The 56,994-nt window shown below is 36.6% G+C and carries 73 protein-coding genes, 1 tRNA gene, 1 pseudogene, 1 riboswitch and 1 other annotated feature (2 of these 77 only partly in view); of the genes and pseudogenes, 69 read left to right on the forward strand and 6 right to left on the reverse strand.

Annotated features, from left to right (window positions below; all coding sequences use genetic code 11):
• The 8 genes from VZL98_03160 to VZL98_03195 all read left to right on the forward strand — a co-directional run.
• On the forward strand, positions 1-681 hold the final stretch of the coding sequence (locus VZL98_03160; protein WVH63969.1) for a hypothetical protein. The gene continues 981 nt to the left of window position 1, outside the view; only the last 681 of its 1,662 coding nucleotides appear in the window; the start codon falls outside the window, past its left edge; its stop codon occupies positions 679-681.
• A 14-nt stretch (positions 682-695) separates the two neighbouring features.
• Positions 696-2,165: a glutamate--tRNA ligase gene (gene gltX, locus VZL98_03165; GenBank protein ID WVH63970.1), complete on the forward strand. Its 1,470-nt coding sequence runs from the start codon at positions 696-698 to the stop codon at positions 2,163-2,165.
• A gap of 116 nt (positions 2,166-2,281) precedes the next feature.
• Complete coding sequence (gene cysS / locus VZL98_03170) at positions 2,282-3,676, forward strand: cysteine--tRNA ligase (protein ID WVH63971.1); 1,395 nt, start codon at positions 2,282-2,284, stop codon at positions 3,674-3,676.
• Positions 3,677-3,683: 7 nt separating this feature from the next.
• Entirely contained in the window at positions 3,684-4,415 is a 732-nt protein-coding gene (gene rlmB, locus VZL98_03175; protein WVH63972.1) for a 23S rRNA (guanosine(2251)-2'-O)-methyltransferase RlmB, read from the forward strand.
• Positions 4,408-4,941, forward strand: coding sequence for an NYN domain-containing protein (locus tag VZL98_03180; protein WVH63973.1), 534 nt, complete (start codon positions 4,408-4,410; stop codon positions 4,939-4,941). Before rlmB ends, VZL98_03180 begins: the two co-directional genes overlap by 8 nt.
• Before the next feature lie 94 nt (positions 4,942-5,035).
• Positions 5,036-5,404, forward strand: a complete 369-nt coding sequence (locus tag VZL98_03185; protein ID WVH63974.1) for a DUF1667 domain-containing protein — start codon at positions 5,036-5,038, stop codon at positions 5,402-5,404.
• 292 nt (positions 5,405-5,696) lie between these two features.
• Positions 5,697-6,092 (forward strand): hypothetical protein, encoded by a 396-nt coding sequence (locus VZL98_03190; protein WVH63975.1) that lies wholly within the window; start codon positions 5,697-5,699, stop codon positions 6,090-6,092.
• 298 nt (positions 6,093-6,390) lie between these two features.
• On the forward strand, positions 6,391-6,576 hold the full coding sequence (locus VZL98_03195; GenBank protein WVH63976.1) for a hypothetical protein: 186 nt from the start codon (positions 6,391-6,393) through the stop codon (positions 6,574-6,576).
• Between the two features lie 193 nt (positions 6,577-6,769).
• Here the strand turns inward: VZL98_03195 and thiE are convergent, their stop codons facing one another.
• The 3 genes from thiE to thiW are packed head-to-tail and all read right to left on the reverse strand — an operon-like array spanning position 6,770 to position 8,704.
• The gene (gene thiE / locus VZL98_03200) at positions 6,770-7,405 is read right to left on the reverse strand and encodes a thiamine phosphate synthase (GenBank protein ID WVH63977.1); all 636 of its coding nucleotides are present in this window, start codon (positions 7,403-7,405) and stop codon (positions 6,770-6,772) included.
• Entirely contained in the window at positions 7,384-8,181 is a 798-nt protein-coding gene (gene thiM, locus VZL98_03205; protein WVH63978.1) for a hydroxyethylthiazole kinase, read from the reverse strand. Before thiM ends, thiE begins: the two co-directional genes overlap by 22 nt.
• Before the next feature lie 10 nt (positions 8,182-8,191).
• Positions 8,192-8,704 (reverse strand): energy coupling factor transporter S component ThiW, encoded by a 513-nt coding sequence (gene thiW / locus VZL98_03210; protein WVH63979.1) that lies wholly within the window; start codon positions 8,702-8,704, stop codon positions 8,192-8,194.
• A 40-nt stretch (positions 8,705-8,744) separates the two neighbouring features.
• Positions 8,745-8,851, reverse strand: a riboswitch (TPP riboswitch).
• 234 nt (positions 8,852-9,085) lie between these two features.
• Here thiW and VZL98_03215 point away from each other — a divergent pair.
• The gene (locus VZL98_03215; protein ID WVH63980.1) at positions 9,086-9,559 is read left to right on the forward strand and encodes a hypothetical protein; all 474 of its coding nucleotides are present in this window, start codon (positions 9,086-9,088) and stop codon (positions 9,557-9,559) included.
• Between the two features lie 343 nt (positions 9,560-9,902).
• On the forward strand, positions 9,903-11,219 hold the full coding sequence (locus tag VZL98_03220) for an ISL3 family transposase (protein ID WVH63981.1): 1,317 nt from the start codon (positions 9,903-9,905) through the stop codon (positions 11,217-11,219).
• 74 nt (positions 11,220-11,293) lie between these two features.
• Here VZL98_03220 and VZL98_03225 read toward each other — a convergent pair.
• Positions 11,294-11,369 (reverse strand) — tRNA-Thr (locus VZL98_03225).
• Between the two features lie 174 nt (positions 11,370-11,543).
• Here VZL98_03225 and tuf (VZL98_03230) point away from each other — a divergent pair.
• The 3 genes from tuf (VZL98_03230) (at position 11,544) to VZL98_03240 (ending at position 14,711) form a co-directional block, all read left to right on the forward strand.
• On the forward strand, positions 11,544-12,737 hold the full coding sequence (gene tuf, locus VZL98_03230) for an elongation factor Tu (GenBank protein ID WVH63982.1): 1,194 nt from the start codon (positions 11,544-11,546) through the stop codon (positions 12,735-12,737).
• A 211-nt stretch (positions 12,738-12,948) separates the two neighbouring features.
• Positions 12,949-14,142, forward strand: a complete 1,194-nt coding sequence (locus VZL98_03235) for a pyridoxal phosphate-dependent aminotransferase (GenBank protein ID WVH63983.1) — start codon at positions 12,949-12,951, stop codon at positions 14,140-14,142.
• Between the two features lie 50 nt (positions 14,143-14,192).
• Entirely contained in the window at positions 14,193-14,711 is a 519-nt protein-coding gene (locus tag VZL98_03240; GenBank protein WVH63984.1) for a GNAT family N-acetyltransferase, read from the forward strand.
• Positions 14,712-14,763: 52 nt separating this feature from the next.
• Here the strand turns inward: VZL98_03240 and VZL98_03245 are convergent, their stop codons facing one another.
• Positions 14,764-15,180 carry a secondary thiamine-phosphate synthase enzyme YjbQ gene (locus VZL98_03245; GenBank protein WVH63985.1) on the reverse strand — a complete coding sequence of 139 codons (417 nt, stop codon included), beginning with the start codon at positions 15,178-15,180 and terminating at the stop codon, positions 14,764-14,766.
• A 120-nt stretch (positions 15,181-15,300) separates the two neighbouring features.
• On the opposite strand from VZL98_03245, the pseudogene VZL98_03250 reads away from it, so the two are divergent.
• The 56 genes and pseudogenes from VZL98_03250 (at position 15,301) to truA (ending at position 56,303) form a co-directional block, all read left to right on the forward strand.
• Positions 15,301-16,330, forward strand: a pseudogene (locus VZL98_03250) (IS6 family transposase).
• Between the two features lie 240 nt (positions 16,331-16,570).
• Complete coding sequence (locus VZL98_03255; GenBank protein ID WVH63986.1) at positions 16,571-17,206, forward strand: HAD hydrolase-like protein; 636 nt, start codon at positions 16,571-16,573, stop codon at positions 17,204-17,206.
• Positions 17,207-17,214: 8 nt separating this feature from the next.
• Complete coding sequence (locus VZL98_03260) at positions 17,215-17,484, forward strand: acylphosphatase (GenBank protein WVH63987.1); 270 nt, start codon at positions 17,215-17,217, stop codon at positions 17,482-17,484.
• Position 17,485: 1 nt separating this feature from the next.
• Entirely contained in the window at positions 17,486-18,091 is a 606-nt protein-coding gene (locus tag VZL98_03265) for a CoA pyrophosphatase (protein ID WVH63988.1), read from the forward strand.
• On the forward strand, positions 18,084-18,662 hold the full coding sequence (locus VZL98_03270; GenBank protein WVH63989.1) for a methyltransferase domain-containing protein: 579 nt from the start codon (positions 18,084-18,086) through the stop codon (positions 18,660-18,662). Before VZL98_03265 ends, VZL98_03270 begins: the two co-directional genes overlap by 8 nt.
• 18 nt (positions 18,663-18,680) lie before the next feature.
• Complete coding sequence (locus tag VZL98_03275) at positions 18,681-18,839, forward strand: hypothetical protein (protein WVH63990.1); 159 nt, start codon at positions 18,681-18,683, stop codon at positions 18,837-18,839.
• Positions 18,840-18,957: 118 nt separating this feature from the next.
• Positions 18,958-19,788, forward strand: coding sequence for a metallophosphoesterase (locus VZL98_03280; protein ID WVH63991.1), 831 nt, complete (start codon positions 18,958-18,960; stop codon positions 19,786-19,788).
• A 235-nt stretch (positions 19,789-20,023) separates the two neighbouring features.
• Positions 20,024-20,173: a 50S ribosomal protein L33 gene (gene rpmG / locus VZL98_03285; protein WVH63992.1), complete on the forward strand. Its 150-nt coding sequence runs from the start codon at positions 20,024-20,026 to the stop codon at positions 20,171-20,173.
• 16 nt (positions 20,174-20,189) lie between these two features.
• The gene (secE, locus tag VZL98_03290) at positions 20,190-20,399 is read left to right on the forward strand and encodes a preprotein translocase subunit SecE (GenBank protein WVH63993.1); all 210 of its coding nucleotides are present in this window, start codon (positions 20,190-20,192) and stop codon (positions 20,397-20,399) included.
• Positions 20,400-20,426: 27 nt separating this feature from the next.
• The gene (gene nusG / locus VZL98_03295; protein WVH63994.1) at positions 20,427-20,990 is read left to right on the forward strand and encodes a transcription termination/antitermination protein NusG; all 564 of its coding nucleotides are present in this window, start codon (positions 20,427-20,429) and stop codon (positions 20,988-20,990) included.
• A 92-nt stretch (positions 20,991-21,082) separates the two neighbouring features.
• The gene (gene rplK, locus VZL98_03300; protein WVH63995.1) at positions 21,083-21,508 is read left to right on the forward strand and encodes a 50S ribosomal protein L11; all 426 of its coding nucleotides are present in this window, start codon (positions 21,083-21,085) and stop codon (positions 21,506-21,508) included.
• A gap of 41 nt (positions 21,509-21,549) precedes the next feature.
• On the forward strand, positions 21,550-22,275 hold the full coding sequence (gene rplA, locus VZL98_03305; GenBank protein WVH63996.1) for a 50S ribosomal protein L1: 726 nt from the start codon (positions 21,550-21,552) through the stop codon (positions 22,273-22,275).
• Positions 22,276-22,320: 45 nt separating this feature from the next.
• Positions 22,321-22,444 (forward strand) — a sequence feature (ribosomal protein L10 leader region).
• A 51-nt stretch (positions 22,445-22,495) separates the two neighbouring features.
• Positions 22,496-23,032, forward strand: coding sequence for a 50S ribosomal protein L10 (gene rplJ / locus VZL98_03310; GenBank protein ID WVH63997.1), 537 nt, complete (start codon positions 22,496-22,498; stop codon positions 23,030-23,032).
• Positions 23,033-23,056: 24 nt separating this feature from the next.
• A complete protein-coding gene (rplL, locus tag VZL98_03315; GenBank protein WVH63998.1) occupies positions 23,057-23,443 on the forward strand; it encodes a 50S ribosomal protein L7/L12 in 387 nt (128 codons plus the stop codon).
• 251 nt (positions 23,444-23,694) lie between these two features.
• Positions 23,695-27,324 (forward strand): DNA-directed RNA polymerase subunit beta, encoded by a 3,630-nt coding sequence (locus VZL98_03320; GenBank protein WVH63999.1) that lies wholly within the window; start codon positions 23,695-23,697, stop codon positions 27,322-27,324.
• A 63-nt stretch (positions 27,325-27,387) separates the two neighbouring features.
• Positions 27,388-31,122 (forward strand): DNA-directed RNA polymerase subunit beta', encoded by a 3,735-nt coding sequence (gene rpoC, locus VZL98_03325; protein WVH64000.1) that lies wholly within the window; start codon positions 27,388-27,390, stop codon positions 31,120-31,122.
• Between the two features lie 297 nt (positions 31,123-31,419).
• Positions 31,420-31,830, forward strand: a complete 411-nt coding sequence (rpsL, locus tag VZL98_03330; GenBank protein ID WVH64001.1) for a 30S ribosomal protein S12 — start codon at positions 31,420-31,422, stop codon at positions 31,828-31,830.
• Between the two features lie 115 nt (positions 31,831-31,945).
• Complete coding sequence (gene rpsG, locus VZL98_03335; GenBank protein WVH64002.1) at positions 31,946-32,416, forward strand: 30S ribosomal protein S7; 471 nt, start codon at positions 31,946-31,948, stop codon at positions 32,414-32,416.
• 25 nt (positions 32,417-32,441) lie between these two features.
• Positions 32,442-34,514 (forward strand): elongation factor G, encoded by a 2,073-nt coding sequence (gene fusA, locus VZL98_03340; GenBank protein WVH64003.1) that lies wholly within the window; start codon positions 32,442-32,444, stop codon positions 34,512-34,514.
• A 77-nt stretch (positions 34,515-34,591) separates the two neighbouring features.
• Positions 34,592-35,785 (forward strand): elongation factor Tu, encoded by a 1,194-nt coding sequence (tuf, locus tag VZL98_03345; protein WVH64004.1) that lies wholly within the window; start codon positions 34,592-34,594, stop codon positions 35,783-35,785.
• Between the two features lie 473 nt (positions 35,786-36,258).
• Positions 36,259-37,614, forward strand: a complete 1,356-nt coding sequence (locus VZL98_03350) for a TrpB-like pyridoxal phosphate-dependent enzyme (protein ID WVH64005.1) — start codon at positions 36,259-36,261, stop codon at positions 37,612-37,614.
• 660 nt (positions 37,615-38,274) lie between these two features.
• The gene (rpsJ, locus tag VZL98_03355; GenBank protein WVH64006.1) at positions 38,275-38,583 is read left to right on the forward strand and encodes a 30S ribosomal protein S10; all 309 of its coding nucleotides are present in this window, start codon (positions 38,275-38,277) and stop codon (positions 38,581-38,583) included.
• 56 nt (positions 38,584-38,639) lie between these two features.
• Entirely contained in the window at positions 38,640-39,272 is a 633-nt protein-coding gene (rplC, locus tag VZL98_03360) for a 50S ribosomal protein L3 (protein WVH64007.1), read from the forward strand.
• Positions 39,273-39,288: 16 nt separating this feature from the next.
• A complete protein-coding gene (rplD, locus tag VZL98_03365; protein ID WVH64008.1) occupies positions 39,289-39,912 on the forward strand; it encodes a 50S ribosomal protein L4 in 624 nt (207 codons plus the stop codon).
• Positions 39,912-40,202 (forward strand): 50S ribosomal protein L23, encoded by a 291-nt coding sequence (rplW, locus tag VZL98_03370; protein WVH64009.1) that lies wholly within the window; start codon positions 39,912-39,914, stop codon positions 40,200-40,202. The genes rplD and rplW overlap by 1 nt, the downstream gene beginning before the upstream one ends.
• A gap of 19 nt (positions 40,203-40,221) precedes the next feature.
• Positions 40,222-41,055 carry a 50S ribosomal protein L2 gene (gene rplB, locus VZL98_03375; GenBank protein WVH64010.1) on the forward strand — a complete coding sequence of 278 codons (834 nt, stop codon included), beginning with the start codon at positions 40,222-40,224 and terminating at the stop codon, positions 41,053-41,055.
• Positions 41,056-41,070: 15 nt separating this feature from the next.
• Positions 41,071-41,355 carry a 30S ribosomal protein S19 gene (gene rpsS, locus VZL98_03380; protein ID WVH64011.1) on the forward strand — a complete coding sequence of 95 codons (285 nt, stop codon included), beginning with the start codon at positions 41,071-41,073 and terminating at the stop codon, positions 41,353-41,355.
• Positions 41,356-41,369: 14 nt separating this feature from the next.
• On the forward strand, positions 41,370-41,723 hold the full coding sequence (gene rplV, locus VZL98_03385; protein ID WVH64012.1) for a 50S ribosomal protein L22: 354 nt from the start codon (positions 41,370-41,372) through the stop codon (positions 41,721-41,723).
• Positions 41,723-42,475: a 30S ribosomal protein S3 gene (rpsC, locus tag VZL98_03390; protein WVH64013.1), complete on the forward strand. Its 753-nt coding sequence runs from the start codon at positions 41,723-41,725 to the stop codon at positions 42,473-42,475. Before rplV ends, rpsC begins: the two co-directional genes overlap by 1 nt.
• 26 nt (positions 42,476-42,501) lie before the next feature.
• On the forward strand, positions 42,502-42,936 hold the full coding sequence (gene rplP / locus VZL98_03395) for a 50S ribosomal protein L16 (GenBank protein ID WVH64014.1): 435 nt from the start codon (positions 42,502-42,504) through the stop codon (positions 42,934-42,936).
• Positions 42,936-43,142 carry a 50S ribosomal protein L29 gene (gene rpmC / locus VZL98_03400; GenBank protein WVH64015.1) on the forward strand — a complete coding sequence of 69 codons (207 nt, stop codon included), beginning with the start codon at positions 42,936-42,938 and terminating at the stop codon, positions 43,140-43,142. The genes rplP and rpmC overlap by 1 nt, the downstream gene beginning before the upstream one ends.
• 5 nt (positions 43,143-43,147) lie before the next feature.
• Positions 43,148-43,402: a 30S ribosomal protein S17 gene (rpsQ, locus tag VZL98_03405; protein WVH64016.1), complete on the forward strand. Its 255-nt coding sequence runs from the start codon at positions 43,148-43,150 to the stop codon at positions 43,400-43,402.
• A 22-nt stretch (positions 43,403-43,424) separates the two neighbouring features.
• Positions 43,425-43,793 carry a 50S ribosomal protein L14 gene (gene rplN / locus VZL98_03410; protein WVH64017.1) on the forward strand — a complete coding sequence of 123 codons (369 nt, stop codon included), beginning with the start codon at positions 43,425-43,427 and terminating at the stop codon, positions 43,791-43,793.
• 15 nt (positions 43,794-43,808) lie between these two features.
• Entirely contained in the window at positions 43,809-44,123 is a 315-nt protein-coding gene (rplX, locus tag VZL98_03415) for a 50S ribosomal protein L24 (protein ID WVH64018.1), read from the forward strand.
• 20 nt (positions 44,124-44,143) lie between these two features.
• Positions 44,144-44,686 (forward strand): 50S ribosomal protein L5, encoded by a 543-nt coding sequence (gene rplE / locus VZL98_03420; GenBank protein WVH64019.1) that lies wholly within the window; start codon positions 44,144-44,146, stop codon positions 44,684-44,686.
• Between the two features lie 12 nt (positions 44,687-44,698).
• A complete protein-coding gene (locus VZL98_03425; GenBank protein ID WVH64020.1) occupies positions 44,699-44,884 on the forward strand; it encodes a type Z 30S ribosomal protein S14 in 186 nt (61 codons plus the stop codon).
• 21 nt (positions 44,885-44,905) lie between these two features.
• Complete coding sequence (rpsH, locus tag VZL98_03430) at positions 44,906-45,301, forward strand: 30S ribosomal protein S8 (protein WVH64021.1); 396 nt, start codon at positions 44,906-44,908, stop codon at positions 45,299-45,301.
• A gap of 60 nt (positions 45,302-45,361) precedes the next feature.
• Positions 45,362-45,901, forward strand: coding sequence for a 50S ribosomal protein L6 (gene rplF / locus VZL98_03435; GenBank protein ID WVH64022.1), 540 nt, complete (start codon positions 45,362-45,364; stop codon positions 45,899-45,901).
• Between the two features lie 16 nt (positions 45,902-45,917).
• A complete protein-coding gene (gene rplR, locus VZL98_03440) occupies positions 45,918-46,286 on the forward strand; it encodes a 50S ribosomal protein L18 (GenBank protein WVH64023.1) in 369 nt (122 codons plus the stop codon).
• 17 nt (positions 46,287-46,303) lie between these two features.
• Positions 46,304-46,810, forward strand: coding sequence for a 30S ribosomal protein S5 (gene rpsE, locus VZL98_03445; protein ID WVH64024.1), 507 nt, complete (start codon positions 46,304-46,306; stop codon positions 46,808-46,810).
• A 14-nt stretch (positions 46,811-46,824) separates the two neighbouring features.
• Complete coding sequence (gene rpmD / locus VZL98_03450) at positions 46,825-46,998, forward strand: 50S ribosomal protein L30 (GenBank protein ID WVH64025.1); 174 nt, start codon at positions 46,825-46,827, stop codon at positions 46,996-46,998.
• A gap of 15 nt (positions 46,999-47,013) precedes the next feature.
• Positions 47,014-47,463: a 50S ribosomal protein L15 gene (gene rplO, locus VZL98_03455; protein WVH64026.1), complete on the forward strand. Its 450-nt coding sequence runs from the start codon at positions 47,014-47,016 to the stop codon at positions 47,461-47,463.
• Between the two features lies 1 nt (position 47,464).
• A complete protein-coding gene (gene secY / locus VZL98_03460; GenBank protein WVH64027.1) occupies positions 47,465-48,742 on the forward strand; it encodes a preprotein translocase subunit SecY in 1,278 nt (425 codons plus the stop codon).
• 17 nt (positions 48,743-48,759) lie between these two features.
• Positions 48,760-49,401, forward strand: coding sequence for an adenylate kinase (locus tag VZL98_03465; protein ID WVH64028.1), 642 nt, complete (start codon positions 48,760-48,762; stop codon positions 49,399-49,401).
• Between the two features lie 39 nt (positions 49,402-49,440).
• Positions 49,441-49,734 carry a KOW domain-containing RNA-binding protein gene (locus VZL98_03470; protein WVH64029.1) on the forward strand — a complete coding sequence of 98 codons (294 nt, stop codon included), beginning with the start codon at positions 49,441-49,443 and terminating at the stop codon, positions 49,732-49,734.
• Positions 49,735-49,953 (forward strand): translation initiation factor IF-1, encoded by a 219-nt coding sequence (gene infA / locus VZL98_03475; protein WVH64030.1) that lies wholly within the window; start codon positions 49,735-49,737, stop codon positions 49,951-49,953.
• 14 nt (positions 49,954-49,967) lie between these two features.
• Positions 49,968-50,081 carry a 50S ribosomal protein L36 gene (rpmJ, locus tag VZL98_03480; GenBank protein WVH64031.1) on the forward strand — a complete coding sequence of 38 codons (114 nt, stop codon included), beginning with the start codon at positions 49,968-49,970 and terminating at the stop codon, positions 50,079-50,081.
• A gap of 21 nt (positions 50,082-50,102) precedes the next feature.
• Positions 50,103-50,465, forward strand: a complete 363-nt coding sequence (rpsM, locus tag VZL98_03485; GenBank protein WVH64032.1) for a 30S ribosomal protein S13 — start codon at positions 50,103-50,105, stop codon at positions 50,463-50,465.
• A 14-nt stretch (positions 50,466-50,479) separates the two neighbouring features.
• A complete protein-coding gene (rpsK, locus tag VZL98_03490; GenBank protein ID WVH64033.1) occupies positions 50,480-50,881 on the forward strand; it encodes a 30S ribosomal protein S11 in 402 nt (133 codons plus the stop codon).
• 18 nt (positions 50,882-50,899) lie between these two features.
• Positions 50,900-51,520, forward strand: coding sequence for a 30S ribosomal protein S4 (gene rpsD, locus VZL98_03495; GenBank protein WVH64034.1), 621 nt, complete (start codon positions 50,900-50,902; stop codon positions 51,518-51,520).
• 60 nt (positions 51,521-51,580) lie between these two features.
• A complete protein-coding gene (locus tag VZL98_03500) occupies positions 51,581-52,525 on the forward strand; it encodes a DNA-directed RNA polymerase subunit alpha (protein ID WVH64035.1) in 945 nt (314 codons plus the stop codon).
• 51 nt (positions 52,526-52,576) lie between these two features.
• A complete protein-coding gene (gene rplQ, locus VZL98_03505; GenBank protein WVH64036.1) occupies positions 52,577-52,918 on the forward strand; it encodes a 50S ribosomal protein L17 in 342 nt (113 codons plus the stop codon).
• A 152-nt stretch (positions 52,919-53,070) separates the two neighbouring features.
• Positions 53,071-53,907 carry an energy-coupling factor transporter ATPase gene (locus VZL98_03510; protein WVH64037.1) on the forward strand — a complete coding sequence of 279 codons (837 nt, stop codon included), beginning with the start codon at positions 53,071-53,073 and terminating at the stop codon, positions 53,905-53,907.
• On the forward strand, positions 53,904-54,767 hold the full coding sequence (locus tag VZL98_03515; protein WVH64038.1) for an energy-coupling factor transporter ATPase: 864 nt from the start codon (positions 53,904-53,906) through the stop codon (positions 54,765-54,767). Before VZL98_03510 ends, VZL98_03515 begins: the two co-directional genes overlap by 4 nt.
• Positions 54,760-55,572: an energy-coupling factor transporter transmembrane component T gene (locus VZL98_03520; GenBank protein WVH64039.1), complete on the forward strand. Its 813-nt coding sequence runs from the start codon at positions 54,760-54,762 to the stop codon at positions 55,570-55,572. Before VZL98_03515 ends, VZL98_03520 begins: the two co-directional genes overlap by 8 nt.
• Positions 55,569-56,303 carry a tRNA pseudouridine(38-40) synthase TruA gene (truA, locus tag VZL98_03525; protein ID WVH64040.1) on the forward strand — a complete coding sequence of 245 codons (735 nt, stop codon included), beginning with the start codon at positions 55,569-55,571 and terminating at the stop codon, positions 56,301-56,303. Before VZL98_03520 ends, truA begins: the two co-directional genes overlap by 4 nt.
• Positions 56,304-56,368: 65 nt before the next feature.
• Here truA and VZL98_03530 read toward each other — a convergent pair whose 3' ends face one another.
• Positions 56,369-56,994: the 3' portion of an ISL3 family transposase gene (locus VZL98_03530; protein WVH64041.1), read on the reverse strand. It continues 691 nt past the right edge of the window; 626 of the gene's 1,317 nt are visible here — the last part of the coding sequence; its start codon lies off the right edge, out of view; its stop codon occupies positions 56,369-56,371.

The following is a 56,994-nucleotide window of genomic DNA, read 5'->3' on the forward strand; positions in this document are numbered from 1 at the left end:
CATGGTGATCATATCCCATCGGTATTTATTAAGGCAAATCAACTTGATATAAAATACCTGGCTGAAGAATTGTTTAGAGAAGTTGCCATTAACAAGAATTTTTATGGAAGTCGCAGTGAGTATACGAAGATATTAAAGTCCATAATTAAAGAGATAAATCCAAAAGAAGATGCCGGTAGAGATGAGATGATATCATATTATGAGTACTTTGACTGGAAAGAAAAACAGAGCAAAATGATTGCTAATGCAGTTCGAGTATATGAGTTTTTTGGCTACAGATGGCATATGATGTTATGGAACAGAACTGTATTCGAGGCATGGGAAACTGTAGTGCCTGAGCTTAGATATCATAGAAGACTACACTATAAAATTGTAACCGTGGAGCAAAAAGCTTTAAGACAAGCAATTGGAACGACGCGCACCGGTAATCCGGATGGTGGGATAAAAAACACTATCAAGGATATAATTAGAAGACTAATGCCAACGCGCTATAGAAAAATTTTCTTTAATTATAAAAATAGTAATATGATAAATGAATACAGTACACATCATTTAGACTGGTATAAAATAAAAACAAAAGAAGAATTTGATTCAATAAGTGCGGACTATTCGTCAATAAATGGTATAGTATCTGCAGATATGATTGATAGATTTAATAAGGAATATGATTGGAAAAAATAACGGAGGTGTTTGATATGTCAGATATTCGAGTTAGATTTGCACCGAGCCCAACGGGATATCTTCACATAGGCGGGTTAAGAACTGCGCTTTATAATTATTTATTTGCAAGACAAAATGGTGGTAAGTTCATTCTTAGAATTGAAGATACTGATAGAACCAGATTTGTAGAAGGCGCTCTTGAAAACTTGATTAATTCATTAAAGTGGGCAGGAGTTGAATACGATGAAGGTGTGTTTCTTGACGAATCGGGAAAAGTAGTAGAAAAAGGTGATTGTGGACCTTATATTCAGTCTGTAAGACAGAGTCAGGGAATATATGATGAATACATTGAAAAGCTATTAGAATCAGGACATGCTTACTATTGTTTCTGCACTAAAGAAAGATTAGATAATTTGAGGGAACAGCAAAAGTCCGATGGAATTATACCGAGATATGATGGACTATGTAGATCTGTCAGCCTTGAAGAGGCAAAACAAAGAATAGCAAATGGCGAAGAATATGTCATTAGACTTAAACTTCCTGTAAACACCGATATTGTTGTAGAAGACTTGGTTAAGGGAAAGATTGTTATAAACACCAATGATATGGACGATCAAGTACTTATAAAGTCTGACGGTTTTCCAACATACCATTTTGCTGTTGTAGTAGACGATCATTTGATGGGGATTACCCATATAGTTAGAGGTGATGAGTGGTTACCATCTACGCCTAAGCATGTTTACCTATATGAAGCATTTGGTTGGGATACCCCGGTATTTGTTCATCTTCCAACCGTTCTAAACAAGTTTAGAAAGAAATTATCCAAGAGGAATGACGATGTTTCTGTAGATGACTTCATCAATCAGGGATACACGGCTCAAGGGTTAGTAAATTATTTAGCGCTTGTAGGTTGGTCTCCTGAAGGCAATGATGAGATTCTAAGCATGGATGAATTGATTAAGCAGTTTAGCTTCAATAGAGTTTCGAAAACCGGCGGAATCTTTGACAGAGATAAGCTTAACTGGGTAAATGCTCACTATATAAGGGAAATGTCAGATGAAGATTTAGCTTCCAAAATCAAACCGTATCTACAGGAAGCGAAAATGATAGACGATGCTTATCCGCAGGAAAAATTAAATCTATTGGCAGCGACTTTTAAAGAGAGCTTGGATAGACTTATGGATATAACAGAACAAGCAGCTTTCCTATTTGAAGATAAGGTAGAGATAACTGAAGAAGATGCTATTGAGTATTCTTCAAAAGACCATGTTTCAGACCTGGCTTCAGCTTTCATTGAGGAACTTTCAGGTATAGAAGAGGTGGATTTGGAATTTGCCAAGACGGTTATGAAGAAGATTCAAAAACAAACCGGAATCAAAGGAAAAGATCTATTTATGCCGGTCAGAGCATTGTTAACTGGCAAGGTTCATGGACCTGAACTGGTAAATGTAATAGAACTGCTTGGTAAAGATAAGCTCATAAAAAGATTGGAAGGATTAAAATAATATGTGAATCTTAATTGATCTTATTGGCAAGGCTATTGCTAAAATAAAAAAATGGTTAAAGGATTTCAATAAATAGAATCGTCTGAAAAGGCGATTTTATTAACACGGAGGTCATTATGAAGATATATAATACACTTACAAGAAAAAAGGAGGATTTCAATACTATAGAAGAAGGCGTTGCCAGAATCTATGTATGTGGACCTACTGTATATAACTACATTCACATTGGGAATGCCAGACCTATAGTAGTCTTTGACACTTTGAGAAGATACCTCCTGTACAAGGGATATGATGTAAGATTTGTGTCAAATTTTACAGATATTGATGATAAAATAATCAATAAAGCAAAAGATGAAAATGTTCCATTTAAAGAGATTACAGAAAAGTACATCAATGCTTACTTAGAAGATACCAAAAGTTTAAATATATTTGAAGAACATACTATTCATCCTAAAGCTACAGAGTTCATACCCGAGATGGTAAAATTCGTGGCTGATTTGGAAGAAAAAAATGCTGCATATAATGTAGACGGAAATGTATATTTTGATATTTCCAAAAGCAAAAACTACGGTATGCTCTCTAAAAAGAATATAGACGAACTTAAAGCCGGAGCTAGGATTGAAGCAGGTGTTGAAAAGCGAAATCCTCTGGATTTTGCACTATGGAAGAAACGTAAGGAAGAAAGTGAACCTGCATGGGAAAGTCCATGGGGCATGGGAAGACCCGGTTGGCATATAGAATGTTCGGTAATGGCCAAATCTATTTTGGGAGATACTATCGACATCCATGCCGGAGGAGAAGACTTACAGTTTCCGCATCATGAAAATGAAATAGCTCAGTCTGAGACATTGACTGGCAAAAAATTCTCTAATTATTGGATGCATAATGGAATGATAAATGTAGACAATAGAAAGATGAGTAAATCTCTTGATAACTTCTTCCTGGTAAGAGATATTGCCAAGAAATACGATGGAGAGATTATGAGACTTTGGCTACTTTCAGCTCATTATAGAAATCCTATAAACTTTAGCGAAGAAGTAATGGAACAAACTAAAAATGCACTCGAGAGATTGTACAATGCAAAAGAAAAATTGGAGAGATTAGTCGAAGTGGCAAATGATGGCGAAGATGCTGCCATTGTTCAAGCTATAGATAAATCTAAAATCGAATTCGAAACTGCAATGGATGACGATATAAATACCGCTGATGCAGTTGCATCCTTATTTGAAATAGTAAGGATAATTAACACTGAAATCAATGAAACGACACCTAGGGCTGCACTTCAATATGCATATGATAATTTTATTTTGCTAGCTGATGTCTTGGGATTACTATATAGAGAAAGCGAAAAATCTCTTGACAGTAGAATAGAAGCATTGATAAAAGAAAGAAATGAAGCCAGAGCAAGCAAGAACTATGCTCGAGCTGATGAGATAAGAGACATGCTTAAAGCAGAAGGTATAGAGCTAAAAGATACTCCTGCGGGTGTTATCTGGAAGAAAGTGGATTAGGTGGATTATGAAGCAATACGTATGTGGCAGAAATGCCGTTATGGAACTATTAAAAAGTGGAGTTGAAGTTGATAAACTCTATATTCAAAAGGGCGAACTTAAGGGATCAATAAAGGCGATTATCGCAAAAGCTTCAGATAAGCGGATAATAATCTCAGAAGTAGACAAAAGAAAACTTGATGAATTATCGGAAGGATTACCTCATCAAGGAGTGGTCGCTTATGTATCCGACTATAAATACTACGAAGTTGATGAAATAATAGAGTATGCAAGAAGTAAAAATGAAGCTATTAGATTGATTATTTTAGATGAGATTGAAGATCCCCATAATACGGGTTCCATAATAAGGACTGCTGAAACGGCGGGATTCCATGGTGTCATCATGCCAAAAAGAAGATCCTCCGGGATTACAACCACAGTGCACAAAGCTTCTGCAGGTGCAACAACCTATATGAAAGTTGCTAAAGTAACAAATATAGCTGAAACAATAAATAGACTTAAAGAAGAAAATATTTGGGTTTACGGTGCTGACGGTGATGCAGACACGCTATATACTCAAGCTGATCTTAAAGGCAATGTATGTCTGGTTATTGGAAATGAAGGCAAAGGAATTACAAGACTCGTTAAGGAAAGATGTGATCAATTAATCAAACTACCTATGTTTGGACGAATAGAATCCCTCAACGCATCGAATGCAGCTGCGATTTTAATCTACGAGGTAGTTCGCCAAAATGCGTAGAAAAAAAGTCTACTTAATAATAGATGGTTATAATATCATTAACAATTGGTCAGAATTAAAGAGTGAATTAGAAACTGATTTGGATTCATCCAGAGGAAAGTTAATAGATATCTTGTGCGAATATGCTAAAATGACCGATGAGAAAGTTATTGTGGTTTTTGATGCACATCAAGTTAAGGGATCGATAAGAAGGGAAGAACAATATAGAGGGATTGAGCTCATCTATACTAAGGAAAATGAAACTGCCGATCAGTATATTGAGAGAAGGCTGGACTTAATAGGCAGAAGAGAGATAGTAAGAGTTGCTACTTCAGATGCCATGATTCAAAGAATCATCCTGGGGCGTGGGGGTACCAGGATTTCAGCCTCAGAACTGAAGGCGATAATCAATGGCGTGAAATCTAATGCAAAGAGAATTAAGAAAAACCTCGTCAAAGTAAAAGATAAAAATCTGGTGAGATTAGAAGATAGCAATATAAGACTGCTTGATGATTTATTAAAAGGCATGAGAAAAAACAGCAAATAGATCAATGCGGCATATAATTGATAATCACTTATATGCCTTTTTGATATTAGCTATTATTTGTACTATTTAATCTATTATCCGGAGGATTAAAATATTGAGGACTTTAATCTGTATTGCTTGTCCTATGGGATGTAAACTCACAATAGAAGAGAAAGATGGACAATATACCATAGAAGGGCATAAATGCAAAAGGGGATTGGAGTATGGAATGCAGGAAATGACCGATCCGAGAAGGTATATATCATCGACTGTAAGAGTCATAGGAGGTTTTTTACAAGTTATTCCCGTAAAGACAGATAGACCCATACCCAAGGACAAAATTTTTGATGTGATGAAAGAAATCAATAAGATAAAAGTATCAGCTCCGGCTCAAATAGGCCAGGTGCTGATTGAAAATGTTGCCGGAACCGGTTCAAATATCGTTACGACGAGAAGTCTTTTAAAAGCTGAAAATACTAAATAATAGCTTATTTATTTCCGGTTCAAGTATTATGTTTTGAATATAGTACAAATCATAACTCGTAGATATAAATAAAGTCGATTAGTTTATTATCCTTCTACCAATCCGGTAGAAGGATTTTTAAAATTATTAAGATATTATAAAAGGGGGTATATAAAAATATATACATAATATGATTAATAGAATTACAACTGAAATATAGATTGAAGAACTATTATAGACGTCGGTAGATATTGTTATAATTCGCGATTTCATAGAACTAAAAACTATTTATTATGAGGAGGTTATTAAAAAAGTGGAAAACAAGAACAGATTTACCTTTTTATTCATGTTGATAGCTTATGTCATAATCTTATACATAGGGATTTATGTCGTACCCGGCTCAAAATATGTAGAGTCTTTAAGAGCCGGATTTAAGATTACTATTCCTAAATTACTTTTGTATGGATTAGTATTCTATGGGATTTGTGGAGTTTTAGTAGCCACCATGTTTAAAACATTCAGCTTTAAGAATGATGGCGGTATTTTAATTATACTAACCACTATAAACATACTGTCGATAATAATTACAACAGCGTTCACACAAACAGCCGCAGCTACAATAATAATTCCTTATTTAAAATGGTTTTACGGAATGTATTTCATAAATTTTGGATTGTTGTTCAATGTCCTTTATGATAAGGCATACTGACTACATTGAGATAATGGAGCGTAAACAAGAGCTGATTTAGCTTTGCTAAGAATTTAAAATACAGAAAAATAAAATACTATTGCTTAAATAAATACTTCAAGTGCAAAAAACTTGGAGTATTTTTGTCGGTTACGATATATTAAATCGAAAATCCCGGATATATTATTCTGAATACTTTAGGTTTAATCTAATGTTAACATCTTTTATTTGAAGATGAATGAGATTTATGGTAAAGTAAATGGTAAGGAAAAGCATCCTTAAATAGTCTTACTATTTAAAAAAACTTGGAGGTGGGCGGGTGAGATTTAAATTTAATTTTTTTAGAAGAAAGAAAAAGATTACCGGAATAAGAGGAAAGATTGTTGAAGCATTTAGAAAATTTGATAGAGAATTTCTAATCGATAGAGGTTCCAGATCTCTAAATGATTATAGCTTCTTCAAAGTCTCTGAAAATAGGGGATTTGGAAGGAGAAGATCTAGATAGCGCCTTACATTTGTAAGGCTTTTTTTTATTCTTTAATTTAATGGACATTAAGAGCATGATGAGTCTTGTAAAACAAATCATGCACATCTGTCTATTGTATGTTCATCTAAGTGAAGATAATTCTAAAAAATATTATAGAAATATGTAAAAAAAGAGATTTTGAAATTTCAAAATCTCTTTTTTACTATCTGGACTATTTAAGATAAAAATCGACTTTTTCTCTGATTTCAGAGGCAGAAACTGCAGGGTTTTCAGAATCCATTATTGCACGGACAACTGCAACTCCTTCTGCACTAGATCCTTTTAGGGACTCTATATTGCTTACATCCAATCCTCCGATTGCTACAATGGGAATCTCGGTTACTTCGAAGATTTTATTTAGAGTACTTATCGAAGTTAAAACGGTTTTAACCTTTGTTTCTGTAGGGAAGATAGCTCCTACTCCAAAGTAGTCGGCACCTGCAGCCTTTGCTTTTAGACCCGACTCCACTGTTTTTACTGTAGCTCCGATTATTTTACCATCTCCTAGAATCTCTCTAGCTTTACTAATACTCATATCTTCACTTCCCAAATGTACTCCATGAGCATCGATTGCCAAAACAGCCTCTACATTATCATCTATTATAAGAGGGACATTGTAGTAATCGGTAATCTTTTTAAGTTTTTTTCCAAGTTCGATTAAAGAATTTGTGTCGAGATTTTTTTCTCTTAACTGAACAATGGTTACACCGTTTAGAAGAGCGCTTTCAATTCTCTTTAAAAATACCTCATCTCCTATTTTAGACCTATCGGTTACAAGGTATAGACTTAAATCGAAATCTTTTCGCATCTTATATCTACCTCCTTTGGATTATTGTAGAAAAAACTCAAAGAATCAAATAAGGACACTCTAAAACTACCGGGACCAATGCTGTTTTTAGCGGCTTGTTCACCGGCGTTCAAATAAGTTGATAGGGAGTGTATGGTTGCTTCCAAACTCTTGTCATTGGCAATAGAAGACGCCAATACTGCACCTAACATACAGCCGGTTCCGGTAATCTGTGACATCTTTTTGTCTCCGCCGGATATTATATGAGCATTATCTTCGTGTATTAATATATCTTTTTCACCGGTTGCAAGGATGAAATTTGCTCTATTTTTTACCTTTAACATGGATTTTATTGTAGAGTGTATTTCCCTATGTGAAGTGTCTACGCCTTTTGTTGTAGACTTTCCGCTAGCAAGGGAAATTAATTCACTATAATTTCCCTTTATTAGACATATTGGAGAATCCTCGAGCAGTTCATATGCTAATTTAAGTCTAAATGTACTTGCAGAAACACCGACGATATCGAGCAGTATCGGAATATTTCTTTTTCTTGCAATAGAAATTGAAATTTTCATGGATTCTATTCTGGTATCGCTTATATTTCCTAGATTTAATAGTAATGCAGATGCCCCTGATGTAATCTGTGCTACTTCTTCCGGGTGTTCAGCCATTATAGGACTACAGCCCATAGTTAATACTATATTTGCCATATCGGCTATTGCGATTGGATGAGTGATACAGTGAATCAGATGACGTGAATTTATCTTTTTTTGTGAATTAGTATTTGGATCTGTCATTTATCTACCTCTATTTATTTATAAGTATTTTAATTCTATCAAATAATTTGTTCTTCTTCAGAGCAAAAAGAAAGATCATGGCGACTCCACCACCCATAATCGTGGCAATGGTAAAGGATGGAGTATAAAAGAACCATGACAGTTCTCCTCTTCCCATAATAAAGTGCATAACCGGATAAGATATTATACTGCCGATAATCCCTGTACCTATAATTTCACCAATCCAGGCAAACAATAGTTTATTACCTGATTTTTCATATAAATACCCCGATAGAAAAGCCCCAAAGACAGCTCCTGTGAGTGCAAGAGGCGGTATAGACATTGTAATCATACGAATAAATGCAATCATAACTGCACAAAGTAAACTTACCCAAGGTCCCATAAATACTGAAACGACAATATTTATAAAATGCTGCATAGGAGCATAACCCTCTACTCTAAGAATTGGCGATATTACAACCCCTATTGCGATAAACATTGAAAGTATCACCAATTGTTTTGTTTTTAAATCTCTAATCCTCATTAATTTCCCCCTTTAAATACAAAAAAATACACTAAGAGTCAGTGTATTTCAAAAGACTCCCTACGTTGGCATGATCCAAATCAGGTCAATAGGTCGAAATCAACAATTTCCTCTCAGCTTTTTACGAAAGCTCCCTAGTCGTATTCACATAGTTTAATGCTAATCTATTATGATTGGTCTGTCAACTTTTATATATTGCTTATAATTGATGCAAATAATTTATGTTAATAAAATGATAAATCAGTCATATCTGCATTATTTAATGTGAATTTAACATTCATATGTATAATACAGTTAAGGAAGGAAATACTTTGCGTTCATAGTGATTAGTCAGGATGGATTATTTATGACTCTTTTGATTTACATATGAAAGGATTGAAAATGACTAATATAATATCTGGATACTTTATGAAACTTATGACGGTTTACCGTTATCCATACAGTTTAATAGATAATAAATTTTTAAATACCGAGTATTTAGCGATACTCTATGGAGTTCCATTCATAATATCGATGTATTTACTCTTCGCGAAACAGAATTCTGTAAATGGGGTTTTCTATGAATTATTTGCGGTCATAATGTCTTTTGTGCCTTTTATGTTTGTAACAGAAAGCTATTTTCTAAGGAACACTAATTATCAGCAGATTGTAGGCATTGATACTATAGCACTATGTTTAATGTTCTTTATGACTAGCATGTATTTTATATATATTCTATGCAGACTGTTTATCAGATTGAAAGAAAGGTTGAATATCTGGAAGAGGGGTATGATTATCGTAGGATTAATATATACAGTCTCTCTAATACCAATATATATACGAAACTTTGTAATACTGGTAAGTTACTATCTTTAATTTCTTAGTAATCAAGTTAATTTTTATGTTACAGGAATTGGAGACTTACTAAATGGAGTTTAAAAGGCCGGGATTATTATGACCTGGCTTTTTTCTTTCTTTTTTTATAATGTGTTACCAATGTTTTACCAATCTACAAAAACTGTCGCCAATTTACAAGTATATTTAGAATAATCAGTAAAAATCAAAAAACGACCAAATGTTTAAAGGCTCTATAATTTATAGTGTTGGTGAAGAAATATTAGTTTCTTTGCTGGCACTATTTTCTTTTTAAAAAATAAAGACATAGTGACCAATTTCCTTTATAATTTAATCACTACAACAAAAAAATAAGGAGGCCACTATGTCTATTAGTAATTATATCTTAAATTTATTAGATTTAAAAGATGAAAATATTGAGATTTTTGAAAATGTCGAGAAGATTAAAAAGAAGAATATCTCTTACAATTTGATTTTTGGCCGGCTTACCTATAATGCTTCTGTTTGTCCCGTTTGTGGTAACGTGCATAGCCCAAGCATTATTAAACACGGCACTAAGTCTTCTGATATTAAACTTCTTCCTTTTAATGGCGAACCTACTTTCTTGAGACTTAAAAAGCAGAGATTTTTATGTAAGGAGTGTAATTCTACTTTTATAGCTGAAACTGATATTGTTAAAAAGAATTGTTTTATTTCTAATAGAGTAAAAGCTCATATTACAACTAATTTGACCATGAAAGTAAGTGAAAAAGATATTGCTAATTTACATTATGTTTCTCATTCTACGGTGTCTAAATGTGTAGATCAAGCTTTTGAACAGTTTAAGCCTAATTATCAGTTTTTACCAGAACATTTATGTTTTGATGAGTTTAAATCCACAAAAACCGCTAAAGGATCTATGAGCTTTATTTTCTGTGATGCTATTACTCATGATATTATCGATATTGTTGAAAACAGGCAATTACACTATCTTAAGCGCTATTTTTCTAGGTTTAGTGAATGTGCTAGAGAATCGGTTAAAAGTATATGTATAGATATGTATCAGCCATACATTAGTCTAATTTCTGATCTTTTCCCTAATGCTAAGATAGTATTTGATAAGTTCCATATAGTTAACCACTTATCTAGAGCATTGAACAAAACAAGAATAGAAGTTATGAATGGTTTTTCTAAGTATTCTATGGAATACAAAAGGTTAAAAAGGTATTGGAAGCTGATACAAAAGCCTTATTTAAAGCTTAATTCTACAGGTTTTAGAAAGTGGATACATTTTGAAAGATGGAAAAGTGCTAGAGATGTGGTTATGGATAGTATTAGTGTCAACAAAACACTTCTAAATACTTATGATTGTTATCAGATTCTTTTAAAGGATGTAGAAAACGGAGATATTGCCTCCTTAAAGGCACATTTAGAATATTATTCAGATGAGGTATCAGATGCTATGAAAACTAGTATTAACACGCTTTTAAAGGACTTTGAGTACGTAAAAAATTGCTTAGAAGTGAATGTTACAAATGGATGTTTAGAAGGTATTAATAATTTTATTAAGTGTTTAAAAAGAGTTGCTTTCGGATACAGGTCGTACTATCATTTTAGGAATCGAATATTAATTTGCAAGAAAATGATAGTACCAAAAGACACTGTAAGTGTAAAAAAACGTCAGGCAGCTAACGCTGCCTGACATTAATAGTTTGTGATTAATTTATATACCAACACTATTTGACAAAGAACCTGTTTAAATTCAGTCGTTTTATATGGAGCCCACTGCCGGAATTGAACCGGCGACCTCTTCCTTACCATGGAAGCGCTCTACCTACTGAGCTAAGAGGGCGTATTTAAGTCAGATATTATTGTACAATGAAATATATATAATGTCAAACCAATTGTAATTTATGTGAAATTAAGTTATTATATATAATTAGTGATACCTTAATGTTGAAGTATGGATATAATAATGATATAATCATTTTATTAAAACAATGACTAAACGATTAGGAGGAGAATAATGGCTAAAGAAAAATTTGAAAGAACCAAACCGCATGTCAATATAGGAACAATAGGACACGTAGACCACGGTAAAACTACATTGACAGCAGCTATAACTTATGTACTAAGCAAGAGATTCGGAACAGGTGAATTTATCGACTATGCACACATAGACAAAGCACCTGAAGAGAGAGAAAGAGGAATCACAATCTCAACATCTCACGTAGAGTATGAAACAGACAAAAGACACTACGCACACGTAGACTGTCCAGGTCACGCCGACTACGTTAAGAACATGATTACCGGAGCAGCACAAATGGACGGAGCAATCCTAGTAGTAAGTGCAGCAGACGGACCAATGCCTCAAACAAGAGAGCATATTCTGTTAGCAAGACAAGTAGGTGTACCAAAGATAGTTGTTTTCTTAAACAAAGAAGACCAAGTAGACGATGCAGAACTAATCGAATTAGTTGACATGGAAGTAAGAGATCTACTATCAGAATATGACTTTGATGGAGACAATACACCAATCGTAGTAGGATCAGCATTAAAAGCATTAGAAGATCCAGACGGAGAGTGGGGAGACAAGATAGTAAAACTAATGGAAGAGGTAGACGAGTATATACCACAACCAGAAAGAGATACAGACAAACCATTCTTAATGCCTGTAGAAGACGTATTCTCAATCACAGGAAGAGGAACAGTAGCAACAGGAAGAGTAGACAGAGGAACAATCAAAGTTGGAGATACAGTAGAAATCGTAGGATTAACTGAAGAGTCAAGACAAGTAGTAGTAACAGGAGTAGAAATGTTCAGAAAACTACTTGATCAAGCGGAAGCAGGAGACAACGTAGGACTACTATTAAGAGGTGTACAAAGAAGCGAAATCGAAAGAGGCCAAGTATTAGCTAAACCAGGCTCAATCAAACCTCATACAAAATTCGAATCAGAAGTATACGTATTAACCAAAGATGAGGGTGGAAGACATACACCATTCTTCTCAGGCTACAGACCACAATTCTACTTCACAACAACAGACGTAACCGGAGACATCCAGTTAGCAGAAGGCGTAGAAATGGTAGTACCTGGAGACAACGCAAAGTTCACAATAACACTAATCACACCAATCGCGATTGAAGAAGGACAAAAGTTCTCAATCAGAGAAGGTGGAAGAACAGTTGGAGCCGGAGTTGTAACTAAGGTTATCGAATAATAAATATTAAAGGTGGTGATTATATCACCGCCTTTTCTTTATCCAAAAACCTTTTGCACTAAAGCATAAAAGGGGAAGATATGAAAAAGAATTTAATATGGATTTTAAATATACTTATTAAAATTTTGATTCTAATTTTATTTTGTACCGGATTGCTATTAATGATTGCAATCTTTAAAAAATAGTATATCAGTTATTATGGAGGTTAATTATGATATCTAAAAAAATGGCATCATTTCTCGGTAAGAGTTCACTTATTCGAGCAATGTTTGAGGAAGGAAAGAAACTAAAAGCGGAGTATGGCTCTGATAATGTATATGACTTCAGTCTGGGAAACCCCAATGTACCTGCACCTATCGAAGTGAATCGTGCAATTATCGACTTGATCGAAAATGAGGATCCCGTTTTACTACATGGGTACATGAGTAATCAAGGCTTTGAAGATGTAAGGGAAGTTGTTGCAAATTCACTCAATAAAAAACACGGAACTTCTTTTACTTCAAATAATATACTTATGACAGTTGGTGCTGCTGCCGGACTGAATATAATATTTAAAACTCTTTTGGATCCCGGTGACGAAGTAATAGTTTTAAAGCCTTACTTTTTAGAGTACGGGAATTATGTGAGAAATTATGATGGGGTTTTAGTGGAAGTTGATACCTTAAAGGACAGCTTTATGCCTGATTATGATGCTTTAAAATCAGCTATAAATGATAAAACCAAAGCTGTAATAATCAATTCACCTCATAATCCTACCGGAGTGGTTTATTCTGAAGATACGATAGTAAAGATTGCTGAGGTATTGAGAGCCAAAGAGAGTGAACTCAATAAAACCATATATCTAATCTCAGATGAACCTTACAGAGAGCTAGTATATGATGGGGTCGAAGTTCCATATTTGACCAAGTACTATGATGATACAATAGTAGCATACTCATATAGCAAGTCTCTATCACTACCGGGTGAGCGTATTGGTTACTTGGTGATACCTGATGAGGCTTCATGTTCAGAGGATATAATGGGAGCTGCAACAATTGCTAACAGAATAATGGGCTTTGTAAATGCTCCATCTCTTATTCAAAGGGTAATAGGAAAATGTATAGATGCAGCTGTGGATTTAGATTTTTACGATGTAAACAGAAAACTGCTCTATAATAGATTAAAGGAATTGGGACTGGAATGCGTACTTCCACAAGGAGCTTTCTATCTATTCGTAAAATCACCTATAGAAGATGAGAGGATTTTTATTGAAATGGGCAAACAACATAATATACTCATGGTACCGGGGTCTGCGTTTTCTGCACCAGGATATGTAAGACTTGCATACTGTGTATCTAAAGCCTGTATAGAAAACTCTCTTCCTGCATTTGCGAGCTTAATGGAAGATGTGAAAAATTTACGATAGTTTAGAGTAAGAAATAGGACTTGTTTGTAAACTCGAAAAAGGGTGTTGAAATGAAAATCGATACAAGTAAGATAATTATAAGAGAAGCTGAACCGGATGATGCAGAACAATTACTGGTATATTTAAAGCAAGTAGGTGGGGAGTCTCGAAACCTCACCTTTGGAGAAGAGGGTTTGTCTTATACCTTGGAACAGGAAACAAACTTTTTAGAAAGTCTTAAAAATAATCCCAGAGCGGGTATTTATTTGGCGATTTATGATGAAGAAATAATAGGAAATTGCAGTTTTGATGCTTATTCTAATGAGCGTCTCAAGCATAGGGCTAATTTTGCCATAAGTGTAAAAAAAGCATACTGGAGACATGGCATCGGGAGTTTACTTGTTGAGCATATACTTAAAAAGATAAAGAATCTTGGATGCAGTCTTGTAACTTTGGAAGTGCTATCTGAAAATTTACCTGCGATTGAATTATACAAAAAGTTTGGGTTTGTAAAATATGGAGAACTGGATTCTTTCTTTAAAATAGATGGAGAGCACTTTCCGGCTGTGTATATGAAGCTGGACATTTAATCTTAATATACAGAATAATAATCGGTAACTACCTCTTGGCAGTTACCGATTATTATTCACCTATTATTTTAATCAAAACTCTTTTAGCTCTTTTTCCGTCGTATTCTCCGTAAAAGATTTGTTCCCAAGGTCCGAAATCAAGCCTGCCTTCAGTTATGGCAACTACGACTTCTCTACCCATTATCTGTCTTTTAAGATGAGCATCGGCATTGTCTTCGTAACCATTATGTCTATACATATTGTACGGCTTTTCAGGAGCCAGTTTTTCAAGCCAAACTTCAAAGTCATGGTGAAGCCCGGACTCATCGTCGTTTATAAATACTGATGCGGTGATGTGCATTGCATTGACCAGTACAAATCCTTCTTTAATTTCACTCTCTCTTATGGCTTCTTGAACATCGCGAGTTATATTTATGTATTCTCTTCTGTCATCAGTCTTGATAATTAATTCTTTTCTAAATGATTTCATTTTAACCTCCGAATAGTTGATACCGGTCCGTAAACTTAAAAAAGAATAAGAGTCCAGCCCCCTTGTGATACAATAGTTTTATCCACAAAACCAGTACTCCCAAGAAAGGAATGAACTCTTATGAATAATAATGTATCACTTATCTGCCCAAGATGCAACAATAACTCGTCTTTTTATCGTTACGGCTTTGATTCTCGTGGATATCAAAAATATCTTTGCCGATCATGTAATAGACAGTTTGCACCTAATAATCCAAATACCATAATAGGTAAGCTACCTTCAAGAAAATATCAGCCTTGTACTGTTTGTGGTAAGGCTACTTTTCTTCATCATGACTTTACTTACTATAGCAATCTTAGGTGTTGTGATAAGTCTTGTAATCACTCTTTTAAGGTTTCTAAAGCCATGCCTATTGATTTCCAACCTTACCGGTAAAGACCATTTTAAAGGACTCAGATTTCCTGTTAATATAGTTTTAAAAGCCATGCACCTTTACTTCATCGGTAAAAACTCTCTTAGAGAGTGTGCTTTTTTGATGAAAACCCTGTTTAATGTGTCAGTTAGTCACACTACTATCCATAGCTGGGTATCGGGGTTTGCTCCTGCCTTTAAAGAAATTTCAGATTATTTTAAGTCTTATCTAGATCTAAATTCTGATGAGTGGCATTTGGATGAAACCGTAGTCAAAGTTGCTGGGATTAAATCATATATTTGGTTTGTTGAAGATTCTGAAACCAGGTTTATCGTAGATTTTAACCTATCTCCTCACAGAAATTCTGATTCTGCTTTTGAGTTGATTAATTCTGCAAAAGAACATGGTTGTCCTAACTCTTTGGTCACTGATCGCTACAGTGCCTATTTAAAACCAATTGAGGTCTATTTCCCAGACCAAGAACATATTAGAGTTGAAAGTTTTCACGACGATATTTCAAATAATCTAATTGAATCTTTTCACTCTCAGTTTAAGTCTTGGTATAAAACAAAGCGTGGTTTTGAAAGCTTTGAAGATGCTAACAATATTATTTCCATGTTTGTTTTCTACTATAATTTTATTAGACCTCATAGTTCTTTAAACGATATGACTCCTGCTAAAGTAGCTGGTCTTGATATCTCTGAGGCTGAGCAACACAAATATTTGATAGCTGCTTGATTTTTTACTCAAATAAGTTAGGCTTTAGTTGAGTAAATAATCTCATCATTATTATAATTATTCGTACTTTTGTGAATATATTCTATTGTTTTTTCTATTCTTTCATTTTAAGTTTACATTACCGTTGATACTCTTATTCTATCATATACAGAAAAAAATAATCTATGATTGATACGATTTGAAGGGGATTAATTATATGGTATACTAAATTTGTAGTAAAAAAACAAAACGGGAGGAGCTATGTACGAAAATATACTATTAGATTTAGATGGTACATTGTCAGACAATTCCAAAGGAATCTTTAAGGGTGTTATAAAAGCTTTGGAGTATTTTAATATTGATTATTGCGAGAGTGATTTGAATTCGTTCATTGGTCCACCATTATTGGATTCATTTATGATTAAATACAATATGGACAAGACAAGTGCTTTGAAAGCTGTGGAAGTCTACAGGGAATACTATAGCGTTGACGGCTTGTTTGAGAATACGCTATATGATGGCGTGGAAAAGGTGTTATCAGTTCTTAAAGAAAGAGGAAAGAAATTATATCTAACTACTGCAAAACCTCAAGTTTTTGCTGAAAAAATAATGATACATTTTGGAGTCGATCATTATTTTGATGGGATTTACGGGGCAACTCTAGATACTTCGAGAATCCATAAGGAAGACATCATTAAATATGTGATTATGAATAATAAGCTTGAAAAGAGGGTAACAATTATGGTAGGGGACAGATACCACGATATTGAAGGAGCAGATGTAAACGGTATAGATTCGGTTGGCGTTACCTATGGATTTGGGAGCAGGGATGAACTATTAGCTTCCGGAGCGGACTTTGTTATTGACGATATCGCAGCACTTCCGGAGATACTTTAGGTGTATTTATGAAACGATATAGAATTGTATTTGTTGGAAGGGTGCAAGGAGTCGGTTTTAGATTTAAAAGCATGGAAATTGCAAGAAGACTGGGGTTAACCGGCTATGTTTTTAACGATTATGACGGAACGGTTGTAATGGAAGTTCAAGGAAAAGTGGATAGGATAGAGGACTTATGTCAAGGATTGCAAGAGGATCGCTTTATAAGAATTGATAAAATATTCAAGACAGAAATGGACTTAAATAAAGATGAGAAAGGTTTTACGATAGGTAATTAAAATGTATTTAGAAAGATTCAGTTCATATAAACCCAAACCTTTTGGAGTTAATAGAGAATTTGCAGTGGGGATTATACTTTTTGGACCAAAGGAAGATAAAAAAATAATTTTTGAAATACGAAGCTCGACAGTTTCACAGCCAAATGATGTTTCACTTCCCGGAGGAAGAAAAGAGGATGGTGAAAGTCTTTATGAATGTGTACTAAGGGAGATTGAAGAGGAAATTGGTATCCCAAAGGAAGATTTAGAGTATGTCGGTAAATCCGATTATGTGGTAGAACCTATAGGAGTAGTCTATCCTTTTGTCTTCAATTATAAATACGATGATCTTTCAAGGCTTGTATTGAATTCTGAAGTTGATGATGTGTTTTCTGTTGAATGTTCTTATTTTAAAAAGGTAAAACCAAGGGATTACAGCCATAATTATGAAGTTAATTTCCCTAAAGATTTTCCCTATGAACTGCTTCCCAATGGAAATAAGTATAAATTTTATCCCGTGGTAAAGACTGTTTATATGTATGAGGATATCCGTCCGCTATTATGGGGTTTAACAGCTAAAATAATCATGGGTTTCACAAAAATTATTTATGGAGAGAATAATGGATAAAGAAAAAATAAAAAAATCTGTAAGTACTTTTTATAAAAATGTCGCTAATGAAAAAGCGGGTATAAAAGTAGATGCTAATGAATTAGGAAAAGCAATAGGTTATTCCAAAGAAGAACTTGAAATGGTACCTGAAGAAGCAAATATGGGCTTAGGATGTGGTAATCCTCAAGAGAAAGCTCAGCCTAAAAATGGTGAAGTCGTTATAGACCTAGGATGTGGCAAGGGCATGGATGTGTTTATCGCCTCAAAGAAAGTTGGAGATGAGGGATATGTCATCGGTGTTGACATGACCTATGATATGGTAACCAAAGCCAGACAGATTGCCATGAAAAGAGGATTTAAGAATGTGGAATTTAGGCTGGGAGAGATAGAAAATTTACCGGTCGCTGATAATACAGCTGACATAGTATTAAGTAATTGTGTTATAAATCTATCTACGGAAAAGGATAGGGTATATAGTGAGATTTTCAGGGTTTTAAAACCCGGAGGGAGAATTGGTATATCAGATATAACACTTTATGAGGAGTTACCAAGTAAAGTCATCAATGATCCCAAAATGTACGGTACCTGAGTAGCCGGAGCCGTGACCTTGGATAGGTTACATGAAATATTAGAAAATGCCGGATTTAGGGATATTGATATAGACACAGAATTCGTATCTGATGAATATGCATCTAAATGGGGTCTGGACACAGAACTAAATTTAAAACATTATTTAAGGAATTCAACTATTACTGCGTATAAATAGAACTTATAAAATAGTGACAAGTTTCAGAATAATTTATTTTTCACTCTATATTTTTAGGGGAATCATGAGCTCCGGGTTTTAATGTAGCTATACTAGAGGAAGTTTTATAGAGGTATTTATGAGAACTGTTAAGAAATTAAGTATTCCGGCAATAATAATCATCATATGGATAGTTTGGACAAATTTCACAATTGAAGTAACTCAATTGAGAATTAAGGACACTAAACTACCTACTGAATTTAACGGTTTTAAAATTGCACATGTATCGGATTTGCACAATAAGGATTGGAAAGATCAGCTTATCCGAAAACTTGAAAAAGAAAAGCCGGATGTAGTATGCATTACGGGAGATTTAATTGACGCGAATAAAACGAACATAGGTATTGCGATGAGTTTTGTCAACAGGGCAGTTGAAGTTGCCACGGTATATTATGTTACCGGCAATCATGAGGCTTGGACTAAGAATTATCCGGAATTGAAAAACAGATTGATAAAATCAGGTGTAGTGATTATGGATGACAGATCTGAATTTATAGAATGGGAAGGAAGCAAGATTCAGATTATAGGTCTTGAAGATCCTGAGTTTATAAAAAGAGATGATTTAAAGGGGTTAGCAGACCTGACACTAGAAAAGAAACTCGAACGACTTCTAGATAGGGACTACTTCTCAATCACTCTGTCTCATAGACCGGAAATATTTGAAAGTTATGTGAACGCAGGTGCCGATTTGGTGCTTACCGGGCATGCGCATGGAGGACAATTTCGCATTCCTTTTATTGGTGGCGTCATAGCTCCCAATCAAGGTCTTTTTCCAAAGTATACCAGCGGAGTCTACACTAAGGATAAAACGAGTATGGTCGTCAGTAGGGGGCTTGGCAATTCAATTTTGAGTGTGCGAATAAATAATAGGCCGGAGCTCGTCATTGTGACTTTATCAAATGAGGATTAGTTATTTATATGTATATAATGTATATAAAAGATTTATTGCATCAGATATGCGAAAAAAGATAATGGTTTTATATAATGGATTTATGCTAAGGTATAATTTTATAAAATATTTCAAAAAATACTATAAAAAATATTAAATTTATATTGACAACGGGGTTCTACTATGATAGTTTATATAGATGTAATTGAGACTGGGAATTGCCCGTCTCGATTAAATATCCCACGGGAGGTGTACTATGAGAGATAGAGTAACGCTAGCTTGTACCGAATGCAAGAACAGAAATTACACTTCTTCAAAAAACAAGAAAACAACAAATGAACGTATCGAATTGAAAAAGTACTGTAAATTCTGTAAAACTCACACTGCTCATAAAGAGACTAGGTAATTAAGGAGGAATTCAGATGGAACAAAAGAGCAAAACTCCTGCAACTAAAGGTAAAGGATACCTTAAGGGTGTTAGATCGGAGTTTAAAAAAGTTATCTGGCCAACCAAGAAAGAAACAATTAATTACACTTCAGTTGTAATTTTGATTTCAGTCCTTGTAGGAGCTATTGTATATGGCTTAGACCTAACATTCACACAACTTCTTAATCTAATTATTCTTAAGTGATGAGGAGGTAGGGCATAGCCCAAAGATATGAACGAAGACAATGGCAACAAAAATGAAAGATACGCAGAAAGAGCAAAAGAGGCCAAATGGTATGTAGTACATACATACTCGGGTCATGAGAACAAAGTTAAAGACAATATTGAGAAGATGGTTGAAAACAGAGGATATATCGATGATATATTCGAAGTTGCAGTGCCTACTGAAGAATATGTCGAAACCAAAAATGGTGTAAAAACTATTAAAGAAAGAAAATTGTTTCCCAGCTATGTTCTAATTAAAATGATAATCACTGATGTATCATGGTTTTTAGTTAGAAATACAAGAGGGGTTACAGGCTTTGTGGGACCGGGTTCTAAACCCGTACCATTGACAGAAAAAGAAGTAAAAGCATTTGGGGTGCAAACTGTTTCGATACCTGAAATGGATTTAAATGTCGGAGATTCTATCAAGGTAATAGATGGACCTTTTGAAGGATTTGTCGGCAAGGTAGAAGAGATAAGTCCTGAGAAGCTAAAGTTAAAAGCTTCTGTTTCAATTTTTGGTAGAGATACCATTGTTGAACTGGATTATGATAATATCGAAAGAGTATAAATTTAGAAGATAACTCGAATAATAAATGAGAGGTTATAGATCGAAGTGGGAGGGAAAACCCCGCCAAACCACAACTTTTTAGGAGGATTACAATGGCTAAAAAAGTACAAGCAATAGTAAAATTACAAATACCTGCAGGAAAAGCAACTCCTGCACCACCGGTAGGTACCGCACTTGGACCTCATGGTGTAAACATAATGCAATTCACTAAGGAATTCAATGCAAAAACTCAATCACAAGAAGGATATATAATTCCGGTTGTTTTGACTGTATACCAAGACAGATCATTTAGTTTTATAACAAAAACTCCACCGGTACCTGTTTTAATTAAAAAGGCTCTTGGAATTGAAAAAGGATCTGGAGTTCCTAATAAAGATAAAGTTGCAAACCTTACGCAAGCTCAAGTTAGAGAAATTGCTGAATTAAAGATGGTTGACCTAAACGCTGCTGATGTAGAAGCTGCTATGAGAATGGTAGCAGGAACTGCAAGAAGCATGGGTGTAACTGTCGAAGGCTAATAAGTGGGAGGATATCCGCTAATACCACAAGGAGGATCAAGATGAACAAAAGAGGAAAAAAATATCAAGAAAGTGCGAAGCTCGTAGATAGAGCTGAGCTTTATGATTTAAAAGATGCAATAAAATTAGTGCAAGAAACAGCTAAGGCTAAATTTGATGAGACCGTAGAGCTTCACGTTAAGCTTGGTGTTGACTCAAGACATGCTGACCAACAAGTAAGAGGCGCAGTGGTACTACCACATGGTACTGGTAAGACTCTTAGAGTTGTTGTATTCGCTAAAGGCGAAAAAGCTGCTGAAGCTGAAAGAGCTGGAGCAGACTTCGTTGGAGCAGAAGACATTGCTCAAAAAATCCAAACTGAAGGATGGTTGGATTTTGACGTAGCTATTGCTACACCGGACATGATGGGTGTTGTAGGTAGAATTGGTAAGATACTTGGACCTAAAGGTTTAATGCCTAACCCTAAGTCAGGAACTGTAACATTTGATATAGAGCAAGCTATCAACGATGTTAAAGCAGGTAAGGTAGAGTACAGACTTGACAAGGGAAATATTATCCACGTACCAGTTGGAAAAGTTTCATTCGGCGATGAAAAACTTTACGATAACCTAAGAACTATTATTACAGCAATCATCAAAGCTAAACCTGCAGCAGCTAAAGGTAGATACTTAAGATCAGTTTCAATCTCATCAACAATGGGACCTGGAATTAAATTAAACGGTGCTAGATTAACTGAAGCAGTTCAAGCTAAAGCTGAAGATAAATAATTTTTAAAATAGTTGACATATATCATATAAATGATATAATCATATAGTCAAATAAATAGGCTACCGAAGACCGTAGGGACCAAATGGTTTAATCATCCTACAGAGGTGGAGAACTATCATTGAAATAATGGTCTTTCCACGTCGTGGAGAGACCTTTTTATAATATGTAATTAGTTTATTACATCGGATAATTCTTAAGTAGCCAAGCGGAGGTGAAATAGTGAAGGAACGTGTGTTACAAGCTAAAAAAGATGTCGTAGCTGAAATAGTTGAAAACATCAATAATGCACAATCAATGGTTCTAGTAGAGTACAGAGGCTTATCAGTATCTGATTTGACTGAACTTAGAAAGCTTTACAGAGAAAGTGGAGTAAACTATAAAGTTTACAAAAACACTTTAATGCAATTTGCTTTCAAAGAAGCAGGACTTGAAGATTTTTGCGAATTTTTAACTGGACCAAATGCATTGGCTTTCGGTATGGATGATCCGGCATCAGTAGCAAAGATTACACAGAATTTTGCAAAAGATCATGATAAATTAGTGATTAAAGCCGGCGTAGTTGATGGTGAAATAATCGGACTTGATAAAATCAAATCACTTGCTTCTTTACCATCAAGAGAAGTACTTATCGCTCAAGTACTTGGTGGATTCAATGCTCCAATCCAAGGATTTGCAAATGTATGTACCGGAACATTAAGCAGTTTAGTTTACGCATTAAACGCAGTAAAAGAAAAGAAAGAACAAGAAGCAGCATAATTTAAAAATTTTGGAGGTATTATAATGGCATCAGAAAAAGTATTAAATTTAATTGAAGAAGTTAAAGGACTTACAGTATTAGAATTATCAGAACTAGTTAGCGCTCTTGAAGAAGAGTTTGGAGTATCAGCAGCAGCTCCTGTAGCTGCAGTAGCAGCAGCACCTGCAGCTGGAGCAGACGCACCTGCAGCAGAAGAAAAATCTGAATTTGACGTAATGCTAGCTAACGCTGGAGCAGAAAAAATCAAAGTTATCAAAGTAGTTAGAGACATCACTGGTCTTGGACTAAAAGAAGCTAAAGCATTAGTTGACGAAGCTCCTAAAGCAGTTAAAGAAGGCGCTTCAAAAGAAGAAGCTGAAGAAATCAAAACTAAACTTGAAGAAGTTGGAGCTACTGTAGAGCTTAAGTAATTTACTACAAAGACGAGAAGAACATTTCTATGAAAGAAATGTTCTTTTTTTCATCCACATATGTAAAATAAAGGTTAAATACATAAAAAGATAAATCGAAAAAATTGTAAAAAAACTTGACAAACACAATTTAAGTGTGTTATAGTTTATTATTGCTATAATCGATAATGGAATACTATGCTATTGAATAGTAAAAATGGAGCATAAATATTTTTATTTGACTAATATGACGATAAGGGGTGTGATTATTAATGACTCATACTGCAAAGTATGGTTACACTGAAAGAGTCAGTTTTTCAAGGATTCCTCAGGTTTTAGAATTACCCGATTTAATAGCTGTGCAAAAGGACAGCTATGAATGGTTCCTGAAGGAAGGCTTAAAAGAAGTTTTTGATGATTCGAGTCCAATCTCAGATTACGCCGGAAGTATGGTGTTGGAATTTGTCAGCTATTATATGGAGGATAAAACCAAGTATACTGAGGAAGAGGCGAAGGATAGGGATGCAAGTTACTCAAGTCCCTTAAAAGCTAAAGTAAGACTGATCAACAAAGAGACAGAAGAGGTAAAAGAACAGGAAGTTTTCATGGGAGATTTCCCTAAAATGACTGATAATGGTACCTTCATTATTAATGGAGCTGAACGTGTTATCGTCAGTCAATTAGTCAGAAGCCCTAGTGTCTACTTTAATATGGAAATTGATAAATCCGGTACTAAACTGTTTTCATCAACCGTAATTCCAAATAGAGGAGCATGGATTGAATATGACAGCGACTCAAACGGAGTGGTCAATGTTAGAATAGACAGAACCAGAAAATTACCGGTTACAACCCTTGTAAGAGCACTTATATTTGATTCGACTGAAGATATTATTGAAGCTCTTGGCGACACCAAAGAACTTAGATCAACGCTTGAGAAGGAGATTTCAACCACTCAAGAAGAAGCGCTGCTTGAGATCTATAAAAAATTGAAGCCCGGGGATCCGGCTGCATTGGAAAGTGCAGAGCCTTTAATAATGAACTTATTCTTCGATGGTAAGAGATACGATCTTGCCAAAGTAGGAAGATATAAATTTAATAATAAATTAGGATTAAAAAATAGAATCTCAGGACATATATCAAATGTTGATATAGTAGATCCTGAAACAGGAGAAATACTGGTAGAGTCCGGTCAGAGAATAGATGACGATATTGCCGATGCAATTGAAGCATCCGGGATAAATACCGTAGATCTTTTAGTCGAGGAAGATATCGTAAGAGTTGTGGGTAACCACTTCGTAGATATCAATACTTTTGGACTGAAAGTTGACTTGAAAGGTCTGGGTCTATCAGAAAAAGTCTACTATCCGGTTATGAAGGAAATCTTGGATACATGTGAAAGTGACGAAGAGATTTTAGCCGCTATTAAGGAAAGGGCAAAGGAATTAAGTCCAAGACATATCATAAGAGCTGATATTTTAGCCTCAGTTAGTTATGAACTTAACCTTTTCTATGGCGTTGGAAATACTGATGATATAGACCATCTGGGAAATAGAAGAGTTAGAGCCGTAGGTGAACTACTTCAAAACCAATTCAGGATTGGTATGTCCAGAATGGAAAGGGTCGTGCGTGAAAGAATGTCAACTCAAGACCCTGATTTGGCAACCCCTCAGGCACTGATAAATATCAGACCTGTAGTTGCTGCAATGAAGGAATTTTTTGGCTCATCACAGCTGTCACAGTTCATGGATCAGACAAATCCGATGGCAGAGCTTACTCATAAGAGAAGAATGTCAGCACTGGGACCTGGCGGTCTTTCAAGAGATAGAGCCGGAGCAGAAGTAAGAGACGTTCACGATTCTCACTATGGAAGGATATGCCCTATAGAAACTCCTGAAGGACCGAATATAGGACTGATAACTTCTATGACTACTTATGCCAGAATAAATGACTATGGTTTCATAGAGACACCTTATAGAAAAGTAGACAAGGAAAAAGGTGTAGTAACCAATCAAATAGAGTACCTGACTGCTGATATTGAAGACAGATTTATAACCGCTCAAGCTAACGAACCGCTAAATGATGACGGAAGTTTCGTAAATGAGAGGGTATCAGGTAGGGGATTAAATGGAGAAAATGATATCTATCCTAGAGAAATGGTGGATTTCATGGACGTTAGTCCTCAGCAAATAGTATCAGTCGGAACTGCGATGATTCCTTTCTTGGAAAACGACGATGCGACACGTGCACTGATGGGTTCAAACATGCAGAGACAGGCCGTACCATTGATAAAAGCTGAAGCACCGATAATTGGAACCGGAATTGAGCATAGAGCTGCAAAGGATAGTGGGGCTGTTCTAATAGCTAAATATGACGGTGTAGTTACAGAGGTAACTTCAGATAAGATAAAGATTAAGAGAAATGAAGGCGCTAAAGAAGACGTCTATAAATTATTAAAGTTCAAAAGATCAAACCAAGGTACTACAATCAACCAAAGACCTATAGTCAGAGTTGGAAACATCGTTAAAAAAGGCGATATAATTTGCGATGGACCTTCCACGGATAATGGAGAGATAGCATTAGGTAAGAATATTCTTATCGCTTTTATGACTTGGGAAGGTTATAACTACGAAGATGCTATGCTTTTAAACGAAAAGCTTGTAATTGAAGATACATTGACTTCTATCCATATAGAAGAACATGAATCTGAAGCACGAGAAACTAAGCTGGGTTCAGAGGAAATCACAAGAGATATACCAAATGTCGGTGAGGAAATGAGAAAAGACCTAGACGAAAATGGTATTATCAGAATAGGAGCCGAGGTAACTTCCGGAGATATTCTAGTCGGTAAAGTAACTCCAAAGGGAGAGACGGAATTGTCACCTGAAGAGAGATTATTAAGAGCTATATTCGGAGAAAAAGCAAGAGAGGTTAGAGACACTTCTCTTAAAGTACCTCATGGCGAAACAGGTATTGTAGTAGATGTTAAAGTATATACGAGAGAAAATGGCGATGAATTACAACCTGGCATAAACAAGGTTGTAAGGGTATATGTTGCTACTAAAAGGAAGATAAATGTCGGAGACAAGATGTGTGGTAGACATGGTAATAAGGGGGTAGTTTCAAGACTATTACCTGAAGAGGATATGCCGTTTTTACCAGACGGTACACCGGTACAAATAGTACTTAACCCACTGGGGGTTCCTTCGAGGATGAACCTGGGTCAGGTACTGGAAGTACATCTTGGACTGGCAGCTAAAAAACTGGGATGGAAGGTTGCAACACCGGTATTTGACGGTGCAAGTGACCAAAACATCATAGATACTCTAAAAGAAGCGGGATATCCGGAAACCGGTAAGATAGCTCTGAGAGACGGTAGAACCGGTGAAGAGTTTGATAATCCTGTTACTGTTGGAATAATGTATATGTTAAAACTTCACCACTTAGTAGATGAGAAAATTCATGCTAGATCGACAGGTCCTTATTCACTTGTAACTCAGCAGCCTCTAGGAGGTAAAGCTCAGTTCGGTGGACAGAGATTTGGAGAGATGGAGGTGTGGGCTCTGGAGGCTTATGGAGCTTCACATACATTACAGGAAATGTTGACAGTTAAATCTGACGATATCGTCGGTAGGGTTAAGACATACGAATCCATAGTTAAAGGTGAGTCTATACCTGAGCCGGGAGTTCCGGAATCATTCAAAGTTTTAATTAAAGAACTTCAGTCTTTAGCAATTGATGTAAAATTACTCAATGAGAATGAAGATGAGGTTAAATTAAGGGATTCTGATGACGATGTAATAGATATTACTGATTTTAGTAGTGAAGAAACCGATCAGAAGATTATTAATGATATAGAAGAAGTAGAAGATTCGGGATACGAAATAACTGAAATTGAAGATTAGTTATAGAGTTTAAACCGGTATCAATACGAGGAAAATCTGGACTTTAAGAAAGGAGTGTGCTCCTTGTTAGAATTAAATACTTTTGATTCTATAAGAATCGGGCTGGCATCGCCTGAAAAAATAAGAGAATGGTCTAAAGGTGAGGTTAAAAAACCTGAAACTATCAACTATAGAACCTTGAAACCTGAAAAAGAAGGTCTGTTCTGTGAAAAGATATTTGGACCTACAAAAGACTGGGAATGTAACTGCGGTAAATACAAGAGAATCAGATATAAAGGTGTTGTCTGTGAAAAATGTGGAGTTGAAGTAACCAAGGCAAAAGTAAGACGTGAGAGAATGGGGCATATTGAACTTGCCACCCCTGTTTCACATATTTGGTACTTTAAGGGAATTCCGTCCAGAATGGGACTCTTACTGGACATGAGCCCGAGAGCTTTGGAAAAGATACTCTATTTTGCAAGTTATGTAGTAACCGACCCGGGAGATACTGACTTATTTACAAAACAATTATTAAGTGAATTTGAATATAACGAAGCATACGACAAATGGGGAGAATCTTTTAAGGTAGGTATGGGTGCAGAGGTAATCAAAGAACTCTTACTTGATATAGACCTTGAAAAAGAATCCGAAGAGCTAAAAGAAGCTCTTATGAATAGTACCGGACAGAAGAAAGTAAGACTGTCCAGAAGACTTGAAGTAGTTGAATCCTTCAGACAGTCAGGAAATAGACCTGAGTGGATGATTATGGACGTAATCCCTGTAATTCCACCTGATTTAAGACCTATGGTTCAGCTGGAAGGTGGTAGATTCGCAACTAGTGACTTAAACGATCTATATAGAAGGGTTATCAATAGAAACAATCGTCTAAAGAGACTACTCGATATCGGATCGCCTGAAATAATCATTAGAAACGAAAAGAGGATGCTTCAAGAATCTGTTGACGCATTGATAGACAACGGAAGAAGAGGAAAGGCCGTTACCGGTCCCGGAAACAGAAATCTAAAGAGTCTATCCGACATGCTGAAAGGTAAAACGGGTAGATTTAGACAGAACCTACTAGGTAAGAGGGTAGATTACTCAGGTAGATCAGTAATCGTAGTAGGTCCTGAGCTTAAGTTTTACCAATGCGGTCTTCCCAAGAAGATGGCCATGGAACTCTTCAAGCCTTTTGTAATGAATCAATTGGTTGAAGATGAGATAGCTCCAAATATTAAATCTGCCAAGAAGATGGTTGAGAGATCTAGTCCTAAGGTATGGGATATTCTTGAAAAAGTAATAAAAGACCATCCGGTCTTATTAAACCGTGCGCCGACTCTTCATAGATTGGGTATTCAAGCATTTGAACCTGTACTAGTTGAAGGTAAGGCAATTAAGCTTCATCCACTAGCATGTACTGCTTACAACGCAGACTTTGACGGGGACCAGATGGCTGTTCACTTACCGCTATCTACCGAAGCTCAAGCTGAAGCAAGACTACTGATGATGTCTACTAATAATATCCTTGCTCCTAAAGACGGAAAGCCAATTGCTACTCCTTCTCAGGACATGGTATTGGGAGCCTTCTATTTGACAACTCAAAAAGACGGTGCTCTTGGAACAGGCAAGGTGTTTAACGATTTTAACGAGATGTACAAAGCTCATTACGACAAAAAAGTTTCACTTCATGCAACTGTAAAGGTCAGAGTAAAGCATGGTAGTGACGATAAAGGTGAGCTTGTTGAGTCTACAGTAGGAAGATTCATTTTCAATGAGGGTATTCCTCAAGATCTTGGATTCATCAATAGAGATAAAGATAAATATGCACTTGAGATAAATAAACAGGTTAACAAAAAAGCTCTTGGAGAAATTGTAGATAAGTGCTTTAGAAAACATGGTAATATCATAACTGCTAAGGTACTCGACTATATTAAGAGTATGGGATACAAGTACTCCACAATCGGAGCATTGTCAATATCCATGAGTGATGTTACTGTGCCTGAGGACAAATTCAGTATTCTCGATAAAGCCGATGTAGAAGTTAGAAAGTACGAGAATATGCTTAAGAGAGGTTTGGTTCTAGAAGACGAAAGATACGAAAGAGTTATTGAAATCTGGGAAAGAGCTACAGATGAAGTAACAGAAACACTTCTTTCAAATCTCGATCCCGACAATAATATTGCAATCATGGCTAACTCCGGTGCGAGGGGTTCCGAAAAGCAGATAAGACAGCTTGCCGGAATGCGTGGACTTATGTCATCAGCAGCCGGAAAAACCATAGAGGTTCCAATAAAGGCTAACTTTAGAGAGGGACTTTCAGTACAAGAGTTCTTTATCTCAACTCACGGTTCGAGAAAGGGACTTTCAGATACAGCGCTAAGAACAGCAGACTCCGGTTATTTGACCAGGAGACTTGTAGATGTATCGCAAGATGTTATTGTAAGAATAGATGATTGTGGTACAAATAAATATATATTGGCTAAAGATATCCTTGAGGGAGAAGAAGATGTAATAGTTGATTCTTCTATTATTGGAAAGATTCTCTATGCCGATGTAAAAGATGGTAATAAAACGCTGTTTACAAAGAATCAAGCTATCACTGAACAGATGGTTTCAGAGCTGGAAGAAAAAGAAATTCCAACCATTAAAATATGGGGAGTTTCTGATACATTGAAGCAGCAAATAATCGGAAGATATGCTTTTGAGGATATTTTAAATCCCGATACCGGTGAGATTATCGTCTATAAGAACGGTATGATTACCGAGCAAATCGCTGATTTAATAGAAGAGAAGAAAATTTACGAAGTTAAGATAAGATCTGTTCTGGGCTGTAAGGCTACTCATGGCGTTTGTGCAAAGTGTTATGGTAGAAATCTTGCAACCGGAAATCCTGTAAATATCGGTGAGTCGGTTGGTATTATTGCTGCTCAGTCAATAGGTGAGCCGGGTACACAGCTTACGATGAGAACTTTCCACTCCGGTGGTATTGCCGGAACTGGAATAACTCAAGGTCTTCCAAGGGTTGAAGAGCTTTTCGAGGCTAGAAAACCTAAGGGTCTTGCCTTTATATCTGAAAATGAAGGAACAGTTAAATTAATCGATAATAAGAAGAGAATCGATATTGCTGTAACTTCCGATGACGGAACTGAGAAAGTTTATGCTATACCATATGGTTCCAGAATAAAGGTTAAAGATGGAGATCAAATTAAAGCAGGAGATATTTTGACTGAAGGTTCTGTAAATCCACATGATATCTTAAAGATAAAAGGAGTTCAAGGCGTTCAGGACTATATAATGAGAGAAGTTCTTAATGTATATAGGCTTCAAGGTGTTGATATAGACTATAAACATATCGAAGTTATCATCAAGCAAATGCTGGGCAAGGTAAAAATACATGATGCAGGTGATTCATACTTCTTACCTGGATCTCTTGTAAATCTAAGAGAGTTTGAAGATATAAATGAAAAACTTGAAGAAGAGGGCAAGGTTCCGGCTGAAGGTGAAAGAACACTATTAGGTATAACCAAGGCTTCACTAGCAACAGATTCGTTCTTGTCTGCGGCATCTTTCCAGGAAACTACGAGAGTGCTTACAGATGCGTCTATTAAAGGTAAAGAAGATTATCTACTTGGATTGAAAGAAAATGTTATAATCGGTAAGCTAATTCCTGCAGGAACAGGTATGAAGCGATATGAGAATATCAAGATCGATTATGAAGGAATGCGCGATGAAGATGCTACCGAGGCAGTCATGGATGAGCCTACTGCCGAAGCAACTGATGATATCGTAGGAAGCATAGATGAAGAAGATTCCGAGGAATAAAAGAGGAATTGATTTGTTATAGAGATTATTTTAGGGCGAGGTTTACTCGCCCTAAAATTGGTATATAAATCGCAATTTTATCAGTAAGAAATGATCGAATAATAACTGTATTAAAAATTACAAATATTTTATAGAATTTACGCAAATATTGTTTGACATTGTAATATCTGAGTGATAGAATGTATAAGGATTATTTCTAATAATCTGAATCTATTAATTAATTGAGGCTATTAGCACATAATCGTCCTTTTCGGTTATGTGATTAATATATTTATTAAAAATACAGGAGGTGAACTAATGCCAACAATTAACCAGTTGATCAGACAGGGAAGAACCAAGATTAAACAAAAATCCAAGTCTCCGGCTCTAAGCTACAACTTCAACACTCTTAAGAGAAAAACAGTTGTTAACGAATCTCCACAAAAAAGAGGAGTATGTACTTCTGTAAGAACTGTAACTCCTAAGAAACCTAACTCAGCTCTTAGAAAGATTGCAAGGGTTAGACTTACAAACCAAATGGAAGTTAATGCTTACATTCCGGGTATAGGACATAATCTTCAGGAACACTCCGTTGTTCTAATTAGAGGTGGAAGAGTTAAAGACCTTCCAGGGGTTAGATACCACATTGTTAGAGGTGCACTTGATACCTCTGGGGTTACTGACCGTAAACAAGCAAGATCAAAATACGGTGCAAAAAAACCAAAATAATCTAAATCAGGCGTTAGTGTGGATTGTTTTTTAATAAATATATTACACAAGCGCACGAGACGACATTTTGTCGAGTACCGGAGAAACTACTATTCATGGTAAGGAGGGAAGAAAAGTGCCAAGAAAAGGACATGTACCAAAGAGAGATGTAATACCAGATCCTATGTATGGAGATGTTGTTGTAACTAAGCTTATCAACAATATCATGCTTGACGGTAAAAAAGGTGTTGCACAAAGAATTGTATATGGAGCTTTTAATAATATCCAAGAGCAAACCGGTGAGGAAGCATTGGAAGTATTCTACAAAGCTTTAAATAATATCATGCCGGTTCTTGAAGTTAAAGCACGACGTATAGGTGGTGCGAACTATCAAGTTCCGATTGAAGTTAGACCAGAAAGAAGACAGACGCTAGGATTGAGATGGCTGGTAACTTACGCTCGTAAAAGAGGCGAAAGAACTATGGTTGACAGACTTGCAAAAGAAATCATGGATGCAGCTAATAATACTGGAGCATCAGTCAAAAAACGTGAAGAAGTTCATAAGATGGCTGAAGCTAACAAGGCGTTCGCACATTATAGATTCTAGTTATTAAATAGGAGGAGTTAATACCGTGCCAAGAGAATATTCGTTAGCCAACACTAGAAATATCGGTATAATGGCGCACATAGATGCCGGTAAGACCACCACATCCGAAAGAATCCTTTACTACACAGGAAAGATCCATAAGATGGGAGACACTCATGAGGGTGCCGCTCAAATGGACTGGATGCAACAAGAGCAGGAAAGAGGTATCACAATTACTTCTGCCGCTACTACTTGTATTTGGAACGGGCACAGAATCAATATCATTGATACACCTGGTCACGTTGACTTTACTGTAGAAGTAGAGAGATCGCTTAGAGTATTAGATGGTTCTGTAGCACTTTTTGACGCAAAGAGTGGAGTTGAGCCACAATCCGAAACTGTTTGGAGACAAGCAGACAAATATGGAGTACCAAGGATTTGCTTCATTAATAAAATGGATGCAACAGGAGCTAACTATTTTGACTCAATAGAGACAATTAGAGACAAGCTTCGTGCAAATGCAATTCCTATAGAGCTTCCTATCGGAGCTGAAGATAAGTTTATCGGTGTTGTTAGTCTAATCACGATGAAAGCAACTATCTACAAAAATGACTTGGGAACAGATATTGAAGTAACTGATATCCCTGAAGATCTTGTAGACTTAGCTGAAGAATATAGAGCAAAACTGCTAGACAATATAGCAGAATATGATGAAGAAGTAATGGAAAAATATCTTGAAGGAGAAGAGCTTACAGAAGAGGAAATCATCAGGGCAATTAGAAAAGCAACTATAAGCCTTGCTGTAAACCCGGTTCTATGTGGATCTGCATATAAGAACAAAGGTGTTCAGCCTCTACTGGATGCAATAATCGACTTCATGCCTTCACCACTTGACGTACCTTCTATAAAAGGGATAGATCCAAGTACTGAAGAAGAAAAAGAAAGAGTAGCTTCAGATGAAGAACCTTTCTCAGCATTGGCATTTAAGATTGTTACCGACCCATATGTAGGTAAACTTGCATACTTCAGAGTTTATTCCGGAACAATGGAATCAGGAAGCTATGTTATGAACACTACTAAGGGTAAGAGAGAGAGACTTGGTAGAATTCTTATGATGCATGCGAATAAGAGAGAAGAAATCGACAAGGTTTATGCAGGAGACATCTGTGCTGCAGTAGGCCTTAAAGATACAGGAACAGGAGATACATTATCTGCAATGGATAGCCCAATCATCCTTGAGAAAATGGAATTCCCTGAGCCGGTAATCTCTGTTGCAATCGAGCCTAAGACTAAAGCGTCTCAAGAAAAAATGAGTATTGCATTAGCTAAGCTTGCTGAAGAAGATCCTACTTTTAAAACATATACAAATGAAGAAACAGGTCAAACAATTATCGCAGGAATGGGTGAGCTTCACCTTGAGATAATCGTAGACAGACTTCTAAGAGAGTTTAAAGTAGAGGCCAATGTAGGTAACCCACAAGTTTCTTACAGAGAGTCTATTTCAAAACCTGCAGAAGCAGATGGAAAATACGTTAGACAGTCAGGTGGACGTGGACAATACGGACACTGTAAACTTAGAATTGAACCTAATGAACCTGGTAAAGGATTTGAATTCACCAACAGTATCGTTGGAGGAGCAATCCCTAAAGAATACATCAACTCAGTTAAAGAGGGTATTGAAGAAGCTGTTAACAGCGGACCTCTTGGAGGATACCCAATTCTTGATATCAAAGTTGATCTATACGACGGTTCATACCACGATGTCGACTCTAGTGAGATGGCATTTAAGATAGCAGGTTCAATGGGTCTTAAAGAAGCTGTTCTTAAAGCAGCACCTGTTCTATTAGAACCATATGTTTCTGTAGAAATTTCAACTCCGGACGAATATCTAGGAGATGTTATGGGTGACGTATCCTCAAGAAGAGGGGATATAAAAGGTATGAATCCTAAAGACGGATTCCATATACTTGATGCATTCATTCCACTTTCAGAAATGTTCGGATATGCTACTGACCTTAGATCAAATACTCAAGGTAGAGCAACTTACTCAATGCAATTTGACCACTATGACAAAGTACCACAAAGTATAGCGGACAAAGTATTGGGAGATAAAGAATAAGATTTAATACCATTAATAAAATCATAGTCCCAATTAGGTGACTTAAATAATAAAGAGCTACCAATAGGAGGAGAATAATGGCTAAAGAAAAATTTGAAAGAACCAAACCGCATGTCAATATAGGAACAATAGGACACGTAGACCACGGTAAAACTACATTGACAGCAGCTATAACTTATGTACTAAGCAAGAGATTCGGAACAGGTGAATTTATCGACTATGCACACATAGACAAAGCACCTGAAGAGAGAGAAAGAGGAATCACAATCTCAACATCTCACGTAGAGTATGAAACAGACAAAAGACACTACGCACACGTAGACTGTCCAGGTCACGCCGACTACGTTAAGAACATGATTACCGGAGCAGCACAAATGGACGGAGCAATCCTAGTAGTAAGTGCAGCAGACGGACCAATGCCTCAAACAAGAGAGCATATTCTATTAGCAAGACAAGTAGGTGTACCAAAGATAGTTGTTTTCTTAAACAAAGAAGACCAAGTAGACGATGCAGAACTAATCGAATTAGTTGACATGGAAGTAAGAGATCTACTATCAGAATATGACTTTGATGGAGACAATACACCAATCGTAGTAGGATCAGCATTAAAAGCATTAGAAGATCCAGACGGAGAGTGGGGAGACAAGATAGTAAAACTAATGGAAGAGGTAGACGAGTATATACCACAACCAGAAAGAGATACAGACAAACCATTCTTAATGCCTGTAGAAGACGTATTCTCAATCACAGGAAGAGGAACAGTAGCAACAGGAAGAGTAGACAGAGGAACAATCAAAGTTGGAGATACAGTAGAAATCGTAGGATTAACTGAAGAGTCAAGACAAGTAGTAGTAACAGGAGTAGAAATGTTCAGAAAACTACTTGATCAAGCGGAAGCAGGAGACAACGTAGGACTACTATTAAGAGGTGTACAAAGAAGCGAAATCGAAAGAGGCCAAGTATTAGCTAAACCAGGCTCAATCAAACCTCATACAAAATTCGAATCAGAAGTATACGTATTAACCAAAGATGAGGGTGGAAGACATACACCATTCTTCTCAGGCTACAGACCACAATTCTACTTCACAACAACAGACGTAACCGGAGACATCCAGTTAGCAGAAGGCGTAGAAATGGTAGTACCTGGAGACAACGCAAAGTTCACAATAACACTAATCACACCAATCGCGATTGAAGAAGGACAAAAGTTCTCAATCAGAGAAGGTGGAAGAACAGTTGGAGCCGGAGTTGTAACTAAGGTTATCGAATAATTAGTTAAAACTTTTAATTACCTCGCTTATGATATTCATAAGCGAGGTTTTTTTGCGCTTTTTTATCCTAAAAAAATAATGACATAAAACGAAGAAATCATTTGACACTTTAAAGTAAATGTGTTATTGTATATTGAAAGTTAAATACTGTCATTGAAACCGTTGCGGTGGAGATAAAAATATATGTGCACGTACAGAGAGTAAGCGTTGGTGAGAGCTTGCCGAACGCAGTATATTAAATGGACCACCAAGGGCGCAGTCAAAGGGGAGACCTGAGTATTCTGCGACGTTACAGTTGCGTTAAACTGAGGGATATGTTAGTATCCTGCATGAGGCAGAAGTTGTTTTCTGCAAAACAAGGTGGCACCACGGTTAGATATTAATCCGTTCTTGAGTTTATTCAAGGACGGTTTTTTTATTTAATGTGAGAGGTTAAGATGAGGGTTTAACTAAAACTAACTGGAGGTAAGAAAATGAAAAAAGTACCGTATAAGATTTATTTAAGTGAAGAGGAGATGCCAAAGGTATGGTATAATCTCCAAGCGGATTTAGCTGACCGCTTAACCCCGTTTATTAACCCTGCCAATGGAAAGCCCTGTACAAAAGAAGAATTAATGCAGGTATTCTGTGAAGAATTGGTAGATCAAGAGATGAATAATAAAGATGCATTTATTGAAATCCCGGAAGATGTTAGAAATTATTATTTAATGTATCGTCCATCTCCACTAGTGAGAGCATATTCACTTGAAAAAGCACTTGGAACACCTGCCAATATATACTTTAAATTCGAAGGAATGAATACAAGCGGTTCTCATAAGTTGAACTCAGCAGCTGCCCAGGTTTATTATGCCAAGAAACAAGGCATTACCAAAGTCACAACAGAGACAGGAGCTGGTCAATGGGGAACGGCACTTGCAATGGCTGCAGCACATTTTGAAGTGGACTTATCTGTATACATGGTTAAGATATCAGCAGAACAAAAACCTTACAGAAAAACTATAATGGAAACATATGGTGCAAATGTAATACCGTCACCATCAAATACCACTGAAATTGGAAAACAAATACTTAGTGAACATCCGAATACGGGAGGTTCGCTTGGATGTGCCATATCGGAAGCGCTGGAAGTTGCGGCAAACACTGAAAACTGTAGGTATGTCCTTGGAAGTGTTTTAAATCATGTACTTTTACACCAATCGATTATAGGAATGGAGACAAAAATAGCACTTGAAAAATACGGAATTAGACCGGATATTATGATCGGATGCGCTGGAGGAGGCTCCAATTTAGGTGGATTTATCGCTCCATACATGGGTGAATATCTAAATGGCAGAAAAGATATTAGATTTATCGCCGTCGAACCGACTTCTTGTCCCTCTCTAACCAGAGGTAAATTCACCCTTGACTTTGGAGACACCGGTAAAACAACTCCACTTATTAAAATGTATACCTTGGGCAATGGATTCATACCGTCACCTAACCATTCAGGAGGACTTAGATATCATGGAATGAGTCCTATAATTTCGGAACTTAAACATGGAGGAGAAATAGAAGCAAGAGCATACGGACAAACTGAAATATTCGATGCAGCAGTATTTTTCTCTAAACATGAAGGAATTCTACCAGCCCCAGAATCTGCCCACGCCATTAAAGCAGCAATAGATGAAGCGCTACTATGCAAAGAAACCAAAGAAGAAAAAAACATAGTATTCGCCCTAACCGGAACAGGTACCTTCGACTTGGCTGCCTACAGCGCCTACCACGCCGGAAACCTAACCGACCATATCCCGACCGACGAAGAACTGGAAAGAGGATTCGCAACAATCTAAGATATCCAAGATAAATTAAACAATCTAAAAATAAAGTTGTATCAGATTACTCAAAATCTGATACAACTTTTTTAATCCTCGACTAATTCCTAAATACTTAATATAATAAACGGGGTCAGGCTACACAAATTTACTTTTATGAATAATATACTGAATGAAAGAATAATTATCAACACACTCAACACCAGGAATAAAAATATTAAAGGTAGCACGAAGTATGAAAATGCCAAGATATAATGAATATATATAAGTAAAAAGCAACATAATGAAGCCTGACGACGTTTAATATACTAAACTTCGGCGGAGAGTGTTTTTAGGGAGGGAAAGGGGGTGTAGGAGATGTTAAGATTTTGTAATAATTCTTTTTGTGTTTTCAATTTTTTACAGAAAAAACTTGCATAGGATGTGCTTATGTTGTATTATATATGGGTGCCCAAGATAGAAAGGCGATGAAGCAAGAGGTTGCTTGGCAAAGAAAACTTGATAGTTTCAATAATTCAAGGGCTTAAACCAGGGTAATTTTTGCGGAGTATGTTCGAATTAAATTCGGGCGAGGGAATCACCAAATGACGAAAGTCATTTTTTTAAAGGCTCGGTTTGGCACACCCGGGCGAGTGTATCGGTGGAAGCCTCGAAAATATCAGGAGGTAGAAAGTAGTAATGGCAAAACAAAAAATCAGAATCAGATTGAGAGCTTATGATCATGAGATCATAGATCAATCAGCACAAAAAATCGTTGAAGCGGTTAAGAGAACTGACGCTAAAGTTTCAGGTCCAATCCCGCTACCAACAGAGATCGAAATCATCACTATACTAAGAGCGGTTCATAAGTATAAGGATTCTAGAGAGCAGTTCGAGCAAAGAACTCATAAGAGATTAATCGATATTATCGAACCGAATCCTAAGACATTAGACGCACTTAAAAAGCTGAACCTACCAGCCGGTGTTGATATCGAAATAAAGTTATAGTAGGTCTTAGTACGATTGTTTAAACAATCCGCTGTAAGTAATTGGAGGTGTAGTTTTTGAAAGGAATATTAGGTAAAAAAATCGGTATGACTCAAATTTTCCTAGAAGATGGAAGAGTCGTTCCAGTAACAGTTGTAGAAGCCGGTCCTATGATAGTGACTCAGGTTAAGACTGTAGACAATGATGGATATAATTCAATTCAAGTTGGGTATATCGACAGAAAAGAAAAGCATATGACTCAACCGCTGAGAGGTCATTTTGACAAAGTTGAAATCGGCTACAAGAAGTATTTAAGAGAGTTCAGAGTTGATGATGCGTCTGCGTATAATACCGGAGACGAAATCAAGGTAGATATTTTCAGCGAAGATGACAAGGTAGACGTAATTGGAACTTCAAAGGGTAAAGGAACTCAAGGCCCTATTAAGAGACACAATTACAGCAGAGGTCCTGAATCTCACGGATCTAAATCACACAGGGTCGGTGGTGCAAGAGCGGCAGGTGCTTATCCGGGTAGAGTTTTCAAAGGACGTAAAGGCGCAGGCAAGATGGGTAACGAGAGAGTGACAGTCCAAAATCTATCAATTGTAAGAATTGATGCTGATAAGAATCTTATTCTCCTAAAAGGTGCTATTCCAGGACCTAAGGGTGGACTTGTAACTATAAAAGAGACTGTCAAGTCCAATAAGTAATTGAAGGAGGATAGACATGACTAAGGTTAATGTTTTAAATATGGCCGGCGAAACAGTCGGTGACATAGAGCTAAGTGATGATGTATTTGCAGTAGAAATCTGTGAACACGCAGTTTATGAAGCTGTAAAGAATCACCTGGCTAACAGAAGACAAGGAACTCAGTCAGCAAAGACACGTTCTGAAGTTAGAGGCGGAGGAAGAAAGCCTTGGAGACAAAAAGGAACTGGTCGTGCTAGACAAGGTAGTATTAGATCTCCACAATGGAGAGGCGGTGGAGTGGTATTTGCTCCGAAGCCAAGAGATTACAGTTATGCAATTCCTAAGAAAGTTAAAAGACTTGCACTAAAATCTGTGTTAACTTCAAAAGTTAATGAAGGTGAATTAATAGTTCTTGATAACTTAAGCTTGGATGCAATAAGCACAAAGTCTGCTATAAATGTTCTTGAAAAAATCGGCGTAGCTACTAAAGCTATAGTAGTTGTTGAAGAAAACAACGAAAATATCGTTAGATCATTCAAGAATATACCAAATGTTAAGACTGCAGTTGCTAATAACATAAATGTATACGACATTATAAATCACAATGTGATGGTAATTACAAAAGACGCAGTTAAAGTCGTCGAGGAGGTGTATGCATAATGACAACTCCACATGATATTATAATAAGACCGCTTATCACAGAAAGGTCAATGGACGATATGGCATTAGGAAAGTATTCTTTCCAAGTTGACAGAAGAGCTAATAAGACTGAAGTTAAAAAAGCTGTTGAAACCATTTTCGGAGTAAAAGTTAAAAGCGTAAACACTATGAATATGAAAGGCAAGACAAAGAGACAGGGTGTGCATCAAGGTAGAAGACCTAACTGGAAAAAAGCCATCGTGACTCTCACAGAAGATTCAAAAACAATTGAATTCTTTGAAGGTATGTAATTAAGAGGAGGAACTGTTAATGGCAATTAGAAAATATAAAGCTACTTCTCCGGGACTACGTTCAATGAGCGTTATAAAGTTTAGTGATGATATTACTAAAACTAAGCCTGAAAAATCTCTAACAACAAGTTTGGACAATTCCGGCGGAAGAAACTCTTACGGAAGAACAACTGTTAGATTTAGAGGCGGCGGAGCTAAGAGAAGATATAGAATAATAGATTTTAAAAGAGATAAAGACGGTGTACCTGGAAAAGTTGCAGCTATCGAATACGATCCAAACAGAACTGCGAATATAGCTCTTATCCATTACTTAGATGGTGAGAAAAGATATATTCTAGCTCCTAACGGATTAAAAGTAGGTGCAATGATTGAATCAGGTCCTGACGCAGATATAGTTGTTGGAAATGCACTTCCGCTAGCTAATATCCCGGTTGGTACTATGGTACACAATATAGAAATGAAACCTGGTAAAGGTGGACAAATAGCTAGAACAGCTGGTGCTGAAGCTCAAATTATGGCTAAAGAAGGTAGATTTGCTCAACTTAGAATGCCATCAGGAGAATTCAGATTAATCCATTTAGAGTGTAGAGCTACAGTAGGACAAGTTGGTAATATTTCTCATGAGCTTGTAACTATCGGTAAAGCCGGAAGAAGCAGACATATGGGTAAGAGACCACATGTTAGAGGTTCTGCGATGAACCCTGTAGACCATCCACACGGTGGTGGTGAAGGTAGAGCTCCAATAGGTAGACCTGCACCTTCAACTCCATGGGGTAAACCGGCACTAGGACTTAAGACTAGAGCTAAGAACAAGAAATCTGACGCTTATATAGTCAGAAGAAGACCTAAATAGAGCAAGGAGGAACTGATGAGTAGATCTATTAAGAAAGGACCTTTTTGTGACGATCACTTAATGAAAAAGGTTGAAGAACTAAACGCAAAAAACGACAAAAAAGTTATCAAAACTTGGTCACGTCGTTCTACTATATTCCCTGAGTTCGTTGGACACACTATAGCTGTTCACGATGGGAGAAAACACCTACCGATTTATATCACTGAAGATATGGTCGGACATAAGCTTGGTGAGTTTGTACCAACCAGAACTTATAAAGGTCATGCCGGAAAGAACGAAAAGGCATCTAAAGTGAGATAAGGAGGTAATTCAGAATGGCCAATGAAGCAAGAGCTGAAGCTAAATATTTGCGAATATCACCTCTAAAGGTAAACTTCATCTGCAAAGAGATAAGAGGTAAACAAGTTGATGAAGCATTATCTATCCTAAGATTTACACCTAAAAAAGGTGCTAGACTTTTGGAGAAGGTATTGAACTCAGCAATCGCAAACGCAGAGCATAATTTTAATTTAGATAGAGAACACCTATACGTTGATAAGGCTTATGCCAACAACGCACCAGTGATGAAAAGATGGAGACCAAAAGCTAAAGGAGCTGCATATCCAATCTTGAAGAGAAGTAGTCATATAGGAGTTGTAGTTAGAGAAATAGAGCAGGAGGACAGATAATGGGTCAAAAAGTACATCCTCATGGTTTAAGAGTTGGAATCATAAAAGATTGGGATTCAAAATGGTTTGCTGATAAAGAAGAATTCGGTGATTTACTAGTTGAAGACCATAAAGTAAGAGAGTTAATCAAAAAAGAAACTCATCTTTCAGGAGTTTCAAAAGTTGAAATAGAAAGAGCTTCTAAGAGAATAAAAGTAACTATCTACACTGCAAAACCAGGTATGGTTATCGGTAAAGGTGGAGCTGGAGTAGAAGAACTTAGAAAGAAATTAGAAAAACTTACAGACAAATCAGTTATAGTAAATATCGAAGAAATCAAAAACCAAGATACAAATGCTCAATTAGTAGCTGAAAATATTGCTGGACAACTTGAAAGACGTATTTCTTTCAGAAGAGCAATGAAACAGTCCATCCAAAGATCAATGAGAGCTGGAGTTAAAGGTATCAAAACTCAGGTATCAGGTAGGGTTGGTGGAGCCGACATGGCTAGAACCGAAGGTTACAGCGAAGGTACAATTCCTCTACAAACTCTAAGAGCAGACATCGATTACGGATTTGCTGAAGCAGATACAACTTATGGAAAAATCGGTGTTAAAGTATGGCTTTACAAAGGCGAAATTCTTCCAGGAATGAAAGCTGTAGAAGAAACTGCTGATAAAAAAGCTAAGAGAAGACCAAATAGAAGAAACAGAGACAATACCAGAGGCAGAAAAGACTCAGGTAAGAAGTTTAATAAAAGAGACGCACAATAATTAGAACATAGGAAGGGGGAACAACTATGTTGATACCTAAGAGAGTTAAGTATCGTAGAGTCCACAGAGGTAGAATGACAGGACTTGCTCATAAAGGTAATACAATCACTTATGGTGAGTATGGCCTGCAAGCACTAGAGCCTTTCTGGATGACTGCGAATCAAATAGAGGCTGCTAGACGAGCCATGACCAGACATATAAAAAGAGGCGGGAATGTTTGGATTAAAGTATTCCCGGACAAACCGGTAACTAAGAAACCAGCTGAAGTTAGAATGGGTTCCGGAAAAGGTGCTCCTGAGTACTGGGTAGCTGTTGTTAAACCGGGTAGAGTACTATTTGAAATGGGTGGAGTTGATGAGGATATAGCAAGAGAAGCTATGAGACTTGCAGCTCACAAACTACCAATTAAAACCAAGTTTATAGCAAGAGAAGAAGCTACCGAGAAGGATGGTGAAGCTTAATGAAACCAGCTGAAATCAGAAAGTTAAATGATAATGATTTAAATGCTAAATTAAGTGATCTTAAGGTTGAACTTTTCAACCTACGTTTCCAACATGCAACAGGTCAATTAGATAATCCACTGCTTATTAAAGGCATAAAAAAGGATATTGCTAGAGTTAAGACCATTGTAAGAGAACGTGAACTTAATATCGGGAAGGAGGCTTAATCTATATGGAAAGAAATAGTCGTAAAACCATGATAGGAACAGTCGTTTCCGACAAAATGGATAAAACAATAGTGGTTGAGATTTCAACTTTCGTAACTCATCCGCTTTATAAAAAACAAATCAAAAGAACTAATAAATTCTCAGCTCATGATGAAAACAATGAGTGTGGAATCGGTGATAGAGTAAGAATAATGGAGACAAGACCAATTTCTAAGAACAAAAGATGGAGACTTGTCGACATAATAGAAAAAGCGAAGTAATTTAGTCCGGAGGAGGCTTAACATGATACAAACTGAGAGTCGAATGAGAGTTGCAGACAATTCGGGCGCTAGAGAACTTCTGGTAATTAGAGTTTTAGGCGGTACAAATAAAAAGTATGCAAGAATCGGAGACATAGTAGTCTGTACTGTTAAAAGTGCAGCACCAGGCGGAGTTGTAAAGAAAAGTGAAATCGTCAAAGCCGTAGTAGTTAGAACTAAAGACGGAGTTAAGAGAAATGACGGATCATACATCAAATTCGATGACAATGCCGCTGTTATAATAAAAGATGATAAAAACCCAGTGGGTACTAGAATTTTCGGACCAGTAACCAGAGAGCTTCGTGCAGGAAACTTTATGAGGATCATATCTCTGGCTCCGGAAGTGCTTTAGTTAGGAGGCTTGAAGATGCGAATAAAAACCGGTGATACGGTAGTCGTGATTGCAGGTAAGAGTAAAGGCGTAAAAGGACAAGTTCTTAAATACTCTGCTAAGACAAACAAGGTTATCGTTGAAGGAGCTAATATACAAACCAGACATACTAAACCAAGAGGACCAAAAAACCCCGGAGGAATTGTAAAGTCAGAAGGCGGCATAGATATTTCAAATGTAATGCTATACTGTTCAAAATGTGATGCCGGCAGAAGATTTTCAAATGTGGTTGATTCAAATGGAAACAAATCTAGAGTCTGCGTTAAGTGTAATAGCAAACTCGATAAATAATTGAAAGGAAGGGTAGAATAATGACTTCCAGATTAAAGGAAAAATACATTAATGAGGTAATTCCAGCACTTATGGAAAAGTTCGAATATAAGAACGTTATGGAAGTGCCAAAATTAAATAAAATAATTATTAATATGGGCGTTGGAGTTGCTAAGGACAATCCTAAGGCTCTAGAGAACGCAGTTAACGAAATTCAAATAATCACAGGACAAAAACCTGTTATAACAAAAGCTAAAAAATCTATAGCTAACTTTAAACTTAGAGAAGGCATGAGCATAGGTGCAAAAACCACTCTAAGAGGCGAAAAAATGTACGACTTCTTAGACAAACTAGTTAGTGTTTCACTACCTCGTGTTAGAGACTTTAGAGGAGTAAGCGCTACTTCATTTGATGGTAGAGGTAATTATGCGCTTGGTATTAAAGAGCAACTTATTTTCCCTGAAATTGTATACGATCAAATAGATGAAATCAGAGGAATGGATATAGCGATTGTTACTACAGCAAAAACTGACGAGGAAGCCAAGGCTTTCTTAGAGTTAATGGGAATGCCTTTTAAGAAATAAGGAGGATTTATCTTGGCAAAAAAATCAATGATTGCAAAGCAAAAGAGACCTGCAAAGTTTAGCACAAGAGAGTACTCAAGATGCAAAATTTGTGGACGACCTCATGCTTATTTAAGAAAATATGGAGTTTGCCGTATATGCTTTAGAGAACTTGCGTATAGAGGTGAAATACCAGGAGTTAGAAAAGCCAGCTGGTAATATCGAGGGGAGGTATAAAATATGATAACAGATCCTATAGCGGATATGCTAACAAGAATAAGAAACGGAAATGATGCAAGACATGCTTCTGTTGAAATTCCCGCTTCAAAAGTGAAGAAGGACCTCGCTCAGATACTTCTAGACGAGGGTTATATAAATGGATACAATGTAACTGAAGATGAAGTTCAAGGAACAATAACCGTAGATTTAAAATACGGACCTAATGATGAAAAAGTCATCTCAGGAATAAGAAGAATCTCCAGACCGGGTTTAAGAGTATATGTTAAGAACAAAGAAGTTCCTAAAGTACTTGGAGGTCTCGGAATTGCGATAATTTCTACATCTAAGGGTATTGTTACCGATAGAGTAGCTAGAGCAGAAGGAGTTGGTGGAGAGGTAATCTGTTACGTTTGGTAATTGATTAACTCGCACGCGGAACCTATCGGTTTCGATAAGCTATGACAAGGAGGAAATAACATGTCAAGAATAGGCTTGAAGCCAATAGATATCCCACAAGGCGTTGAAGTCAAAATCGGTGATAATAATCTAGTAGAAGTTAAAGGCCCAAAGGGAAATCTATCAGAGCAAATAGATAAAGGTATTAAAATAGAATTAAATGAAGGTGTAATCACTCTTGAAAGACCTTCAGAAACAAAAAAATATAAGTCACTTCATGGACTTTCAAGAACACTTATAGCTAACATGATAGACGGTGTAACTAATGGTTATGAAAAGAAACTAATCATTGAAGGAACAGGTTACAGAGCTGCAAAAGCTGGTAAGAAACTTACTTTAAACCTTGGATACTCTCATCCAATAGAGATGGAAGATCCTGAAGGAATCGAAGTTGAAGTTCCTGGTCCAAACCAAATCATAGTTAGAGGTATTAATAAACAACAAGTTGGCAATTATGCCGCTAATATTAGAGATCATAGAAGACCTGAACCATACAAGGGTAAAGGTGTTAAATATGAAGGCGAATACATCAGACGTAAAGTCGGTAAGACCGGTAAGTAGAAAGGAGTGAGCGTAGATGCTAAAAGTTGTTAATAAACAAGGAAACAGAAAAGCAAGACATGCAAGAGTAAGAAAGAAGCTAAGCGGAACTCCTGATAAACCTAGATTAACGGTATACAAGAGTAACACTAATATATATGCTCAGTTAGTTGATGATACTACTGGCACGACACTAGCTCAAGCCTCAACTCTTGACGCTGAGTTCAAATCAGACGTTAAGACAAATGCTAATAAAGAATCTGCAAAAAAGGTTGGAGAACTTATTGGTAAAAGAGCTCAAGAAAAAGGAATCTCTGAGGCTGTGTTCGACAGAAGCGGTTACAAGTACCATGGTAAAGTTAAAGAACTTGCTGACGGTGCTAGAGAAGCCGGACTTAAATTTTAGTTTAGGGAGGTAGAATTTTGGAACAATTTAATAAAAATACAGATAACCTGGAACTAGAAGAAAGAGTCGTACACATAGGTCGTGTTACCAAAGTTGTACGAGGTGGTAGAAACTTCAGATTCAGCGCACTTGTAGTAGTAGGTGACGGCAAGGGTAGAGTTGGAGTTGGAACAGGAAAAGCTCAAGAGGTTCCTGAGGCCATCAGAAAAGGCATCCAGGATGCAAAGAAAAAAATGATAACAGTACCAATAGTTAATACTACGATTCCTCACGAAGTTCTTGGAGTATTTGGAGCAGGAAAAGTTCTTCTTAAACCGGCAGCAGAAGGTACCGGAGTTATTGCCGGTGGTGCAGTACGTGCGGTATGTGAGCTTGCAGGTATCAAGGACGTACGTTCTAAATCACTTGGAACTGCTAATCCTAGAAACATAGTAAATGCTACTATCGAAGGTTTTAAAAACTTAAAAAGAGCAGAAGACGTAGCCAGACTAAGAGGTAAATCAGTAGAAGAAATTCTGGGATAGGAGGCTTTAGTTAAATGCTAAGAATTAAACTAATAAGAAGTAATATCGGTAGAATAGAAAAGCATAAAAAGACAGTGGAGGCACTTGGTCTTAAAAAAATAGGTCAAGTAGTCGAAAAACCAGACAACCCTCAAATTAGAGGAATGATCGATACTGTAAGATTTATGCTAGAAGTTGAGGAAATCTAGTTAGGAGGTGTAAAATTGAAATTACACAATTTAAAGCCGGCTAAAGGTGGAGAAGTTAAAGAAAGAAAAAGAGTCGGTCGTGGTCATGGTTCAGGATGGGGAACACAATCAGGAAGAGGACACGATGGACAAAACGCACGTAGTGGCGGTGGCGTAAGACCTGGATTTGAAGGAGGTCAAATGCCATTATTTAGGAGACTTCCTAAAAGAGGATTCACCAATCCTTTCTCAAAGCAGTATGAATATGTAAATGTAAAAGACTTAGATAGATTTGAAGACGGAACTGAAATCACACCAGAATTATTAGTAGAATCCGGACTTATTAAACCAAATAAGATGAAAGACGGAGTTAAGATAATGGGTGATGGAGAAATAAGCAAAAAGCTTACCGTAAAAGCTCATAAGTTTACAAAAAGTGCAGAAGAGAAAATAAATGCTGCTGGAGGAAAGGTAGAGGTGATTTAAGATGTTTCAGACATTAAAGAATGCCTGGAAGGTTGATGAAATCAGAAAAAAACTAATATTCACATTATTGATGTTAGTTATTTTCAGACTTGGAAATGCGATACCTGTTCCTTTTGTAGATAGAAATGTATTAACGCAATTGTATCAGTACACTGAAGGTAATCTATTATCGTTCATGAACCTTTTAACCGGGGGAGCATTAGGAGAATTTACAATTTTTGCGATGAGTATTTATCCGTACATCACCGCATCAATCATATTGCAATTACTTACTATTGCAATCCCACGTCTTGAGGAACTTTCTAAAGAAGGTGAAGCAGGACAAAAGAAGATCCAACAGTATACAAGAATCGGTGCAGTTGTATTAGGAGTTTTCCAAGCACTTGGAATTTCCGGTAAATTATTTGCAAGAGCTGTTGTAGCTAAAGGATTTTTGGAGCAAGCATCTATCATCGTAGTTCTAATTGCAGGAACAATGTTCTTGGTTTGGTTGGGTGACTTAATAACTGAAAAAGGAATCGGTAATGGTATCTCAATGCTTATCTTTGCAGGTATCATCTCAAGACTTCCTCATTCATTTATTTACTGGACCCAAGGAGTAATACAAGGTAAAATCAATCCTATCAATGCTATATTAATGCTTATCATTGTAGTAGTCGTAGTAGCCGGGGTTGTAATAATAGCCGAAGGTGAACGTAGAATAAATGTACAGTATGCTAAGAGAGTTGTCGGAAGAAAGATGTATGGTGGACAAGCTACTCATATTCCAATAAAGGTAAATATGGGTGGTGTAATGCCTGTAATCTTCACTTCATCTCTTTTACAATTACCATCTATGCTTGGAATGCTAATTGGTGGAGGATTTGGAGAATTTGTCAATAAGTACTTCTCACCTCAACAAAACCCGGGCATAATTATAACTAACATACTTGCTGTAATCCTGATTATACTATTTGCATTCTTCTATACTGCAATTCAGTTTAATACAGTTGAGTATTCTAAAAACTTACAACAACAAGGTGGATTTATACCGGGAATCAGACCGGGTAGACCAACCAGTGATTATATGGGTAAAATCTCAAACAGAATAACCTTCATAGGAGCTATTGCATTGGCAATACTATATGTATTACCGGCAATACTATCCGCCATATTTAAGCTACCAATCAGTTTTGGTGGAACTGCTATAATAATCGTAGTTGGGGTTGTTCTTGAGACATTCAAACAAATGGAATCAATGCTACTCATGAGACATTACAAGGGATTTTTGAACAAATAGATTAAGGAGATGGTGAAATGAAATTAATTTTACTTGGACCACCCGGAGCCGGAAAAGGAACTCAGGCGGCTAACCTAATAAATAGTTTAAATATTCCACATATTTCCACAGGAGATATCTTCCGTGCTAATATAAAGAATGAAACTGAGCTAGGCAAAGAAGTCAAGTCTTATTTAGATGAAGGCAGACTTGTTCCCGATGAATTAACTACTAGAGTTGTTTGGGACAGACTAGATCAAGAAGACTGTAAAGATGGATTTTTACTAGACGGATTTCCAAGAACAATTCCTCAAGCTGAAGCTCTTAAACAGGGCTTAGTAGAAAGAGGACTTAAACTTGATAGAGTAATCAATGTCGATGTTGAAAAAGATGTTTTAGTTAAAAGACTAGCTGGTAGAAGGGTCTGTAAAAACTGTGGTGCAACATATCATGTAGCAGGTAAACCAACAAAAGTTGAAGGAATTTGCGATGTATGTAACTCAGAAGTTATCCAAAGAGATGATGACAAAGAAGAGACGGTTCTAAATAGAATTGAGGTTTACGAGAATCAAACAAAACCTTTAATCGACTATTACACCGAAGAAGGGCTCATCTTAACAGTTGATGGTACAAAACCTATTGACGAGCTCTCCGGGGAAATATTAGATGCTCTTAAGTAGAGTAATTGATCCCATTTCAGAGTCAGGAGTGGTTAGATAATGGAACTAACTACAGATGTGGCGGTAGGCCAGGTTGTCAAGTCTAAGTCCGGAAGGGACAAGGGCAGGATTTTTCTAGTTTTAGAAATTGTGGATGACAAAATGGTATTAATAGTTGATGGAAAGCTTAGGGGCATTGAAAGACCAAAGCTAAAGAAGATCAAACATTTAATGCTCTATAATGATATCCATGCGGATTTTATAGATGATTCTATCCCTGCAAGCATGAATAATGCGGTAATACGCGAATGCTTGAGACCTTATCAAACAGACAGTACTAAAGGAGGTTTATAAATGTCCAAGAAGGACGTAATAGAAGTAGAAGGCGTCGTCGAAGATGCACTTCCAAATACTATATTTAAAGTTAGATTAGATAATGGCCATGAAATTATTGCTCATATTTCAGGTAAGCTAAGGATGAACTACATCAGAATACTACCTGGAGACAGAGTAGTTGTTGAACTTTCTCCTTATGACCTTACAAAAGGTAGAATTACCTGGAGAAACAAGTAGCGAGGAGGATATTAATGAAGGTAAAACCATCAGTAAAGAAAATGTGCGAAAAGTGCAAAATCATCAGACGTAAAGGTAGAGTAATGGTGATTTGCAATAATCCTAAACATAAACAAAAACAAGGTTAAGATAAACATGGAGGTGTAAAATTGGCTAGATTAGCAGGCGTTGACTTACCCAGAGAAAAAAGAGCTGAAATTGGGCTCACTTATATATTCGGAATAGGTAGATCAAGAGCAAATATGATCTTAAAAGATGCCGGAGTAAATCCCGACACCAGAATCAAAGATCTTACCGAAGCTGAACTACAAGCGATCAGAGATCAGCTTGATCATTATCAAATAGAAGGGGACCTACGTAGAGAGGTTTCCATGAATATAAAAAGACTTAGAGAGATTAACTGTTACAGAGGAATGAGACATAAAAGAGGACTTCCTGTAAGAGGACAAAACACTAAAAACAATGCCAGAACCAGAAAAGGTCCAAAGAAACTGGCAGCTAAAAACAAGTAAGGGAGGTAGAAAGATTGGTAGCAAAAGCTAAAAAAGCGACAACTCGTGTAAGAAGACGAGAGAGAAAGAATATTGAAAGAGGACAAGCTCATATCGTTTCTACTTTTAACAATACCATGGTCACATTATCAGACCTAAACGGTAATGTTATTTCCTGGGCCAGTGCAGGACAATTAGGTTTCAGAGGAAGTAGAAAATCAACTCCATACGCTGCTCAAGAAGCTGCACAAGAAGCAGCTAAGAAAGCAATGGAGCATGGCTTAAAAAGCGTAGAAGTATACGTCAAAGGTCCAGGATCTGGAAGAGAGGCAGCAATAAGATCACTTCAAGCATCCGGTCTTGAGATTAACATGATTAAAGATGTTACTCCAATTCCTCATAATGGATGTAGACCACCTAAGAGAAGAAGAGTTTAATTGGAGGTAGAATAGATAATGGCTAGACATACAGGACCTGTCTGCAAACAATGTAGACGTGAAGGACTAAAATTATTCCTTAAAGGCGATAAATGTTATATAGATAAATGCCCGATAAATTCAAGAAACTTTGCTCCGGGACAACATGGACAAAGTAGAAAGAAACTTACTGAATACGGGTTACAGCTTAGAGAAAAACAAAAAGTTAAAAGATTTTACGGAATTTCAGAAAGTCAAATGGCAAAATACTTCCATATGGCTGACAAAATGAAGGGAATTACAGGTGAAAACTTATTAACTACCCTTGAAACTAGACTAGACAATGTAGTTTACAGAATGGGATTTGCAAACTCTAGAGCAGAAGCAAGACAATTGGTAGTACATGGACACTTTACAGTTAACGGTAAAAAAGTAGATATTCCATCTTACCTATGCTCTAATGGCGATGAAATTGCCGTTAAAGCAAAAAGTCAAGAAAACGGAAAATTCAAAGTAGTAATTGAAAATTCCGGCAATACTGTTAACTGGGTAAATGTTAATCAAGAGGACATGAAAGGAACCATAGTAGCTGATCCTACAAGAGAAGATATCGACTTACCAATCGAAGAACATCTAATCGTAGAGCTTTATTCTAAGTAATAAGCTAAAAGTATCGGTTACCCTCAAGAACATACCTTTAAAAAGGAGGGTCATGGTTATATGCCAGAAGAACTAAATACTAAAATTGAGATTTTAGATATTATTGAAGAAGATAACTATGCAAAATTTGCAGTGTCACCACTTGACCGAGGTTATGGAACAACACTTGGAAACAGTTTAAGAAGAGTACTTCTTTCGACATTCCCTGGAGCGGCCATATCCAAAATAATGATTCAAGATGTTTTACACGAATTTTCTACAATACCGGGAGTTATTGAAGATGTTTCTGAAATAATTCTAAACATAAAAGGAGTTGCACTTAAGATGCACTCTAAGGGACCGGTTAGATTGACTTTAGATGTACAAGGACCTAAGACTGTAACTGCCGGTGATATATCAGAAGACGCAGATGTTGAAATCGTTAATAAAGATCACCACATTGCAACTCTTAGCGATACAGGAAGAATCTACATGGAACTGGAAGTAGTTCAAGGTAAAGGCTACAGCATTTCCGAGCAGCATAAAGACGACGAAGATCCTATAGGAACAATCCCTATAGATGCCTCCTTTACACCGGTAGAAAAAGTTAACTTCTCAGTTGAAAACTGTAGAGTAGGTCAGGTAATTGACTATGACAGATTGATTCTTGAAGTTTGGACCAATGGGACCATGACAGCACAAGAAGTCACTGCTCATGGAGCAGGAATCTTAATAGACTATCTGAGCTTATTCACCGAACTTCCAAACTACTCCTTAGAAGAGGAAGTTGAAGAAGAAACGGAAGAAGTAGATTTTACGAAACAGTTGGCAATTAATATCGAAGACTTAGACCTCTCACTAAGAAGCTTTAACTGCCTAAAGAGAGCAGGTATCCATACAGTTGGAGATATTGTTGAAAAAACTGAATCAGAAATGAGTAAGATTAAAAACTTCGGTAAGAAGTCACTTACAGAAGTTAAAAACAAAATCGAAGGATTCGGACTAGGATTTAAAGAAGAAGAATAATACTGATAAGTCCGACTTGTTATAAACTCTTTATCGGAAGGAGGAGACTACATGGCAAATCTTAGAAAGCTCGGTAGAAGGAGCGATCATAGAAACTCAATGCTAAGAAACCAAGTTCAATCACTATTTGAAAATGGTAAAATAGAAACTACAGTCACTAGAGCAAAAGAAACAAAGCGTATGGCTGAAAAAATGATAACTCTTGGCAAAAGAGGAGATCTTCATTCAAGAAGACGTGCTTATGCCTATATCTATCGAGACGAAATAGTAGATAAATTATTCAGTGAAATCGCCCCAAAATACAGTGACAGAAACGGTGGTTATACAAGAATATTAAAACTTGGACCTCGTAGAGGTGACGGTAGTGAGATGGCTATTCTTGAATTAGTATAGAGTAGTGGGCGGAAAGATTCCGCCCTTTTTATATTTGCCAAAAAGCTTTTGGTAAATATAAAAAGTAAATGTAAAAACAAATGAACATATTTTAATAGGTATCAAATAATTGTGATATAATTTTAAGTAGAATATTTTTGGAAGGAAATAAAATGACTGAAACAAATAATATTATCGTCGTAAAAAATGCCGATTATAAATACAGAACTGATGAGGAAACTTATGTCCATGCACTTAAAGGAGTAAGCCTTGAAATTAAAAGAGGAGAATATGTAGCCGTACTGGGACATAATGGCAGTGGTAAATCAACCCTCGCTAAACTCCTTAATGCGCTCATAATCCCTGAAAGTGGCTCGGTATCCGTTAATGGAATGGATACTAAAAATGAAGCTGATCTTTGGAATATAAGGAAAAGCTGTGGGATGGTATTTCAAAACCCCGATAACCAATTGGTAGCTACAATTGTAGAAGAAGATGTTGCATTCGGACCGGAAAACCTGGGGGTACAGATGCCTGAACTTCGTGAGAGAGTTGACCGATGCCTTGAAATAGTAGAAATGCAGGACTATAAAAGACATTCACCTGCATTACTTTCAGGTGGGCAGAAACAAAGAGTAACAATTGCCGGAATACTTGCAATGTTTCCTGATTGCATTGTACTTGACGAACCCACAGCCATGCTTGATCCAAAAGGTAGAGAAGAAATACTCTCCACAGTAAAAAGACTTAATATAGAAGACAGAAAGACGATAATTAACATAACTCATTATATGGAAGAAGCTGTCCAAGCTGATAGAATTATCGTAATGGATGATGGAGAAATCGCGCTTGAAGGGACTCCAAGAGAAGTATTCTCGAAAGTTGATTTAATGAAAGAACTGGGACTGGATGTGCCGCAGGTAACAGAACTTGCTTTTTTATTGAACAAAAAAGGTTATAAAATACCTGCAGACATACTTACAGTAGATGAATTGGTGGGACTTATATGAAAATAGAACTTAGAGACGTAAATTATATATACAATAAGGGAAAGCCATTTGAAGTATATGCACTAAAAGATATTAACCTGACAATTAATCAGGAAGACTTTATTGGTCTTATCGGCCATACAGGTAGTGGAAAATCTACACTTGTGCAGCATTTAAACGGATTATACAAACCCACCACCGGAAAAGTATTGGTTGGAGATAAAGATATTAGTAAAAAGGGCCCGAATCTTAAAGAAATCAGACAGAAAGTAGGACTAGTCTTCCAGTACCCTGAACACCAACTCTTTGAAGAGACAATATATAAGGACATAGCATATGGACCTATTAATATGGGATTACCAGAAAGTGAAATAGAAGACAGGGTAATAGATGCTATGACACTTGTCGGTCTTAACTATGAGAAAATGAAAGACAAATCACCATTTGAACTCTCCGGAGGACAAAAGAGAAGAGTTGCCATAGCAGGAGTGCTCGCAATGCACCCGAGAATACTGATACTAGATGAGCCTACAGCGGGGCTAGACCCTAAAGGGAGAGATGAAATCCTGGGATATCTGACTCATCTGCACGAAGAAACCGGGATTTGTATAGTACTCGTATCACATAGTATGGAAGATATAGCAAAACTTGCAAATAGAATAATAGTAATGGATGCCGGACAGATTGTCATGGATGGCACACCTAAAGACATATTCGACAAGGAAAAAGAACTGGAGGGCATAGGACTAGGAGTACCACAGATAACTGAATTTATGAAAAGACTCCAAGAAAAGTATCCTGAGCTACCCGATGAGATATTAACGGTAGAAGAAGCCTTCAAAGTACTGGATAATTTTATGGGAGGTAGAGCTGATGTTTAAAGATATGACAATTGGACAATACCTGCCCACAGACAGCATAATTCACAAACTAGATCCTAGGATAAAAATAGGAATCATAGGACTGTTCATGGTGGCAGTATTTTTAGTGAACAGCATCTACCTGTATATACCCATATTTTTAGGACTTATTTTAGTTATGATAGCTGCAAAGATATCACCGAGTTATGTCATTAAAGGAATTAAACCTTTAAGATTTATAATTATACTGACCTTTCTAATCAATGCATTAGTCACTCCTGGAGAAGTGCTGGCGCAATTTTGGATATTTACACTGACAAAAGAAGGTCTTTTAAGAGCAAGTTTTATGGCAATAAGACTAATTCTATTGGTAATGGGCACATCGATGCTGACCTTGACCACATCGCCTATAGAATTAACAGACGGCTTGGAATCCTTATTCAATCCTCTTAAGAGATTTGGTTTCCCTGCACATGAACTGGCAATGATGATGACGATAGCACTTAGATTTATCCCCACACTTATAGAAGAGTCTGATAAGATAATGAAAGCGCAAATGGCAAGAGGTGCGGACTTTGAATCGGGAAATCTAATAGATAGAGCTAAAAACTTAGTACCACTATTAGTACCCCTGTTTATAAACTCGCTTAGAAGAGCTGATGAGCTCGCTACAGCCATGGAAGCAAGATGCTATAGAGGTGGAGAGGGTAGGACGAGATTAAACGAACTAAAGACTACAGGCAAAGACTATGTAGCACTTGTCATCGTAATACTCTATCTAGGAGCGACAATAGCAGTAGGTAGGATTTACCAATTCCAAATATGAAAAACATTAAACTGATCATACAATACGACGGCAGCTTTTATTCAGGTTGGCAAAGACAAGATAATGCAGTCTCCATACAGGAGAAATTGGAAATGGCAATCAAAGAAATCACCGGTGAGGATATTAATTTGATTGGTTCGGGAAGAACCGACAAAGGAGTCCATGCCTATGCACAGGTTGCAAACTTTAGAACTCAGTCCAATATCAGACCTGACAAATTCTACCACTGGATGAAAATGCATCTGCCTGATGATATAAAAGTCATTTCATCTGAAGAAGTGCCTCATGAATTTCACTCCAGATTTGATGCCAAATCCAAGACCTATATATACAAGATTTATAATGATGAAGACCTTCATCCGATTTATAGAAACTACTATGAAGAAATCACGTATAAACTGGATGTTGAAAAAATGCAAGCAGCATCAAAACTACTCATTGGGGAACACGACTTCAGTGGATTTGCAGGGATACTGGAAGAAAAAACCAATCCCATAAGAACACTTGACTCAATAGAAATAAGCCGAAATGGAAAATATATAGATATTGAACTAAAAGCCATGAGCTTTCTCAGAAACCAAGTTAGGATAATAGCAGGAACCCTTGTAGAAGTAGGAAGGGGTAGAAAGTCAGAAAGTGACTTAAAAAAAATCCTGGAAACCGGAGACAGAACACTAGCCGGTCCTACATTAGGCGGAAGAGGACTGTATCTTATGAAAGTAGAGTATTGAATAAAACAAAAAACGGTTCTTTGTCAAATAGTGTTGGTATATAAATTAATCACAAACTATTAATGTCAGGCAGCGTTAGCTGCCTGACGTTTTTTTACACTTACAGTGTCTTTTGGTACTATCATTTTCTTGCAAATTAATATTCGATTCCTAAAATGATAGTACGACCTGTATCCGAAAGCAACTCTTTTTAAACACTTAATAAAATTATTAATACCTTCTAAACATCCATTTGTAACATTGACTTCTAAGCAATTTTTTACGTACTCAAAGTCCTTTAAAAGCGTGTTAATACTAGTTTTCATAGCATCTGATACCTCATCTGAATAATATTCTAAATGTGCCTTTAAGGAGGCAATATCTCCGTTTTCTACATCCTTTAAAAGAATCTGATAACAATCATAAGTATTTAGAAGTGTTTTGTTGACACTAATACTATCCATAACTACATCTCTAGCACTTTTCCATCTTTCAAAATGTATCCACTTTCTAAAACGTGTAGAATTAAGCTTTAAATAAGGCTTTTGTATCAGCTTCCAATACCTTTTTAACCTTTTGTATTCCATAGAATACTTAGAAAAACCATTCATAACTTCTATTCTTGTTTTGTTCAATGCTCTAGATAAGTGGTTAACTATATGGAACTTATCAAATACTATCTTAGCATTAGGGAAAAGATCAGAAATTAGAC

Source organism: Peptoniphilaceae bacterium AMB_02 (genome assembly GCA_036321625.1).
In the GTDB taxonomy this organism is placed as follows: Bacteria; Bacillota; Clostridia; order Tissierellales; family Peptoniphilaceae; genus Microaceticoccus; species Microaceticoccus formicicus.

Bases quoted from the DNA above. Each gene is read 5' to 3' on its own strand.
- infA (WVH64030.1), top strand. From the start codon at position 49,735: ATGTCCAAGAAGGACGTAATAGAAGTAGAAGGCGTCGTCGAAGATGCA.
- rplQ (WVH64036.1), top strand. From the start codon at position 52,577: ATGGCAAATCTTAGAAAGCTCGGTAGAAGGAGCGATCATAGAAACTCA.
- rpsC (WVH64013.1), top strand. From the start codon at position 41,723: ATGGGTCAAAAAGTACATCCTCATGGTTTAAGAGTTGGAATCATAAAA.
- rplD (WVH64008.1), top strand. From the start codon at position 39,289: ATGACTAAGGTTAATGTTTTAAATATGGCCGGCGAAACAGTCGGTGAC.
- rpsJ (WVH64006.1), top strand. From the start codon at position 38,275: ATGGCAAAACAAAAAATCAGAATCAGATTGAGAGCTTATGATCATGAG.
- rplK (WVH63995.1), top strand. From the start codon at position 21,083: ATGGCTAAAAAAGTACAAGCAATAGTAAAATTACAAATACCTGCAGGA.
- secY (WVH64027.1), top strand. From the start codon at position 47,465: ATGTTTCAGACATTAAAGAATGCCTGGAAGGTTGATGAAATCAGAAAA.
- rplL (WVH63998.1), top strand. From the start codon at position 23,057: ATGGCATCAGAAAAAGTATTAAATTTAATTGAAGAAGTTAAAGGACTT.
- truA (WVH64040.1), top strand. From the start codon at position 55,569: ATGAAAAACATTAAACTGATCATACAATACGACGGCAGCTTTTATTCA.
- rpsS (WVH64011.1), top strand. From the start codon at position 41,071: ATGAGTAGATCTATTAAGAAAGGACCTTTTTGTGACGATCACTTAATG.
- rpsD (WVH64034.1), top strand. From the start codon at position 50,900: ATGGCTAGACATACAGGACCTGTCTGCAAACAATGTAGACGTGAAGGA.
- VZL98_03470 (WVH64029.1), top strand. From the start codon at position 49,441: ATGGAACTAACTACAGATGTGGCGGTAGGCCAGGTTGTCAAGTCTAAG.
- VZL98_03235 (WVH63983.1), top strand. From the start codon at position 12,949: ATGATATCTAAAAAAATGGCATCATTTCTCGGTAAGAGTTCACTTATT.
- rplA (WVH63996.1), top strand. From the start codon at position 21,550: ATGAACAAAAGAGGAAAAAAATATCAAGAAAGTGCGAAGCTCGTAGAT.
- cysS (WVH63971.1), top strand. From the start codon at position 2,282: ATGAAGATATATAATACACTTACAAGAAAAAAGGAGGATTTCAATACT.
- tuf (WVH64004.1), top strand. From the start codon at position 34,592: ATGGCTAAAGAAAAATTTGAAAGAACCAAACCGCATGTCAATATAGGA.
- VZL98_03320 (WVH63999.1), top strand. From the start codon at position 23,695: ATGACTCATACTGCAAAGTATGGTTACACTGAAAGAGTCAGTTTTTCA.
- VZL98_03465 (WVH64028.1), top strand. From the start codon at position 48,760: ATGAAATTAATTTTACTTGGACCACCCGGAGCCGGAAAAGGAACTCAG.
- VZL98_03220 (WVH63981.1), top strand. From the start codon at position 9,903: ATGTCTATTAGTAATTATATCTTAAATTTATTAGATTTAAAAGATGAA.
- rplE (WVH64019.1), top strand. From the start codon at position 44,144: ATGACTTCCAGATTAAAGGAAAAATACATTAATGAGGTAATTCCAGCA.
- VZL98_03515 (WVH64038.1), top strand. From the start codon at position 53,904: ATGAAAATAGAACTTAGAGACGTAAATTATATATACAATAAGGGAAAG.
- rlmB (WVH63972.1), top strand. From the start codon at position 3,684: ATGAAGCAATACGTATGTGGCAGAAATGCCGTTATGGAACTATTAAAA.
- rpsH (WVH64021.1), top strand. From the start codon at position 44,906: ATGATAACAGATCCTATAGCGGATATGCTAACAAGAATAAGAAACGGA.
- VZL98_03510 (WVH64037.1), top strand. From the start codon at position 53,071: ATGACTGAAACAAATAATATTATCGTCGTAAAAAATGCCGATTATAAA.
- gltX (WVH63970.1), top strand. From the start codon at position 696: ATGTCAGATATTCGAGTTAGATTTGCACCGAGCCCAACGGGATATCTT.
- rplP (WVH64014.1), top strand. From the start codon at position 42,502: ATGTTGATACCTAAGAGAGTTAAGTATCGTAGAGTCCACAGAGGTAGA.
- tuf (WVH63982.1), top strand. From the start codon at position 11,544: ATGGCTAAAGAAAAATTTGAAAGAACCAAACCGCATGTCAATATAGGA.
- rplF (WVH64022.1), top strand. From the start codon at position 45,362: ATGTCAAGAATAGGCTTGAAGCCAATAGATATCCCACAAGGCGTTGAA.
- rplR (WVH64023.1), top strand. From the start codon at position 45,918: ATGCTAAAAGTTGTTAATAAACAAGGAAACAGAAAAGCAAGACATGCA.
- thiW (WVH63979.1), bottom strand. From the start codon at position 8,704: ATGAGGATTAGAGATTTAAAAACAAAACAATTGGTGATACTTTCAATG.
- VZL98_03215 (WVH63980.1), top strand. From the start codon at position 9,086: ATGACTAATATAATATCTGGATACTTTATGAAACTTATGACGGTTTAC.
- rpmD (WVH64025.1), top strand. From the start codon at position 46,825: ATGCTAAGAATTAAACTAATAAGAAGTAATATCGGTAGAATAGAAAAG.
- nusG (WVH63994.1), top strand. From the start codon at position 20,427: ATGAACGAAGACAATGGCAACAAAAATGAAAGATACGCAGAAAGAGCA.
- rplN (WVH64017.1), top strand. From the start codon at position 43,425: ATGATACAAACTGAGAGTCGAATGAGAGTTGCAGACAATTCGGGCGCT.
- VZL98_03255 (WVH63986.1), top strand. From the start codon at position 16,571: ATGTACGAAAATATACTATTAGATTTAGATGGTACATTGTCAGACAAT.
- secE (WVH63993.1), top strand. From the start codon at position 20,190: ATGGAACAAAAGAGCAAAACTCCTGCAACTAAAGGTAAAGGATACCTT.
- thiE (WVH63977.1), bottom strand. From the start codon at position 7,405: ATGCGAAAAGATTTCGATTTAAGTCTATACCTTGTAACCGATAGGTCT.
- rpsQ (WVH64016.1), top strand. From the start codon at position 43,148: ATGGAAAGAAATAGTCGTAAAACCATGATAGGAACAGTCGTTTCCGAC.
- rpsL (WVH64001.1), top strand. From the start codon at position 31,420: ATGCCAACAATTAACCAGTTGATCAGACAGGGAAGAACCAAGATTAAA.
- VZL98_03520 (WVH64039.1), top strand. From the start codon at position 54,760: ATGTTTAAAGATATGACAATTGGACAATACCTGCCCACAGACAGCATA.
- VZL98_03245 (WVH63985.1), bottom strand. From the start codon at position 15,180: ATGAAATCATTTAGAAAAGAATTAATTATCAAGACTGATGACAGAAGA.
- VZL98_03180 (WVH63973.1), top strand. From the start codon at position 4,408: ATGCGTAGAAAAAAAGTCTACTTAATAATAGATGGTTATAATATCATT.
- VZL98_03240 (WVH63984.1), top strand. From the start codon at position 14,193: ATGAAAATCGATACAAGTAAGATAATTATAAGAGAAGCTGAACCGGAT.
- rplX (WVH64018.1), top strand. From the start codon at position 43,809: ATGCGAATAAAAACCGGTGATACGGTAGTCGTGATTGCAGGTAAGAGT.
- rpmG (WVH63992.1), top strand. From the start codon at position 20,024: ATGAGAGATAGAGTAACGCTAGCTTGTACCGAATGCAAGAACAGAAAT.
- rpmC (WVH64015.1), top strand. From the start codon at position 42,936: ATGAAACCAGCTGAAATCAGAAAGTTAAATGATAATGATTTAAATGCT.
- rplB (WVH64010.1), top strand. From the start codon at position 40,222: ATGGCAATTAGAAAATATAAAGCTACTTCTCCGGGACTACGTTCAATG.
- VZL98_03265 (WVH63988.1), top strand. From the start codon at position 17,486: ATGTATTTAGAAAGATTCAGTTCATATAAACCCAAACCTTTTGGAGTT.
- VZL98_03270 (WVH63989.1), top strand. From the start codon at position 18,084: ATGGATAAAGAAAAAATAAAAAAATCTGTAAGTACTTTTTATAAAAAT.
- rplV (WVH64012.1), top strand. From the start codon at position 41,370: ATGGCCAATGAAGCAAGAGCTGAAGCTAAATATTTGCGAATATCACCT.
- VZL98_03350 (WVH64005.1), top strand. From the start codon at position 36,259: ATGAAAAAAGTACCGTATAAGATTTATTTAAGTGAAGAGGAGATGCCA.
- VZL98_03260 (WVH63987.1), top strand. From the start codon at position 17,215: ATGAAACGATATAGAATTGTATTTGTTGGAAGGGTGCAAGGAGTCGGT.
- rplW (WVH64009.1), top strand. From the start codon at position 39,912: ATGACAACTCCACATGATATTATAATAAGACCGCTTATCACAGAAAGG.
- rpmJ (WVH64031.1), top strand. From the start codon at position 49,968: ATGAAGGTAAAACCATCAGTAAAGAAAATGTGCGAAAAGTGCAAAATC.
- VZL98_03280 (WVH63991.1), top strand. From the start codon at position 18,958: ATGAGAACTGTTAAGAAATTAAGTATTCCGGCAATAATAATCATCATA.
- thiM (WVH63978.1), bottom strand. From the start codon at position 8,181: ATGACAGATCCAAATACTAATTCACAAAAAAAGATAAATTCACGTCAT.
- VZL98_03500 (WVH64035.1), top strand. From the start codon at position 51,581: ATGCCAGAAGAACTAAATACTAAAATTGAGATTTTAGATATTATTGAA.